A 57,471-nucleotide genomic window follows, 5' to 3' on the forward strand; every position below is an offset into this window, starting at 1 on the left:
CGGTCTACGCCTTCCTGGACCTGGTCCAGAAGCGGTCCAAGCGGCCTGCGGGCGCACCCGACCGGAAGCTCGCCCGGCCGGTCACCAAGGTCGGCGTAGTGGGCGCGGGACTGATGGCAGGCCAGCTCGCCCTGCTGTTCGCGCGCCAGCTCAAGGTCCCCGTGGTGCTGACGGACATCGACCAGGCCCGCGTGGACAAGGGCGTGGGTTACGTCCACGCTGAGGTGGACAAGCTCCTGGGCAAGAAGCGGATCAGCCAGGACGCGGCTAACCGCACCAAGGCCCTGGTCTCCGGCTCGGTCTCCAAGGAAGCCTTCGCCGACGCCGACTTCGTCATTGAAGCCGTCTTTGAGGAGCTGAACGTCAAGAAACAGGTCTTCGCCGAAGTGGAAGCCATCGTCTCAGCGGAGTGCATCTTCGCCACCAACACCTCATCGCTGTCCGTCACCGCCATGGCCGAGGACCTTCAGCACCCCGAACGGCTGGTGGGCTTCCACTTCTTCAACCCGGTGGCGGTGATGCCGCTGCTCGAAATCGTGCGTGCACCCAGGACCGACGACGCCGTGCTGGCCACGGCGTTTGAGGTGGCCCGGGGCCTGAAGAAGACGGCCGTCCTGGTCAAGGATGCGCCCGCGTTCGTGGTCAACAGGGTCCTGCTGCGGCTCATGGGCGAGGTGACGGCCGCGTTTGATGAAGGCACCCCCGCCGACGTTGCGGACAATGCCCTCCGCCCCATGGGCCTGCCGATGACCCCCTTCACGCTGGGCGCCATGGTGGGCCTGCCGGTGGCGCAGCACGTCCAGGAGTCCCTGCACGCCGCGTTCGGCGGCCGCTTTGCGGTGTCCGCCAACCTGCAGAAGCTGATCGACAACGGTGTGAAGTCGCTCTGGGCTCCGGCTGCTGACGGCAGCCAGGAAATACCCGCATCCACGCTCTCGCTGATGTCCTTCGGCACGTCCCCGTCCACCGGAGCTGAAGTCCTGCACCGGGTACAGGATGCGCTGGCCGGGGAAATCGGCCTGATGCTGGCCGAGGATGTGGTGGCCGGCCCCGAGGACATCGACCTGTGCATGATCCTCGGCGCAGGCTGGCCCATGTTCCTGGGCGGCATCACGCCATACCTCGACCGGGTCGGCGCCTCGGAGCGGGTGAACGGGAAGCGGTTCCACGCCCCGGGCGTCGCGTCCGGCACCGCCCCATCAGCGTCCCCCATCCACGCCTGATAGTGACACTGTTGCTGCATGGTGTCCTCGTGGGACAACCGGCCTTCATAAGTTGCTATTGAGTGGGGCGCTCGGGACTGCCCTCGGAAGCAGAGAAGCGGATCGGGAACTGCGTTATCGCTTGCTCCGAGCTGTCATGTCACTCTCCCGACACAGCTATCCGGGGGTCGAGCCCGTACTGCGCGGGCGCGCCGAGGTGGTCGCGGAGGGTTGTGCCTTCGTAGTCGTCGTGGAAGAGTCCGCGTCCCTGTAATAGGGGGACGACCTCGTCGACGAAGGTGTCGATGCCGTCTTCGTTGATGTCGATGGAGACCCAGAACCCGTCGCAGGCACCGGCTTCGAACCATTCCTGCATGTGGTCCGCGGTGACGGAGGGAGGTCCGACGGGGGTGGGGTGGTAGTCGATGACGCCGTGCGCGAGGATGTCGCGGACCGTCCACCCTTCACGGGCGACTTCCAGGGCATGCGCGGAGCGGGGATCGAACGGGCTGGCATGGGCTGCGGCCAGCTGGGAGGGGGTCAGTGGCTGGTCCAGTTGATCGACCTTCAGGTCGAGACCCAGCATGGAACCCAAGTACGGGACACGGGCCGGGAAGATCTTTTCGCCCAGCGCGACGCGGCGGTCCAGAGCTGCTCGCTTGGTTGCGGCGATGGCCGGCATCACTCCAGCGAAGAATTTCACCTCGTCGGGGTTACGTCCTGCCCGGCGCGCCGCTTCGCGGATAGCCTCGCGCTGGCTGCGTGCGTCCGCAATGGTGAACACCGCGCCGATAACCCCGCTGGCGTACCGGCCGGCGAGTTCTGCACCGTTTGATCCGCCGCCGGCGGAGAAGATGACCGGCTGGCCCTGCTCGGAGGGTGGGATGGGCAGCGGTCCGCGGGAAGCGACGTACTCCCCTTGCAGGTTGATGGGCTGGATCTTGGCCGGGTCAGCGAACCGGCCGGTAGCGGTGTCCTTCACCCAGGCGTCCCGCTGCCAACTCCCCCACAGCGCCTGCGTGATCTGGATAGTCTCGTGGGCGCGCTGGTAACGCTCCGGCCTGGGCGCAATCGTCCGACCGTAGTTCGCGGCAGCCGCAGGGTCGCTGGTAGTCACAGCGTTCCAGCCGACGCGACCGCGGCTCATCACGTCGAGAGCTTTGAACTGGCGCGCGATGTTGAAGGGCTCGTTGAAGGTCGTGGAGCCGGTGGCCACAAGCCCGATCCGCTCGGTCTCTCGGGCGATGGCCGCCAGCGTCATCATGGGCTCGAGGGTGATCATGAGCGATTCGCGGGTCAGGTCCGCCTGCTCGCCCAGGAAATCAGGCAGGAACAAGAACGCGAACTTACCCGCTCGGCGGCCTGTGCGTAACGAACCTGCGCGTCGAAGCTGGTGTAGTTCGCGGGGTCCACCCCCGGGGCCCGCCAGGCCGAGCCCTGCGACCCATACCCGTTGCCGAGGTGCATGCCCAGGATCATCTGTTTCCCGGTTGTCATATCTTCCTCTTTCTTCTGCGAGTAGGCAGGCCGGTTCAGTGGTGGGCGGCGCGATTGATCGCGACGGTTTCCTCGCGTGAGGGCATCTCCTTTAGGGAGCCGAAGTGCTCCATCAGCCGGTCGCGGGTGCGCGGCGCTTTGTCCTTTTCGGCGGCGGCGAGAGCCTGACCGAGATCCTTGAGGCCCAGCTCAGTGCAGTAGGCCGGAGTTCCGGGCTGCTGGCGCCACGACTCGGCAAGGGGGCCGGCGTCGTACGCGTCGAAACCGCTATCGTCCACGAGCTGCATCACGGTTGCGCGAGCCCCTGCTGAGTCACCCGCGACCGGGATCGCGATCCGGTCGGGGCTGCCGGCCAGCTTCCCCATGCTCCGCTGCGTCTCAGCCAAGGCAGCGTTCCAGGCCTTCACGACCGGGCGTCCCAGCTGCTCCTGGCTCCACATGCTCTCGACCTGCCCGTCAATGACGGCCTCGATGTGCCCGTTCATTCCGGGGTAGTAGTTTGACGTGTCCACGACCACCGTGTTCTCCGGCACGGTCGCGATCAGGTCCTTGAGCTCGGGCTGGACGCCGAACGGAACCGACAAGATGATGACGTCCCTGTCCTTGGTCGCGCGGGCAAGCTCAACCGGCTGCGCACCCGCATCGGACACCTCAGCGCTGACGCTCTCGGGCCCGCGCGCACCTGCAATGAGCACCTCGTGCCCGGCTGCACTGAGTCGACGGGCGATGTTGCCGCCGATTGCTCCGGCGCCGATGACAGAAACTTTCATGGGGGTTCCTCTTCGTTCGTGTGGAGCACAGCCCCGTGGGTTGCGCTCTGGGATAAGGGTTCAGGGGGCTTGCTGTTTTGTGCACCAACCAGCATGATTGATGTACGCAATTTCCCGTACATCTACTGTAAATCATGTACGCGCAAGCCGGTACATCTTTAGGCGTCGCGGATTAGGATAGTAACCATGGCTAGTCGCTTGGCAAACCCGCTCACCATCCCTGCGGAGGACGAGTTCGATCTCTTCGACGTGATGTCAGCCCTGACCGACCCGGTGCGCAGGGCGATCGTCGTGCAGCTCGCGGAAGAACCGGGCCGGGCCTGCAGCAACGCGGACTACGGCGTCTCCAAGTCCGCCCTCACGCGCCACTGGCGCATTCTGCGCGAGTCAGGCCTCATCAAGCAGGAGGCGCACGGAAACAGGCACCGCAACTGGCTCCGCCAAGAAGAACTCGATCGACGGTTCCCCGGACTCCTGGCACTCGTCCTCGACGAATCAGCCCACGGCTCAAAATCGTCCTAGCTGCCGGGCTGGGCTCGCCGGAGCGGCCCTTAGGCGATCTATGGCCGGCGGCAGCGGCCGGTTCCTGGCGTTCGAAGTGGTCGGTGGATACTAGGCGGTTTCCTCCAGGGATACTGGCTGGACATTCTCCCGTTCCTCCAGAGCTCCGGTGACCGAGGCCGTGAGGCTGTTGGCGATGTGGGTGCGGGCGAGTTCGGCCGCACGGGCACCGTCCCCGGCAATGACGAGCTCGAGTATCTGGTGATGCTGGTTCAGGTCGATCGTTCGGGGCTCATCCCCGGAGGGGAGCTCGAGGCCGATGCGGCGGTAGCGGTCAGACTTGTCCCACAGGTCATCCAGAAGCTTGATCATGACGTCGTTGTGCGAGGCGGCGTAGACGGCCCGGTGGAATTCCCGGTGCACCGTGATCGCATCCTCGCCCCAGACACGTGTGACAGGCAGGAGCCTCCCGGCTGCTGCGCGCATTGCTGCGATATCAGCGTCAGTCCGGCGGGAGGCTGCCAGTTCTGTTGCCGATGGTTCGAGTGAGAGTCGGACCTCAAGGAGTTCCTGTGCTTCGGAGGCGCTCATGGTGGCCACCCTGGAATCCCGGTGGGTGTCCATGATGATCAGTCCCTCGCTTGAGAGCCGGCGGATGGCTTCACGCAGCGGGGTGATGCTCATCTGCATGTTGTCGGCCAGCTCGTACTGGGAGATGCGCGAGCCCGGGGCCAGGCCACCGGAGAGGATCAGCTGGCGGAGTTCGCTGTACGCCAGACTGCCCTTACTGGAAAAGACGTTCGTGGTGCTCATCTGACGCTCCGAATCTCTTTGTGAATGTCGGGCAACCGTGCCATTGACACATCTTATAAGAAATTCGATCAAAAGACTTGTGCGGCCCATCACTCCCAGCTAACCTTGATCGCAGGTCTTATAAGATATTCGCTCGGATGACTGGTTAGTCCTTCCACCTAAGGGTTCGTATGGATCCTGGATCCTATAAGAAATAAGATATCCAACTCAGGAGAGATTCAAAGATGAAAATCGTTTCCGCCCACGTCGGCACCATTCCCATCAGCTCGTCTATCCGCAACGCCTTCATCGACTTCACCAAAATGGACTGCACGATCATCGCGCTCGTCTCCGATGTCTTCGTCGACGGCAAGCCTCTGGTGGGCTATGGCTTCAACTCCAACGGCCGCTACAACGCCACGGGCATCCTGAAAGACCGCATCCTTCCGCGCATCATGGACGCCCCGTCCGAGGACCTCCTCGATGAGGACGGCCAGCTCTCGCCGGAGAAGGCATGGGACCTGATGATGTCCAACGAAAAGCCCGGTGGGCACGGCGAACGCTCGGTCGCGGTAGGCGTCGCCGACATGGCACTGCACGACCTCGCCGCCAAGATCGCCGGCGTCCCGCTCTACCGGTGGATCTCAGACCACTACGGTGACGGAAACCCGGACAAGGACGTCTTCGTCTACGCCGCAGGCGGCTACTACGCCCCGGGCAAGAGCCTCGAAGACCTGCAGAACGAAATGCGCGGCTTCCTCGCCAAGGGCTACAACGTGGTCAAAATGAAGATCGGCGGCGCCGACCTGGCCGAAGACCTCCGACGCATCGAAGCCGTGATCGAGGTCCTCGACGGCGATGCTTCCCGCCTGATGGTGGACGTCAACGGCAAGTTCGACCTGGAGACCGCGCTGGAATACGGCAAAGCCATCGACCAGTACGGCCTGTTCTGGTACGAGGAAGTCGGTGACCCGCTGGACTACGCCCTGAACGCCACCCTCTCCGAGCACTACAAAAACCCGATCGCCACCGGAGAGAACCTGTTCTCCCTCCAGGACGCACGAAACCTGATCCGCTACGGCGGGATGCGCCCGGACCGCGACTTCATCCAGGTCGACCCGGCTCTGAGCTACGGCCTGACCGAATACCGCCGGATCCAGGACATGCTCGCCCAGCACGGCTGGTCCTCACGCCGCTGCATCCCGCACGGCGGACACCAGTTCTCCCTGCACATCGCAGCAGCCCTCAAACTCGGCGGCAACGAATCCTACCCGGGCGAGTTCCAGCCCACCGGCGGCTTCACTGACGATGCTGTCATCGTCAACAGCCGTGTGGCCCCGGGCGACCTGCCGGGCATCGGGCTCGAAGGCAAGGCCGAGTTCTACAAAGTCCTGCGCGCACTGCACAACTAACCATTCTGGTAGTGCCACGGTCCCGGGCAGCATCACTGCCCGGGACCGCACCTCCCCATTTTTCTCTGTCTGTCGTGCAAAGGAGCACCCAAGATGTCGTCCCACACCATGCAGAACCCGCAACGTTACGCACCGCCCAAGCAGCGGTCCCGGTTCGGCCGGCTGATCCGCGAACTCTGGTTCCAAGTTGTCCTGGGCGCCGTCCTGGGCATCGCCGTCGGGCTGCTTCTTCCGTCCGTCGGTAAACAGCTCACCCCACTCAGCGACTGGTTCATCGCCCTGGTGAAGATGATCGTCATCCCTGTGGTGTTCTGCGTCGTGTCTCTCGGCATTGCCTCGATGGACAGCCTGCGCAAAGCCGGCCGGATCGGAGTGAAGGCACTGGGCTACTTCATCGCCCTGTCACTGGTGTCGATGCTGATCGGCCTGGTCGTCGCCAACGTGTTCCGCCCCGGCGAAGGCATGAACATCGATCCGTCACAGTTGGATTCCAGTAAGGTTCCTGCGGCAGCTAACAAGGGCTTCGATGGCCTCGAGTTCGTCAGCAACATCATTCCGGAATCATTGTTCGGCGCCCTGACAGGCCACACCATCATCGCCGCGCTGATGGTCTCCATTGTGTTCGGCGCCGCCATGAACGTCTCCGGCGAAGCCGGCGCCTTCCTTACCAAGGGCATCCAGGCCCTGTCGACGGTGATCTTCAAGATCGTCACCTGGGTCATGCGCCTTGCCCCCATCGGCACGTTCGGTGCGCTGGCGGCCGTGGTGGCCAACTACGGCACCCAGAGCCTGCAGCAGCTCGGCTACCTCGTTCTGCTGTTCACTGCAACCTGCATCCTCTACGTCCTCGTGGTCCTGGGCATTATCGCCCGTACCTGCGGACTGAACATCTTCACGGTGATGCGCTACTTCAAGGCAGAACTGCTGATCGCCCTGAGTACCTGCTCCAGCGAAGCGGTCCTCCCGCAGCTGATCAAGAAGCTCGAAGCCATGGGCGTCGGCAAATCCACCGTCGGCATCGTGATCCCGTCCGGATTCTCCTTCAACCTCGACGGATCCGCCGTCTACCTGACCATGGCCTCGGTGTTCCTGGCCCAGGCCGTGGGCATGGACCTCTCCTGGGAACAGCAGCTCGTCATGGTCGGCGTTATGATGCTCACCAGCAAGGGCACCGCCGGAATCGCCGGCGGCGCGTTCATCGTCCTGGCCAGCACCCTGAGCTCCGTCGGCGGCATCCCGCTCGCTGCTCTGGCCCTCATCGTGGGTATCGACCGGCTCCTGAACGAAGGCCGCGTCTTCATCAACGTCCTGGGCAACGTGATGGCAGCCGTCGTCGTCGGCAAGTGGGAAAAGGACTACGACCCCGAACAGGCCCGCAAAGCCCTGCACGCCCATGGCCAGAAAAGGAACGAAATCGAAGCAAAGACACCGGCCGCCGTGGAGGCGGACAAGGTCGACGTCCACTAACGCCGCACCCGGTCAGGGCTGCCGCGCACACCGCGGCGGCCCTAACCGGTGTGAACCGTAAAGCTACAGCCGCTATTGACAGCGCATCCCAGCAACCGGAATAGGAACGTACCCTCACCATGGCCCCCCGCATCCTGATCACCACCGACTACCTCCACCCGGGAGATAACGTCGACCAGCTCCTGCGGAAGCACGGTCTTGAACCGGTCTACTCGCCATCCCGGGGGACCCGGACCCTAGAGGAACGCCGCTCGTTGTTCGAGGGCATATCCGGTGCGATCCTCGCCAGCGAACCGGTCACCGCCGACATGCTCACCGGCGCTGGCTCCCTCCAAGTCATCGCGCGCAGCGGCGTGGGATATGACTCCATTGACCTCCAGGCCGCGGCCGCACAAGGGATCAGGGTATGCAACGCTCCCGGAACCAATCATCACTCGGTCGCGGAACTGACCATCGGGCTGATCATCATGGCCGCACGCCGCCTCTTGGAGGTCACCACCACCGTTCGCATGGGCGACTGGCCCCGGGAAGCCGGCCATGAGCTACGAGGTTCCACTCTGGGCATCATTGGCTTCGGCCCAAGCGGACGCGCCACCGCAAGCCTGGGCGTCGCCCTCGGCATGACCGTCCTGGTCAGCACCGCCCACCCCGACCGCGAGAACACTGCGGTCCAGTTCACCGATCCCGACACCGTCATCCGCGACGCTGACTATCTCTCCCTGCACACCCGCGGAGGCCACGGCGCCGGCAAACTCCTTAACGCGCCCCGGCTGCAAGCGATGAAACCCACCGCAGTCCTCATCAACACGGCCCGCGGCTCACTCGTGGATGAAGAGGCCCTGGCCAAAGCACTGTCCGACGGCACCATCGCCGGCGCCGCGCTGGACGTGCTCGAGAGCGAACCCCTGCCCGGCGACAGCCCCCTTCGGGGACTGGACAACGTGCTCATCACCTCCCACCTCGCCGGACAAACGATCGAGGCACGGACGCGCGCAGGGCTGGCAGCCGCGAGCGCCGTCATCGACGTCCTTGAAAACCGCGAACCGGCACATCCTGTGGACCGCTAACCCCAAACACCTGACAATGACGAAGAAGGATCCTGATGTCGAAACCCCACCGCATCGCAGTCATTCCCGGCGATGGAATCGGCACCGAAGTCGTGCCCGAAGGCTTGCGCGTTTTGGATGCTGCAGCCTCAGCCTTCGACCTGAACCTCACCTACGAACACTTCGACTACGCCTCGGCTGACTACTACACCCGGCACGGGGAAATGCTGCCCGACGGCTGGTTCGATGAACTGAACCAGTTCGATTCCATCTTCTTCGGCGCAGTCGGCTGGCCCGATGTCGTCCCCGACCACGTCTCGCTGTGGGGCAGCCTGCTGCAGTTCCGCCGCCACTTCGACCAGTACGTCAGCCTCCGCCCGGTCAAACTCCTGCCCGGCGTGCCCAGCCCCCTGACCGGCCGGGTCCCGGGCGATGTCGACTTCTACGTCGTACGCGAAAACACCGAAGGCGAATACTCCAGCATCGGCGGGAAGATCTTCGAGGGCACCGACCGCGAAACTGTCGTCCAGGAAACCGTCATGACCCGCACCGGCGTGGACCGGATTCTCAAGTACGCCTTCGACCTGGCCCAGAGCCGGCCCAAGAAACATTTGACCTCCGCCACAAAGAGCAACGGCATCTCCATCACCATGCCCTACTGGGACGAACGGGTACAGGCCATGGCCGCGGCCTACCCAGGGATTAACGTGGACAAGTTCCACATCGATATCCTGGCGGCGAACTTTGTCATGCACCCGGACTGGTTCGACGTTGTCGTCGCCAGCAACCTCTTCGGCGACATCCTCTCCGACCTCGGGCCGGCCTGCACCGGGACCATCGGCATCGCCCCCAGCGGCAACATCAACCCCGAACGCAAGTTCCCCAGCCTCTTCGAACCCGTCCACGGCTCCGCCCCGGACATCGCCGGCAAGGGCATCGCCAACCCCATCGGCCAGATCTGGTGCGCCGCCATGATGCTCGACCACTTGGGGGAACCCGAAGCCGCGGCCGCCATCACCACCGCCATGGAAACCGTGCTCGCCCACGGGTCTCGGGCCCTCACAGCCGACATGGGCGGTAACGCCACCACCGAAGAACTGGGCAAGGCAGTGGCGTCGGCCCTCAACGCACCGTAAACGCATCAACCGGCCACCAGGGCAGGCGCCTGCCAGGCTACGGAGAGCCAATTATGCTCCGCCACTCCAAAGGTGAGGGTAGTGCCGGCTCAGATCCTGTGCAGGCGGCCGGCATCCAAACGCACCATACGGTGCGCCACCGACCGCGCGTAGGCGAGGTCATGCGTGACCAGCACGACGGCGGCGCCCGCCGCTGCAGCTTGCCGCACCGCGGTGTCCAGCATGGCCAGGCCGTGGCGGTCGAGGCCGACCGTGGGCTCGTCGAGGGCCATAACGCGCGGCTGCCTGGCGAGGACCGTGGCCAGTGCCAAGAGCCGCTGCCGGGAGGCAGGCAGCTCAGCGGGGTGCGTTCCCGCTGCTTCCGCGAGACCCACAGCGGCCAATGCACGCCGAACCGACGCTGTGGCTGCCCGGCCGCCGGCCAGCCCGAATCCGACTTCCCGTTCCGCTGTCCGCTCGAACAGCTGGTCCCGGGGGTTCTGGAAGAGCAGACCGACGTCCGCGGCCACCCTGCCAGGGAGCAGCCCGGCAATGTCCTGCCCGTTGATCCGGACGCTGCCGGCCAGCGGCTGAAGCAGGCCGTTCAGGTGCCGCAGCAGCGTGGACTTTCCCGCTCCATTCGGCCCGGTAACAGCAACGATCTCGCCGGGATGAATTGCCAGGCACACGCCGTCCAGGACGGCGGGGTTCGCCGCGCCCGCAGCAGGCCGACGGGACCGCCTCCGCGCGGGCGGCCGTTCGTAGGCGAAGCGCACATCGCGGAGCTCCAGCGCGGGAAGCCCCGCCGGCACGGACGCAATCCCAGCTTCAGGGATGCCGGCTTGACCGGCCCGGGCCGGCTGTCGCGGTGCTGACCCGTCCCGGCCAGTACACGCCCCCATCACGCCGGCGGCAGCGAGTTCCCCGGACGCGGCAAGTTGCGCGGCGGTGCCCTCGACAACCGACGCGCCGTTGCTCAGCAGGATGCAGTGGTCGGCGTCGTGCAGCAGCGCGTCCACCTCCTGGGTCAAAACCACGACGGCGGTGCCATCGGCCACGAGGCTCCGCACCAGGGCTGTCAGGGCGGCTGAGCCGTCGGCGTCCAAGGAGGCGAAAGGTTCGTCGAGAACCAGCACGGCCGGGCCGTTGATCATGGCACAGCCGATGGCCAGGCGCCGGAGCTCACCCCCCGAGATCCTGGCCGGGTCACGGTCCAGGAGCTGGTCCAGCCCGGTCAGGGACGCCACCCGCCGGACGGCTTCCAGCATGTCCGCCCGGCCCGTCCCCAGGTTTTCGAGACCAAAGGCCAGCTCCTCGGCCACGGTGGCGCGGACAGTTGACAACGATGCCGCCGCGTCCTGCGGGACAAAGCCAATACGGCGGCACCAGGCGGTCGGGTCGATCTGCGGGTCCCCGGGCGTTCCCCGGAACTCGAGCCGGGTACCGGCCAGTTCCAGAAATCCATCCATGACCCCACCGCGGCCGGGCCGAAGCCAGCCAGCCAGAAGCCGTCCCAAGGTTGACTTGCCGCTGCCCGAGCCGCCGAGGACTGCTGTCAGGGTTCCGGGGGCCAGGGACAGGCTGATACCGCCCAGCACCGGGGCTGCATCACCGTGGTAGGTAAAGCGCCTTATGTGTGCGGCCAGCGCCGGAGCCGACGTGTCGCGCATCCCTACGCGCCCGCCGTCGGAAATCCCAGCCGGGCGGCGATTGCCGCAACGGCGGCCAGGAGCAGCACCAGCCGCACACCACGCTGGAATGGCGGATCGGGAACCTCCCGGTAGCTGGTACGGGGGCCACGGCTGCTGAACCCCCGGGCCTCCAGCGCCTGGGCACGTGTCCCTGCCTCGTCCACCAGGGACAGGACCAGGGGGACGGCCTGCAGCCGGAAGGCGATCACGCGGTGAGCCCAGCCCCGGCGGATCAGCAGGCCCCGGGATTCCTGCGCCTGGCGGATCCGCTGCACCCGCACGCTGATGGCCGGCACCAGGGTGAGGGTCGAGGCGAGGACGAAGCCGAACCGCCCGGTAACGCCCCGCGATGACAGCGCCGCCACCAGGTCAGGCACGCTGACACTGAAGGAGAACAGCATTAGGGCAAGCACGGCGGCGGAAAGCTGCGCCACGCGCTCCACCGCGAACTGCAGCCCTTCGGACGTCACCCGCGCCGGGCCCCACTGGGCCAGGACGGTGCCCCCCTCAGGAAAGAACAGGCCATGCAGCACCAGCAGGGACAACCCCAGGGGAACCAGGACGGCGGCCGCCGCCGGCAGCATCCGGTGGGCAACTCCGGCCACGAACGACAATCCAACGGCACCCGCGCCGACGGCGACGGACAGCGGAAAGCAGGCGGCCGCCGTCGTGATGACCGCGGTGCTGCCGGCAGCCGCCAGCGACGTCAGGGGGTGGAGGCGCATCAGTGGTGGGTCAGGAGTCCTGGCCGGTGGGCCTGCCCGCCTCCATGTCCGGTCCCGGCTGCACGTCCAGTCCCGGCTGCACGTCCAGTCCGGCCAGCACCCGGTGCCGCCGGACGAAGGGGAACTGCAGCCTGGTGCGGCGCGGCAGTGCATACACGAGAAGGGCCACGAGGGTGAAAACAATGGCCTTGTCCATCGGGTCCGAAATCAGGGCCTGCTTGGTGATGGCGGCCAGCAGGCTGTCACCCATGGAGCGGAAGGCGCTGACGATGGCGCCGGTTGCCAGGCCGGACGTGCCGCCGAAGACGAAGGCGGCAACGGGAGCCGAGACCACGCCCCCGATGATGCCCGTCAGGAATCCGGCCACGGGAACGAGGTAGAAGCGACGGAAAACGCCGTGACGGGCGGCGAGGCCGGCCAGGCAGCCGATGAGGGCCGCGCCCGCGGCGAAGGGCAGGACGGTGGGGTTGAAGAAGGACCAGACGATGCTGCTGAGGGCACCGGTTGCCGCCCCGGCGGCCGGACCGGCGAGGACGGCAATCAGCACGGTGCCGATGGCATCAAGGTAGAAGGGTACCAACGTACTGCCCACGAACTGGCCCAGGACGATGTTCAGCACCAGGGCAACCGGAATCAGCACCAGCGTGGAGACGGGCAGCGTGGGGAGCACGGCAACGATCAGCAGGACAGCACCCACGAGGAACCCGGAGAGGGCGATCAAGGCCGCGGCGCTGCCTGGCCCGCCGGTGATGTCGGCGGGCTGGTTGAGGACCAGGTAGATGTAGGTCCCTGCGATGGCCAGGGCTCCGAGGATTTCCAGCAGGCGGCGGTTCCGGGCCGCGGCCGGGCTTTGCGGCGGCAGGGTGAGGGATGGCGATGACATGGCGTTCCTTTGGGGGCAGGCTCTGACGCCCGGAATGCCGGGCGGCGCGGAACGCCGCCTATGTCACCTCGGCGGCAGCCGGGGGCTTCTGCGCCGGCCCGGGTCCGGTACCAGTCTACCGGGAAGCAGCCGGGCACGCGGTGGATAGTAGACTCCCTGACACCTGCCATCCTGACTTTCCGAAAGGCCGAACCATGCCGCATTACGATCTCGCCATCATCGGTTCCGGGTCGGGAAACTCGCTGATCACCCCGTTCTGGGACGGCAAGCGGGTGGCCCTCATCGACGGCGGCGTCTTCGGCGGCACGTGTGTGAATGTGGGGTGCATCCCGACGAAGATGTTTGTCTACCCGGCGGCCCTGGCCGCCGTTCCTGCCGAAGCGTCGCGTCTCGGCGTGGATCTGACGCTGGACAAAGTGCGCTGGAATGCCATCCGTGACCGGATTTTCGGCCGCATCGATGCCATTTCCGAGGACGGCCGGCGCTACCGGGCCGAGGAGCTGGACAACGTGGACCTGTATCAGGAACACGTGCGCTTCACCGGGCCCCGGTCGCTGCGGACGGACTCCGGGACCAGCATCAGCGCCGACCAGGTCGTGGTGGCCGCCGGGTCGCGGGCGGTGGTGCCGGACGTGCCCGGCATGGACCTCCCCCAGGTGCATACCTCTGACACCGTGATGCGCATCGACGGCCCGCCCAGGCACGTTGTGGTGGTGGGCGGCGGCTACATCGCCGCGGAGTTCGCCGCCATCTTCCACGGCTTCGGGACCGAGGTGGTCCAGGTCAACCGCTCCCAACGGCTCCTCCGCGGCAATGACGAGGAAATTTCGCGGCACTTCGCCGAGGCTGCCGCCCGCCGCTGGAAGCTGGAGCTCGGCTTCTCGCTGCAGGCGGTGGAGGACAACAGGGATGGCCGGGTCACAGCGGTGTTCGACGACGGCGACGGCAAGCAGTTGCGCCTCGAGACGGACATCGTGCTCATGGCCACCGGACGGGTTCCGAACACGGACCGGCTGGACGTCGATGCGGCAGGCCTGGACCTGAGCGATGACAAAACCTTGTCCGTCGACGCGCAGCTGCGGATCCTTTCCAACGGTGAACCGCTGGCGGGCGTTTATGCGTTGGGCGACATTGCCAACCGCTATCAGCTCAAGCACGTGGCCAACCGGGAGGCGCGGGTGGTGGCCCACAACCTCGAACACCCGGACGGGCCGCGGAGCATCGACTACACGGGCGTTCCGTTTGCGGTGTTCAGCAATCCGCAGGTGGCCGCCGTCGGGCTGACGGAGCAAGAAGCCCGGCAGGAGGCTGTAGACGGCACGGACATCGTGGTGGCCGTCCAGGAATACGGCAGCACGGCCTATGGCTGGGCCATGGAGGACGCCGAGGGAATCGTCAAACTGATCGCGGAGAAGTCCACCGGCCGGCTGCTCGGGGCGCACATCCTCGGCCACGAGGCCTCCATCCTGATCCAGCCCCTGGTCCAGGCGATCGTGCTGTCCACCCCTGTGTCCACCCTCGCACGGGGACCGTACTGGATTCACCCGGCCCTGACCGAGGTGGTGGAAAACGCCCTGCTGGCGCTGGACGTGGACTTACCTGACAACGCGCCGCTGTAGGCTAACGTTCAGCGCAGCCGTGCTGCGAGGGCCCCGACGGACCGAATCAATTCCCCGAAGGCCTGCTCAGGTTTGTTGTCCGCCACAATCCTGGCGTTGGGCGGGTGCTGCCACAGGTTCCGGTAGTCGGCCACGGTGGTCCCCACCAGCAGCGGCGAGTCAACCTCCACGTCCACCGTGGCCAGGCGGGTTGCGTAGTCGAGTGTCCCGGCTGCCACACCGGCGGCGAAGTAGTCGTGGACGTGCGCCACGTAGCCCTGCCCGTAGAGCCGGTGGAACTCAAAGTAGAAGCGCAGGGCGTCCGACAGGTGCCGCACCAGCGGGCTGTCCGCGGTGCTCCTGATTCCTTCGGGCTGCTTCGGCAGGACCAGTTCCCGCTCAGCGCAGCCGGCCGCCTCCGCAAGCCGCAACACATGTTCGGGCCGCAGCTCGATCCGCTCAGTGGTGTCCAGTGAACAGACAATGGGCAGCCGTTCCACCGGCACGCCGCGGTAGGCCGCGTAGACTTCCTTGGCCGCCTGCGGATCCACGTGGGTGTTCCATTCAGCGGTGGGGGTGGTGTTGCCCTGGTGGTAGAAGCTGCCGCCCATGATCACCACCTTGCCCAGCAGTTCGGGCAGCCGGGGTTCCCGCCGGATGGCCAGTGCGAAGTTCGTCAGCGGGGCCGTGATCAGGGCCGTCAGCTCCCCCGGGCTCGCCCGGGCCGCCTCAACCCACAGGTCGGCGGCGTGCCGCGCCGACACCGCCCCGATCGGCGGAGGGAGGACGGCGTGGCCGATGCCCTGCGGTCCGTGGGTTTCCGGCGTTGTCACCAGCGGGATGGCGAGCGGGCCTTCAGCGCCGACGGCGACCTGCACCCCTTCGCGTCCGCACAGCTCCAGCATGGCGAGGGTGTTTCGTGCCACCTGGTGCGCGTCCACATTCCCCGGCGACGCCGTGACGGCCACGAACTCGACGTCGGGCAGCGAGGCCAGGTAGGCCAGCGCCAGGGCGTCGTCGATCCCGGTGTCAACGTCCAGCAGGAGCCTGGTCATCGGCCGTTTCTCCTAAAAGAGTGCGACTTTGGGGACCTTGGGGAAGATCCGGTCGAGTTCGTCCAGCTCAGCCGGTGTGGGCACCCAGGCGACGGCCTCGGCGTTCTGAAGGATCTGTTCGGGCCTGGTGGCCCCGGCGATCACGCTGCTGACCGCGGGCTGGGCCGCGAGCCAGGAGAACGCCACCTGGATCTCGGACAGCTGGCGTGCCGCAGCGAACGCGCTGAACCGCTGGAGCTGGTCCCAGGCGGCGTCGTGCACCATGTGTGTCCGGGTATGGCTGAGGCGGGAACCTGCCGGTGCCGTGTCCGGCGAATACTTTCCGGTGAGAAGCCCGTTGGCCAACGGGAAATACGGCAGGACGCCGAGGCCGTAGGCTTCCGCCGCCGGAGTGACCTCCAGTTCGGCCCGCCGGTCCAGGAGGTTGTAGTGGTTCTGGGTGGAGATAAAACGCGTCCCGCCGGCGGCGCGCGCAACGAATTCCGCCTCGGCGATCTGCCAGCCGGCGCGGTTTGAGTGCCCGATGTAGCGGACCTTGCCGCTGGTGACGAGGTCATCAAGGGCAGACAGGGTTTCCTCGATGGGTGTCAGCGGGTCCGGGGTATGGAACTGGTACAGGTCGATCCAGTCGGTGCCGAGCCGGCGCAGCGACGCCTCCGCCGCCCGCACAATGTAGCGCCGGGATCCCCTGGCACCAAAATCGTTCCCGTTGGCACCCCGGACATGCATGCCGAACTTGGTGGCCACCACGGCGTCGTCGCGCCGGCCGGCGAGGGCCTTTCCCAGCATCGTTTCGCTGAGTCCGGGCTCCCGGCCGTAGTTGTCCGCGACGTCGAAAAGCGTTACGCCGGCGTCGAGGGCTGCATGCACGACGGCGTCAGTCCCCGCCTGCGACTCGGTCACCGTGTTGGCACGGCCCAGGTTGTTGCAGCCGAGCCCCACCACGGAGACGGACAGCCCGGACTTTCCCAGGCGACGGTATTCAGTCATGGAGATCCCCTAGACGCTGAAGATGTTGGCGGGCTTCGCCGAGTGCTTGAGCTTGAAGTTTGCCGGTTCGGTAAAGGGTGCGGCGCCGATGCTGAGCTTGGTGAAGTCCAGGTCCTCACCGCGGCTGCAGACCTTGATCGCGTTGACGGCCTTGTTCACTTCCGAGCAGAGGCAGAAGATGTTCAGCTTGTAGTCGCTGAACTCGGAGCGTTCCACGGTTCCCAGGCCACGCCAGGCCAGATGGCTGATGAGCGCATCCTTGGCTTTTTCCTCAAGATAGCGGTCCCGGTCCGTGCCTTCCCTTGTCTTGAGGGCGAACTGGGCAACGACCCAGAACTGCTCTTCCTCGGGGATTTCGGCGTAGCCGTCCTCGGCGCACTGGACAGCGAAGGCGTCCATGAGGCCCTCCACCGCAGCGGCGTCAGCCACATCGGTCTCTTCGGTCCTGCTCTGGTGGCCCACCACGCCGTAGTTCATCACAAACTGGCTGTAGTCCTCGTCGAACCAGCCTTCGCGGAAGTGCAGCACTCCCTCGTCGTCCCGTTTGTAGACCCTGATGATTCCGCTCATGACCGTCCCTTCGTGAACCATTCGACATCTGTGCCGTCGAACGGTGCCTGCTGTGCCTTGACGGCCTGATAAAGCTCTTCCGCGGCACCCTGGATGTCCTGGACCAGGCGGTCCGGATAGTTCATCGCAACTGCGTGCTCGGCAAACTCGTCCTGGTCGTCGATAAAGACGCCGCGCCCGTCCATCCGGATGACGTCCAGATCCATGTCGATCACATGGAACTCGGTGACCGCCGGCCGGATTTCTGTCCATTCGTGGGCCACAGCGAGGTCAATGTAGACCCGGACCCCGTTGGGATGTGCGGAATCGTAGAAGGTGGCAACCCAGTCCCCCGACCGCGGCACCAGCAGCACGGCGTCGGACCGGGTGTAGAACGCGGCGCCGGGCCGCGAACAGAACTCGTTGGTTCCCTGGAAGATCCACCAGCCGTGCCGGTCCTCCCCCAGATACCGTCCCGGGACCACCCAATGGGCTTTGCCGTTCCATTTCCTGTTCCGCGCCACCACCAGTTGGCCTGGCTGGAGTCCTGCGGGAACCCGCGTGGTGCTGGTATGCCGGGCCGGTCCGTATTCTCCTGCGGTACCGGGGTACTTCAGGGCGTCTTCTTCCCTCACAGAATCGGGAGGCTGCCGGTGGTGGGGTGCGCTTGCCCTGGCAGGGGACGCGCAAACGGAACCTTTGTCCCCAAAACCTGCGCGACGACGTCGTGCGTTATCTGCTGTGCCGTCAGCCCCACCCGTTCCATGACCTGGGTCCTGGTGCCGTGGTCCAGGAATTCTGCGGGAAGGCCCACCTCGTTCAAAGCGGTGTCGACCCCGGCGGCGCGCATCTCCTGCCGGATCCGTGAGCCCACGCCGCCGGCCCTGACGCCATCCTCGATGCAGATGACCAGCCGGTGGTGCGAGGCCAGCGCGATGATGGAGCGGCGCACGGGCAGCACCCAGCGCGGGTCCACCACCGTGGTGCTGATGCCCTGGGCGCCCAGCCGGTTGGAAACGTCCAGCGCAAGTTCAGACATTGCGCCCACGCTGACAATCAGGACATCGTTCTCCGTGGAGCCTGCGGGGCGCCGGGCCAGGACGTCGACACCGTCGCTGAGGCGTTCGATGGCTTCCACCTCGGCTCCGACCGTGCCTTTGGAGAAGCGCACCACGGTGGGGGCGTCACTGATGGCCACGGCTTGACGGAGCTCTTCGCGCAGGCGCGAAGCGTCACGCGGCGCGGCGAGGTGCAGCCCGGGCACAATCTGGACCATGGCCATGTCCCACATGCCGTGGTGGCTGGCGCCGTCCGGGCCGGTCACGCCGGCGCGGTCCAGCACGATGGTGACGCCGGCTTTGTGCAGGGCGACATCCATCAGGAGTTGGTCGAAGGCACGGTTGAGGAACGTGGCGTAAACGGCCACGACCGGATGGAGGCCGCCGAAGGCCATGCCGGCGGCCGAGGTCAGTGCGTGCTGCTCGGCAATGCCGACGTCAATCACGCGGTCTGGATGCTTGGCGGCAAACTTGTGCAGGCCCACGGGGATCAGCATGGCGCCGGTGATGCCGACGATGTCGTCCCGCTCATCGGCGATGGCTGCGATCTCGTCGGCGAAAACAGACGTCCAGGACTGTGCCCCGGACGCACCGGTGGGTTCACCGGTTTCGGGGTCGATGATCCCCACCGCGTGGAACTGGTCAGCTTCATGCGCCCGGGCGGGAGCGTAGCCGTGGCCTTTTTCGGTCATGGCATGGACAATCACCGGCCCGGCATAGTTCCGGGCCGTGGACAGGGCGTGCTCCATGGCCTGGAGGTTGTGGCCGTCCACCGGGCCGATGTACTTCATGCCGAGGTCCTCGAACATCCCCTGCGGCGCCCACCAGTCCTTGACGCCCTTTTTGATGGCATGCAGGCTTTTGTAGGTGAACTGCCCCACCGGGCCGCCGTTCTGCAGCCTCCGCTTCCACCAGTCGAGCGTTCCTTCGTAGGCCGGGGCGGCGCGGAAGGAGTCGATGGTGGGGCGAAGCGAGGCGAGGTAGTCAGCGAAGCCGCCAACCGTGGGCGCATAGGAGCGGCCGTTGTCATTGACAACGATGACCACGCGGCGGCGCTTGTCTGCCGCGATGTTGTTGATGGCTTCCCAGGCCATGCCGCCGGTCAGCGCACCGTCACCAACGACCGCGACGACGTAGCGGTCGCCTTCTCCGGTGAGCTGCCGGGCGCGGGAAATGCCGTCCGCCCAGGAGAGGGACGACGACGCGTGCGAGCTTTCCACGATGTCATGCTCTGACTCCACCCTGGACGGGTAGCCGGACATGCCGCCCTGCTGGCGCAGGGTGCTGAAATCCTGGCGGCCGGTCAGAAGCTTGTGCACATAGGACTGGTGTCCTGTGTCGAACACTATGCTGTCCCGCGGCGAATCGAAGATGCGGTGCACGGCAAGCGTCAGTTCCACCACGCCGAGGTTGGGGCCCAGGTGTCCACCCGTCTGGGAAACATTGGATATGAGGAAGCTCCTGACCTCATCAGCCAGTTCTTCGAGCTGCCCCTGGGACAACCCATGCAGGTCCTGCGGATTCCGGATGGTGTCCAAGATTCCCAAATGACCCCTCCTTCAGGTGGTAGACGTGCCTGTTAACTCTAACGCCTTGGGTGAAATGCAAAGCCGAAGCCCCGGCTGGTCGCTGACCGGCCGGGGCTTCGGGAGGGTGCTGCGGTGTTCAGATCCCTGCTAGTTAGCGGAGATCTGGCGCAGGACGTACTGCAGGATGCCGCCGTTGCGGTAGTAGTCCGCTTCGCCCGGGGTATCGATGCGGAGGACCGCATCGAAGGACGTGGCGGTGCCGTCTGCCGCGGTGGCAGTGACCTTCAGGGTCTTGGGGGTGGTGCCCTCGTTCAGGGCGGTGACGCCCTCAACCGTGAAGGTTTCCGTGCCGGTCAGGCCGAGGGTGGCCGCAGATTCCCCAGCCGGGTACTGCAGGGGCAGGACGCCCATGCCGATCAGGTTGGAGCGGTGGATGCGCTCGTAGCTTTCGGCGACGACGGCCTTGACGCCCAGGAGCGCCGTGCCCTTCGCAGCCCAGTCACGTGAGGATCCGGAACCGTATTCCTTGCCTGCCAGGACCACCAGCGGGGTGCCGGCTGCCTGGTAGTTCTGCGCGGCGTCGTAGACGTAGGCCTGCGGGCCGTCAGCCTGGCTGAAGTCGCGGGTGAAGCCGCCTTCGACGCCGTCCAGGAGCTGGTTCTTGATGCGGATGTTGGCGAAGGTGCCGCGGATCATGACTTCGTGGTTGCCACGGCGTGAGCCGTAGGAGTTGAAGTCCTTGCGCTCCACACCGTTGGCCAGCAGGTACTGGCCGGCAGGGGTGTCCGACTTGAAGGAACCGGCCGGGGAGATGTGGTCGGTGGTGACCGAATCGCCCAGCTTCAGCAGCACGCGTGCGCCGGTGATGTCCTGTACGGCCTCCGGCTGCGCCTTCATGCCCTCGAAGTACGGGGGCTTCCGGACGTACGTGGAGTTCGGATCCCAGGCGAACGTGTCACCGGCGGGCGTGTCGAGCGCCTTCCAGCGTGCGTCGCCTTCGAAGACGCCCTCGTAGCCGCGGGCGAACATGTCCTTGTCGATCGAGGAATCGATGACCTGCTGGACCTCAACCGGGTTGGGCCAGATGTCCTTCAGGAAGACGTCGTTGCCGGCTTCATCCTTGCCCAGGGAATCGGTGTCGAAGTCGAAGTCCATGGTACCGGCCAGGGCGTAAGCGATGACCAGCGGCGGGGAGGCCAGGTAGTTCATCTTCACGTCCGGGTTGATCCGGCCTTCGAAGTTGCGGTTGCCCGAGAGCACAGCGGCGACGGAAAGGTCGTTGGCCTGGATGGCCTCGGAGATCTCCGCGTCCAGCGGGCCGGAGTTGCCGATGCAGGTGGCGCAGCCGTAACCCACGATGTAGAAGCCGAGCTTCTCCAGGTACGGGGTCAGTCCGGACTTCTCGTAGTAGTCGGTGACTACCTTGGAACCGGGAGCCACGGAGGTCTTGACCCACGGCTTTGACATGAGGCCCTTGTCGACGGCGTTGCGCGCCAGCAGGGCTGCGGCCAGCATCACCGACGGGTTGGACGTGTTGGTGCAGGACGTGATGGAAGCGATCGCCACTGCACCGTGGTCCAGCTCGAACTCACGACCGTCTTCGGTCTTGATGTTGACGCCGTGGGAGATGCGGCCGGCAGCACCGTGTGCTGCCGAGTAAATCGGCGGCACACGGTCGGTGTCAGTCACGTGCGTGTCGGGCTGGGTGAAGGAGGGCGGATCGGAGGCCGGGAAGGTCTCCTCGAGCGACTCGTCCACGGTGCCGGCGTCGGCATTGTGGGAGACGTAGTTGAGAAGGTCGTGACGGAACTCGTCCTTCGCCTCCGTGAGAACAATGCGGTCCTGGGGACGCTTGGGTCCGGCGATGGACGGAACAACGGTGGACAGGTCCAGTTCGAGGTACTCGGAGAACTTGATCTCACGCGACGGATCGTGCCAGAGGCCCTGTTCCTTGGCGTAAGACTCAACCAAAGCCACATTTTCGTCGGAACGGCCGGTGAGGCGCAGGTAGTCCAATGTGACGTCGTCGATCGGGAACATTGCGGCCGTGGAACCAAATTCCGGGCTCATGTTGCCGATGGTGGCGCGGTTGGCCAGCGGCACTGCCGCAACACCTTCACCGTAGAATTCCACGAACTTGCCCACCACACCGTGCTTGCGGAGCTGCTCGGTGATGGTCAGCACAACGTCTGTGGCTGTGGCGCCGGCCGGGATGGACCCGGTCAGCTTGAAGCCAACAACGCGCGGGATGAGCATGGAGACAGGCTGTCCCAGCATGGCCGCTTCGGCTTCGATGCCGCCAACGCCCCAGCCGAGGACACCCAGGCCGTTGACCATGGTGGTGTGCGAGTCGGTGCCAACGCAGGTGTCGGGGTACGCCCGGACAACGCCGTCGATCTCGCGGGTCATGACCGTGCGGGCCAGGTATTCGATGTTGACCTGGTGCACAATGCCGGTTCCCGGCGGGACAACTTTGAAGTCATCGAATGCCGTCTGGCCCCAGCGCAGGAACTGGTAACGCTCGCCGTTGCGCTGGTATTCGATCTCCATGTTGCGCTCCAGCGCGCCGGAGTTGCCGAAAGCGTCGATCTGCACGGAGTGGTCGATGACCATTTCCGCCGGAGCCAACGGGTTGACCCGCTTGGGGTCACCGCCCAGTTCCTTGACCGCTTCACGCATCGTCGCCAGGTCCACCACGCAGGGGACGCCGGTGAAGTCCTGCATGATCACGCGGGCAGGCGTGAACTGGATTTCTGTATCGGGCTGGGCATTGGGATCCCAGCCGGCCAAGGCACGCACGTGATCGGCAGTGATGTTCGCGCCGTCCTCGGTCCTCAACAGGTTTTCAAGCAATACCTTGAGGCTGAACGGAAGGTTTTCTGCACCTTCAACGGAGTTCAACCGGAAAATTTCGTATTCGGTTCCGGCTACATTAAGTTTGCCTTTTGAACCGAAGCTGTCCACTGTGCTCATCGCAGGACTCCTCTCGCAACAGTTTCATCTTTGTCGCGCGGTAGACCGCTTGCTAGTTAGGCAGGCCTAATTAGTGCTGGCCACAAATGTTGCCGGAGGTCAGCCGTGAATACTCAACCGTGAATACGGTGCGCGACGTGGGATTACTACCGCCATCCTAGTAGCATCACCGGGCCGGCGTCAGCAACGCCACTGTCTCCAGATGGTGAGTGTGCGGATACAGGTCAAACGCACGCAGTCCGGCCAAGGACCACCCCGCCTGCTGGAAGTACCCCACGTCCCGGGCAAACGATGCCGGATCACACGAAACGTACGCGACCGCCCGGGGCCCGGCGGCAACCAACTGGCTGACCACGGCCTTCCCTGCTCCCGCGCGGGGCGGATCGAGCACCAGGGCATCAAAATTCCGCGGTTTCTGGCGGAGGACGCGCTCCACGCGGCCCTGAACGATTTCCACCTGCGGGGCCCCGTGAAGGTTCTTGCGGGCATCCCGGCTGGTTCCCGGGGCGCCTTCCACCGAGAGGACAGAGCCTGTCTCGCCCACCGCATCCGCCAGCGGCGCGGTGAACAGGCCGGCTCCGGCGTAGAGGTCAGCCACCACGGAACCCGGCCCCAGGAAGCCGCCGCTGTGGAGGAATTCTGTGACGGCACCCACAAGTGTCCCGGGCGCGTCGCGGTGGATCTGCCAGAAACCCGTCCCGGTCACCCGGTACTCGTGGCCGGCTGCGGACTCCTGGACCCACATCCGGCCGCGCAGCTGCCGCACTTCTTCGGTGAGGGGGTCGAACGAGGCCACGGAAACGTCGTCGGGAAGCTGGGAGGCCACAGCGTTGAGCCGTTTCGGGCTGGTTCCGGGTGCCGGGGCGAGCAGCACCAGGGGGCGCGAGCCGTTCGACGGCGCCGCCACTTCCACGCGTTCGATGCCTTGGAAATCGAGGTCCCACAGCCGCAGCCGGTTAATGCCGTCGGAGGCCAGGGGCATCTCCCGGACGGCAATGATGTGGTCCGAACGGTGCGCATGCATGCCCAGTTTTCCGCCGGCGGTGACCGAGAAGCTGGCGCGGGTCCGCCACCCCAGCCCGGTGCCGGCGTCGTACGTTGCGTCCAGCCCGCACCCGGCCTCCGGGCCGCTCCCCTCAACTGCCTCCACCAGGTTTCCTGTGTCCTGGCCGCCGGGCACGCGTTCGACGCCGGCGAGGCGCTGTAGCTGTTCGGCCAGTACCGCCGACTTCAGTCCGCGCTGGCGCGGCAGGGAGATATGGCCGAATTCGGCCCCGCCGACCGGGGGGTGCCCGTGCTGCCAGGAGCGGAGCGAGTCGGCCGCATGCCAGAAGTGATCCGCGCGGTCCGGGGAGGCCGCCAAAACTTCCACCACGTCGGCGCGCCAGAACTTGGCCGACTCCCCCGCCTCGGTTAGCCGGGCCCGGACTTTTTCACCGGGAATCGCGTGCCGGACAAAGATCACCCTGCCTTCGTGGCGTGCCACGCAGTGGCCGCCGTGGGCCACCGGGCCGACGTCGAGCACCAGCTCGACGGCGGCCCCCTGGGCGGGTGCTGTGGTGGAAGGACTGTGGGGCTGGGGGGTCATTGAATATCCTGCAGGTTCTTTGCTTCTTCGGACGATTTAAGCTGCCACGGGACACTGGCCACCATGACGCCAGGTTCGAAGTGCAGCCGGGTCTTAATACGCAGTGCTGTCTGGTTGTGCACCAGCTGCTCCCACCACTTACCCACGACATACTCGGGAATGTAGACCACCACAAGGTCGCGGGGCGAGTCGCGGCGCATGTTCTTTACATATTCCATGATGGGGGTGATGGTCTCGCGGTAGGGACTGGCCAGGACCGTGAGCGGCACGGGGATTTCCAGCTTTTCCCAGTCGGCGACGGTATGCGCGGTTTCTTCGGCGTTGATATCGACGGTGATGGCATCCAGCCGCGAAGGCCGCGATGCCCGCGCGTAGGCCAGGGCCCGCAGCACAGGTTTGCGGACGTGGGAGACCAGCAGGACGGCGTGCACGCGTGACGGCAGGGCGCGCGGCGAGGAATCCTCGTCCACGGCCAGCTCCTTGGCAACATTGTCGTAGTGCGCGCGGATGCTCCACATGATCAGGAACAGCACCACCATGGCCAGCAGCGCGATCCAGGCACCCTGTTCGAACTTGGTAATCAGCACGATGACCAGCACCAGGGCTGTCATGCCGAAGCCGATGGTGTTGATGGTGCGGGACTTCATCATCCGGCGCCGGACCGTCTTGTCCTTGGCGAGCTTGAGGTGCCTGCCCCAGTGCCGGATCATGCCCAACTGGCTCAGCGTGAACGAAATGAAGACGCCCACGATGTAGAGCTGGATCAGTTTGGTGACGTCTGCGTCGAACGCCACGATCAGCACCAGCGCGCCGGCGGCCAAGGCCAGGACGCCGTTGCTGAACGCCAGGCGGTCTCCCCTGGTCCGCAACTGGCGGGGAAGGTAGCCGTCCTGGGCCAGGATGGAGCCCAGCACGGGAAAGCCGTTGAATGCCGTATTCGCGGCGAACACCAGGATCACGCCCGTGGCCGCCACCACGATGTAGAACGGGATGGAACCGGGGCCGAAGATGGTCTGCGCGATCTGGCTGATGGCAGGGGTCTGAATATAGCCCTCGGGCAGCGGCAGGCCGTTCAGGAGGAATTCGGTGGCCGGGTCAAGCACAATGTGGACCCTGGTGGCGTTGGCCAGGTAGATGATGCCTGCCAGCATCGCGGCGCCAATCGTGCCGAGCAGCAGCAGGGTGGTGGCCGCGTTTTTGCTCTTGGGCACTTTGAAGTTGGGCACCCCGTTACTGATGGCTTCAACACCGGTCAGCGCGGCGGCGCCGGAGGAGAAGGCACGCAGCAGCAGGAAGGCGCCGGCCAGGCCCACCAGCCCTTCGTCGAAGCCGGGAGCCGGCACAATCTCGAAGTTCGCCGAGGGCGCCTCACCGAGCTGGCCGGTGGCCGCCTGGAAGACGCCCACTGCTGTCATCCCCAGGATCGAGGCCATAAAGATGTAGGTGGGGACGGCGAAGACGCTTCCGGCCTCCTTGATCCCGCGGAGGTTGACCAGGGCGAGAAGTGCGACGCCGATGGTGGCCAGGAGCGCCTGCTGCCCGTGCAGGGAGGGAATGGCCGTGGTGAGATAGGCGGCCGCCGAAGACATCGAGACCGCCACGGTCAGGACGTAGTCCACCAGGAGGGCGGAGGCCACAGTCAGCCCGGCGTACTTGCCGAGGTTTTCGTTGGCGATTTCGTAGTCTCCACCGCCGGAGGGATACGCATGCACATTCTGGCGGTACGACGCCACCACTGTCAGGAGGACCACCATGACGGCCAGGCCCACCCACGGCGAAATGGCGACGGCGCTGACGCCGGCAAGCGCCAGGGTCAGCAGGATTTCATCCGGCGCGTAGGCCACGGATGACAGTGCATCGGAAGCGAAAACCGGAAGTGCTATCCGTTTGGGCAGCAGGGTGTGGGCCAGCCGGTCATTCCTGAAGGGCCTGCCCACCAGCACCCGTTTTACGGCATTCAGTATTGTCAGCACTCCACAAAGTTAGTCTTATTCGCGGCGCATGTCATGACGGCGTCGAAGCGGCTGCGGAACGCGGGCTGCCGGTAGAGTTCTTGCAGCAGCAACAGCCGACGGAAGGTATGGAAACACGGTGGCGCATTTCGTGATCATGGGATGTGGCCGGGTGGGGGCGACCCTGGCGCACACGCTGGAGGACGCGGGCCATTCCGTCGCGATTATCGACCAGGACGACAGGGCGTTCCGCCGGCTCCGGCAGGGCTTCACCGGACGCAAAGTCACCGGGGTGGGCTTCGACCGGGACACGCTCCAACAGGCCGGAGTGGCCGAAGCCTACGCCTTCGCCGCCGTGTCCAGCGGCGACAACTCCAACATCCTGGCAACCCGGGTGGCGCGCGAAACCTTTCACGTTCCCCATGTGGTGGCGCGGATCTACGACCCCGGCCGGGCGGAAATCTACCAGCGGCTCGGCATCCCCACAGTGGCCGCCGTGCGCTGGAGCGCTGACCAGGTGCTGCGCCGCATCCTCCCCGAGCAGCACCTCGCCGGCGACTTCCGCGAGCCGTCCGGCCGGCTGGTGCTCGCCGAGGTGGACCTCGACGCCGGCTGGATCGGCCAGCGGATCACCGCGATCGAAAAAGCCGCAACCATCCGGGTTGCCTACCTCACCAGGTTCGGCGAAGGAATGCTGCCTGAGTCCGGCACCCTCTACCAAGACGGCGACACCGTGCATGCCATGCTGCCGGTGGACCGCAGTTCCCAGGTCGCCCAGATCCTGGCCAAAGCACCTGCCAAGGAGTTGTAGTGAAAGTTGTTATCGTCGGTGCCGGCAGTGTGGGGTCATCGATCGCCAGGGAACTGCTGGCGCACAAACACGACATCCTGCTGATCGACCTCAAGCCGGAGGTCATCGGCCGCAGCGGCCTGCGCGGCGCGCACTGGCTGGTGGGCGACGCCTGCGAGCTGAGCACCCTGCAGGGGGCAAAAGTGGAGGACGCCGACGTCGTGGTCTCTGCGACCGGGGATGACAAGGTGAACCTGGTGGTCTCACTCCTGGCCAAGACCGAGTTCGGCGTGGGCCGCACGGTGGGCCGGGTCAACAACCCGAAGAACGACTGGATGTTCAACGACTCCTGGGGCGTGGACGTTGCCGTCAACACTCCCCAGCTGATGACCGCCCTGGTGGAGGAGGCGGTGGAGATCGGTGACCTGGTCAGGCTGCTGACCCTGCAGACCGGGGTTTCTTCGCTGGTGGAGTTCACAGTGCCGCACGATTCCCACGTCATCGGCCTGACAGTCGGCGACATCGACTGGCCCGAGGACGCCACACTGGTGGCGATCCTCCGTGACCATGCGCCCATCACGCCCAGCCGCGACGACGTGATCGACGGCGGCGACGAGTTGTTCTTTGTCACCACCATCGCCGCCGAAGACGACCTGCGGGCACTGCTGTCCGCCGAATCAGCCGGGACTGCGGACAACGCCGACGAGCCCGAAGGCGTGCAGCACGCCGGGTCTCAGGCCCCGGAGGACGACGGCTTCGACGGCTGAGCGTCAGGGCCAGCGCCGGCCGGCACCGGCCGGGTGACCAGCCAGGCGATCCAGACGCCCAGGATGTACAGCGGGGTCGCCATGATCAGGCGTGTGGTGGCGAGGGCAGCGAGTCCGTCCTCCCCCATCAGGTACAGCGGAACCTGGACCACCAGCCGCAGGGCCAGGACCGCCACGATGATCCACGTGCCCAGGCGGTAAGCCTTCACCCGGACAGGGTCCTTGCGCCACTCAACGCCTTCGTTGCGGATGAATCCGAACAGCAGGCCCACCACCGGCCATTTGATGGCGATGGAGATGACCATGGCAACGATGTAGGCGGCGTTGGTGAAAAAGCCGGGAAGGTAGAAGTCCTCAGCCTTTCCTGTGGTGTTGGCGAGCCAGGCCGAGATGCCGACGCCCACGACCCCGGCCAGGGCCTGGGTCAGCGGACGCCGCTGGACCAGGCGGACCACGGTAAAGACTGCGGCGGATGCCAGCGCCCCCACCAGTGACAGGGTGAGGTCCCGGGTGATCGTGAACGTCACGAGGAATACCAGCCCCGGGACGATGCTCTCCGCGATGCCCTGGACTCCGCCGGCACTCTTGAGGACGTCGATCCGGCCGTCATGGGTACGGTGCAATCCGGCTTTGGCCGCATAGTCCTCCGCAAGCCCCGCCATCGGAGACGCTTCCGTGCCGGACGCCTCCGGTCGGGTGGGTTCCTGATGGTGCCGGTCTGGTCCCAAGGACGGCTCGGGCAGCTGGGACGGGGTCATTCGTGCTCCTGGCTGGAGATGATTTCGTAGCGCGGATTGAAAATGGTGGGCAGGCCATGGCTTTGGGTCAGCATGCCTTCGACCCGAACTTCCGTACCGGCTTCGATCCCCGGCACCCTGCGCCGGCCCAGCCAGACGACACGGAGGCGCTTTTCGCTTCCCTGTTCGGCACCGGTGCCCGCCCCGGCGCGCTGGTCCTCGAGGTCAGTGACTATTGCCGTGAACGCCGGGCTTTGATTGGCCGGGAGAAAGGTTACCGATTCAATGAACCCGTGACACAGCACCCGGCCCCTTTCCGGGAGCCGGCTGACCGGCACGCCCGTGTGAGGGGACGGGCCCGGGGATGCGTGCTGGGAATCAGCCAATCTGGGTGGTTTCCGGACCGCGCTCCGGCTCCTCGAGCACAGGGGCGGAAGGCGGCGGCGTGACGCTGGCGTCCTTGGGCAGGCGGAGCTGAAGCAGGTCGCGCGGCGGCATGGGGCTGTCGCCACGGATCACCACGATCCGGCGGAACAGGTCTTCCAGCGGAGCGGCGGCCTCACGCTCCATTGCAGCTTCCCCGCCGAGGACGCCGCGCAGGAACCACCGCGGTCCGTCCACGCCGATGAAGCGGGCCACCCGGTAACCCTGGCTTCCGTCCGGCGCACCGGCAGGCAGCTTGGCAACCAGTTCGGTTCCGAAAGTGCCCTGGACTTCCTCCACCTGGCCGCCCTGGCTTCCCACGGACTGGCCGATCTGCTCGCGGATTTCGTCCCACAGCCCCTCGGTCTTGGGGGCGGCAAAGGCCTGCAGCTGCAGGCTTGAACCGTTCAGGTCCATGGTCACGGCCACCACGCGCTGGGTGGCTTCTTCGACCTCGAGCCGGAGCTGGAGTCCCTCGCTCGGGGCGATGAGCAGGGCACCGAGATCAACGTAGCCATCATGGCTGGCGATTTCGGATACATCGAAGGGCCCGTTGACCCGCCGTCCCGTATCGTCCGAAGCCGCCCGGGTGGAATCCCCTGATTCCGCTGACGCGGAGGATTCGTCCGGTTCGGCGTCCTGTTCCTTCTTGGATTTCCTGCCGAGCCCAAAAACCATGGGTTTGTCTCCTTAGTTGTGAATGTGCCCGGCCGGGCCCGTGGGTCCCGCTGAAATCAGCACTGCTGTGGGCAGCCCTCGCGCCGCTGCATGCGTATTGCGGGTGCGTGCACGTGGCGGGTGTCAGGCGTTTCGCGGCGTGAAACCACCGGTGGAACCGAACCCGCCGGCGCCCCGAACGGAGTCACTCAATTCGTTGACGGGGACAAACTGCGCGTATTCCACGCGCTGAATGACCATCTGGGCAATTCTATCGCCGCGCCGCAGTTCGATGGCGTCCCGCGTATCGGTATTCAGCAGCGTCACGGAGATTTCTCCGCGGTAACCGGCATCCACGGTGCCCGGAGCGTTGACGATGGTCAGCCCATGCTTCGTGGCGAGGCCCGACCGGGGGTGGATCAGTGCGACATAGCCGTCCGGGAGGGCGATGGAAACGCCCGTCGGGACCAGCTTCCGCTCGCCCGGCTGCAACACCACATTTTCCCTGGCCCTGAGGTCGGCACCGGCATCGCCGGGGTGGGCGTAGGACGGCGCTTCCAGGCCGTCGTCGAGCATTTTCAGCTGTACCTGCAGCGTGGGGGCACCGTAGGCGGCGGCTGCCTCCGGCGCGGGCCCGGCGGTAACAGGGTCAGGTGCGGTTTCAACAGTGGCGAGTTCGTCAGTCACAGTCACTCACTCTAACGCCCAGCCGCCGTTCCCTCCTAGACGCACACTGGACGCACGGCTGACCCCGGCGGAACGCCAAGATGAATTAGGCGGGCAAAGATGGAAAGCTGATGGCATGCCCGAATCCAGTTCAGCCGCACCTGTCCCCAATACCCCCTCTGCCGGCGCGCCGGCAGTGTTCCGGGAGAGGCTGTGGCCCAACGTCTGGATCTGGATCATCGCGGCCGGAATCTCCGGCGCCGGAATCCTGGTCTTCGCCCCGATCAGCATGGCAGCGGGCTACACCGCTGCAGGAGTGCTGTTCGCGATCATTGCCGTCCTGTTGCTGCTGTCGACTCCAACCATCATGGTCACCGAAGAACACCTGACCGTGGGCCGGGCCACCATCGAGCGCCGTTTCGTCGGCCTCGTGGAGACCTTCAGGGGCAAGGAAGCCACGGCTCAGCGTGGCACGAAGCTCAACGGCCTCGCGTACCTCTGCATCCGGGGCTGGATCGATCCGGTGGTCCGGATGGAAATCACTGACCCGTCCGACCGGACGCCCTACTGGCTGACCTCGTCGCGGCGGCCCGAGGAACTCGCCGCTGCGCTGTCCGGTAAGTAAGGCCCGCCGGAAAAAGGGCCGGCGACTCAGCCCCGGGACGTGGAACGGGGCTCAGCCTTCACATTCCGTGCAGTAGAAGTGGCCGTTCTGTTCCCGGGCGATCTGGGAACGGTGGTGGACCAGGAAGCAGGAGGAACAGGTGAACTCGTCCGGGTGGGGCGGTACCACCTGGACCAGCAGCTCCTCGCCGGACAGATCGGCGCCGGGAAGCTCGTAGCCCGCAGCGAGGTCGTTTTCGTCCTCCTCCACCGCTGCCGCCGGTTTCTCAGTCCGCCCGGACTTCAGCTCCTGCAGCGAATCCTCACTGAGATCCTCTTCAGTCTTGCGCGGCGCATCGTAGTCGGTGGCCATCTCCGCTCAACTCCGTTCCTTTCGCGTCGGCGGGTATCACCGTTGATAACGCAACGCACCTCCGGTTTGTGCCCGGCGCGCGAAAGTCCCGGAATATCGCGGCGCGCCCTTGCTCCTAACCGAAAACAGTGCCTGTCAGTGGCAGAGTTTCGATTGATAGTAATGCCAGGGTGGAGGATTTGCATGCAGGATCTACGGCTTGTAGGCGTACACGACGACGGGGAGCATCTCCTGTTGAGCGGTGCCGGCGGCGAGATGTTCCAGCTGCCGATCGATGAGGCACTGCGGGCGGCCAGCCGGTCTTCGCCGAAGACCGCTACAACAGTCGCGCCCATTGCCATGTCCCCGCGGGACATTCAGGCGCGCATCCGCAGCGGCGCCACCGCAGCGGACGTGGCGGAGCTCTCCGGACTTCCCCTTGCCAAGGTGGTGCGGTACGAGGGCCCCGTCCTCGCCGAGCGGGAATACGTGGCCCAGCAGGCGCGGAAGGTTGAGGTAGCTTCGCCCTCCCCCGGCCACGACACCTACCGCTCAATTTTCGGGGACCACCCGGCCACCCTCGATGACATGGTGAAGCACCGGCTTTCCACCCACGGCATTGAACCGTCCACGGTGGAATGGGATTCCTGGCGGCGCCAGGACGGCAACTGGACGGTGGCGGCCCGCTTCGAACCGAAGCGGGAAGGCCCGGCCGGTATCGGCGAGGAGCCGCCGGCGCTGTGGACCTTCAGCCCGGCCCGCAAATCGCTGCAGAACGCCAACCGCTGGGCCCAGCAGCTCAGCGAACTCGAGCCACTGGACGGCCCCGTCCCCGCACGCCGGCTGACGGCAGTGTCCGACCGGCCTTTCGATTTTGAAACCGACGCCGAAGCGGCTGCCCGCAATGCGACCGGCCCGCAGCCCATTCTGCAGGCCAAGGAGTCCGATGGACTCCTGGATATGCTTCGTTCCCGCCGCGGGCAGCGCCTTGGCGTGGACGAGGACGCTGACGACGCCCTGGCATTGCTGCTGACGCACGGTGTGCCGGCCGCGCACCCACGCCCGTCAGAGGTTGTGCCTGAGCAGGGCGCCGGCGAGGACACGGAGCAGGACAGCCAGGAAGACCAGCCCGCGGAAGCCACCGGTCCGGACAGCGCGGCCCCGGCCGCGCACCTGGATCCCGTGGCCCGCAAGCGTGACGGCCGTCCGTCCATGCTGTCCCGCCTGAGCCTCATTCCGCCGCACCGCGATGCGGATGAAGATGACAACCTGAAACTGCACGACGGCGTCAGCACCGAGACGCGGGAAGTCACCATAGTGGCGTCTCCCCTCCGTCCGGCACATCCGGCCGCCCAGGCGGAAGGGGAAGCCGGGCCGCCCGCACCGAGTGTGGGCCTGGACGAACTCCTTGGCGGCAGCCCCCGCCGGGCAGCCTACGCGGCCGGCAGCGATGAACCGGCACCTGGCCGGCACCATGACGCCGACCTGCCTGAACGGCAGCCGGCCAAACCAAAACGGTCAACCGTGCCCAGCTGGGATGAGATCGTCTTTGGGACCAAGCGGGACTAGGCGGGGGCTCAGTCCTCAGCGTCCCCGGGCCTTGCCTTCGGCCGCGAAGCACAGGAGCGGAACTTCACGTTCGGCTTTGGTGAGCGAACCGTGCTGGCCCACCACCTCCATGGCTGCAGGCCGCACGCGGCGGGTGTCGTAGAGCGCAAGAGCGTCCCGCGCGGCAATCATCACGTCACCGATCCGGGGCCCGACGGCCGGGCTCACGGGCCCAAGCAGCCCGGCCGCGATGGCATCTTCCCGGCTGAATGCCCAGATCCTGTCGCCGAAACGGGTGCGCCAGGCCGCCAGGAGGCGTTCACGTGCCCCGGCATCGGCGGGATCGTCAAGGTAGAGGTGCACCATCCGCGGTTCGCCCGCTGTATGCCGCACGCCCTCGATAAGCGACGGGTCCGCCGCGTAGTCGATCCGCTGCTGTTCGGGTACGTCCAGCATGCCGTGGTCCGCGGTGAGAAGGACGGTGGTCCCGGCAGGCAGGGATGAATGGAGCCGTTTGACCGTGGCGTCGAGCTCTTCGAGCTGGTGTTCCCACTGCTCTGACTGGCAGCCGAAGCGGTGGCCTGCCTTGTCCAGTTCGTTGACGTAGAAGTACATCAGTGCCGGCCCGGCTACGGCCATTGCTTCGGCGGCGGCCGCGGTGCGGGCGTGGGCGGTGACCGCGGAGACGAAATTCCCGCCGCGGAGGGCCGCCCGGGTCATGGGCGAGTCACCGAACTGCGGCAAACTGACTGTGGTTACCGTGACGGACCCGGCCGCCCGTTCAAACACGGTGGGGTGCGGCTGCCAGGCGAACGGGTCCACATTTGCATCCCAGTTGCCCAGCATGTTGACCACTTTGTCCTGTGCGGGATCCAGGACGTCGTACCCCACCATGCCGTGCTGGCCCGGCGGGAGTCCGGTGCCGAAGCTGGCCAGGGCCGCTGCAGTGGTTGAGGGAAACGTGGAGTCCAGCCAGACCGGGACCTCGCCCTGCCCGGCCTGCATCACGGAGCGCAGGAACGGGGTATGGGCTGACTTTTGCTTCAGCAGGTTCCGGCCCAGGCCGTCAGCCAGGACCACGCAGACACGCGATGCCGGGGGCAGCCCCAGGGTGTTGGCGAACCCGTCCACCCCCAGGCTTGCCGCGGCGCTGGTGAGGACCTCGGCAACGGACCGCCGGCCAAAGGCGGGAGCCGGCGGCACATTCAGTGGCCGGGTGTTGCCTTCGGACGGCACTGCCGAGAGGGTCGCTTTTGCTTGCTCCGGCATCTCAGCGCTGGTGCCCGCGGCTGAGCCTGTTGCCGAACACGCCGGTCCGGGGCCGGGGCTGCAGCGTCTGGCCGGCATGGAGCGCCGGGGCTGTGGAGCCGGTGTTCACGGCCCGCAGGGCGCGGGCAAAGAGTTTGGCGTCCTGGACTGCCTGGGGGCCGTCCGCTTCGGCGCTGATGCGCAGGACGATGTCCTCCTGGGCAATGGTGCCGCTGTAGCCGTGGTCGGCCTCGCACTGGGGATCACCGCAGCTTGCGGGTCCCATGTCCAGCCGCTGGCCGCCGGACCAGGCAATGGCGAGGGTGACTTCCCGGACCGGATCCGAGGGCTTGTAGTTTTGTGGCTGGGAATACATGTAGCTCAGGACCACAGAGCGGATCTGTGCCACCGGCACTGACTCGGTGGAGATCTGGGCAACGATTTGTTCGCCGGCTTCATCGAGCTGCTGGTCATCCACGTGGGTGATCACCAGCATGTCGGAGGTAAGGACCAGCACCGTGATGTGGCGGCGGACCTCAGCGCGGTCGAAGTGGGTTTCCAGGTGCACCAGGTGTGCCACGCATTCGCGGCCGTCCAACGCGTCGTCAACGACGTCGGCCACCAGGGGCGGGTAGAAGCCGGCCTTCTGGAGTGCGTCGTCCAGGCTCAGGGCCTGGGGCGTGTGGCTGTGTGAGCTGTGGGGTCGGGTTGCCTGGTTCTCATCGCCGGGCGTGGATGGCGTCGACTGGGAAGGCTGTGAGCTCATGCCCCCATTTTCACAGATCGGCCGGGGACATGCTAACCGCGCTCAGCCCAGCATGGCCCGGCGGGCGCTGTCAGTGCGCCGGGCAGCGTTGCCGATCCGGATCTCCGCGGCCAGGATGGACAAACCTTCCGCTCCGCAGAGGACCGGGTTGAACTCAACCAGGGCTATTTCCGGATGGTTGTCCTTCATCCAGGCCAGCCGGCCGGCGAGATCCTCCAGGGCGTCCAAGTCGACGGCCGGCAGGCCCTGGTAGCCCAGCAGCTTGCGGGCGGCCCGCGGCCCGCGGACGAAGTCCCTGACGTCGGCGGCGGAGAGCGGCGGGACCCGGTGCGCCCAGTCATCGAGCAGGTTGACGGCGTCCCCGGCCAGCCCGAAGGAGATCACCGGCCCCAGCAGCGGATCCTCAATGGCCCGGAACGTGCAGGCCTGGCCCACGGGGGCCATGGACTGCACCTCAAGGGACCGTGAACCGTAGGGCGCCAGCGAGCGCCGCATCTGCGCGATGGTCCGGCGCAGGGAGTCTTCGTCCTCGATGTCCAGCCGCACTCCGCCGAGGTCCAGCCGGTGCCGGAGGGCCGGATCAGTGGTCTTCAGGGCCACCGGCCACCCCAGCCTGCCTGCAGCGTCAACCGCCTCGTCTGCCGACTCGAACCCGGCGGACGGCAGCACCGGAATCCCGTAGTGCGCGAGCAGCGACGCCGTGGACGCGGCATCCAGGGTCTTCAGCTCAGCTCCCTGGACGTCACGGAGCAGCTCGTCCAGGAGGACCGCGGCGCTTTCCGGATCGCAGCCGGCGGGCTCCACAAAATGGCCAGGGTCCCGGGCGAGCCATTCGGAGTAACGCACGACGGCGGCGAGCGCCGCCACCGCCGCGCCTGCGTTCGAGAAGCACGGCACGGCCCGCCCCCCGGAGCCCACCATCCCCTCCACGTAGACGGAGGCATCAAGGATTCCCGTAAAGGCGGCCACCACCGGTTTGCCTGCCGCCGCTGAGCACTCGGCCAGCACCTCGGCGATGCTGTCCACTGTGAGGCCGCGGACCGGCAGCAGCGCGGCCACCACGGCGTGGACGGCGTCTGACGCGAGCGTGTCCTGCAGGCTGCGGCGCAGAGCCGGCAGCGCGAGGGACATTCCGGCGTCGAGATCCACGTCGGTGACGATCCCGTGCACGGCCAGCCCGTGGGCTTCGGCGCTGTCGGCCACCACTTTGCCCAGGGCCATGGAGTTGCTGAAGATGGCCAGCCCTGGCCCGGCGGGCAGTGGCTGGCCAGCCACGACCTGGGAGACGTCCATGAGCTGTTCAATGGTCTCCACCCGGATCACACCGGACTGCCGCATCATCGCATCCAGCGTTCCGGCCGGCGCCTGGGTGGTCCGGACAGCGTGGCCGGGCGGCAGCCGCAGGCCCATGGTCTCGGACTTGGCCACAACCACGGGTTTGGTGCGGGCCAGGCGCCGCGCGATCCGGGAAAATTTGCGCGGGTTGCCGATTGACTCCAGGTACAGGCCCACGGCGGTGGTGCCGGCGTCGTCCTCCCAGAACTGCATGATGTCGTTGCCGGACACATCTGCTCTGTTGCCGGCTGAGAGGAACGTGGAAAGTCCCAGCTGCCGGCGGCTGGACGCCGCGTAGAGGGCCACACCAATGGCCGCCGACTGGCTGAACAGCCCCAGGCCGCCGCGCCGCGGCATCGCGGGGGCCATGGACGCGTTGAGGGAAACGTCCGGATGCGTGTTCACGATCCCCAGGGACGACGGTCCAATGACCCGCATGCCGTTCGCCCGTGCCTTCCGGACCAGGTCCCGCTGGCGCTGCAGGCCGCGTTCGCCGTCGTCCGCGAAACCGGCCGACGCAATCACGAGCCCTTTGACGCCGGCCGCAGCGCAGTCATCCACCACACCGGGCACTTCCGCGTAGGGAACAGCGATGACCGCCAGCTGTACCGGGTCCGGGACCTCGGACAGCTTGCCGAACGACATCATCCCGGCGAGCTCCAGCGCCTCGGGGTTGATGGCGTACACCGGCCCTGGAAAGCCGCCCTCGATGATGTGTTCGAGCAGTTGGTGCCCCACAGTCCCCCATTTGCGGCTGGCACCGATGACTGCAACGGACGACGGCGTCAGCAGGTCCCGCACGCTCCTCGCCTCGGCGCGGTGCTCGCGTGACTCCATCACGGCCCGCGATCTTTCGGTGGGGCCGATGTTGAACTCCAGGCTGACGACGCCGTCGTCGAAATGGCGTTTGACGTCGTAGCCGGCGTCCGCGAAAACCATCAGCATTTTGCGGTTTTCGGGCAGCACCTCGGCGGTGAACCGGCGGATCCCGTTTTCGTGGGCGGCCGCGGCGAGGTGTTCCAGGAGGATGGAACCGATTCCCCTGCCCTGGTGGGCGTCCGCGATGTTGAAGGCGACCTCCGCCTCGGCAGGGTCATCGAGCCTGTCGAACCGGCCGATCCCCAGGATTTCGCCGCCGAAGGTGATGACCAGTGCCACCCGGTCCTTATAGTCCACTTCCGTGAAGCGTTTGAGCTCCTTGCTGGACAACCGGGCCTTGAAGGTAAAGAAGCGCATGTAGATTGAGTTCTGCGACTGTCCGGCATGGAACGCCTGGACGGCGTCCGCATCACTGGGGTGAATGGGCCTCAGGTGCGCGGTGCCGCCGTCCCTGAGCACGACATCGGCTTCCCAATGTTCCGGATATTCGCCGTCCCCGGGCTGATCCACCATAGGCTTAGCCTAACCACAAACCGACGGCGCAGGCCCTGCGCCAACGAAACGGCGCCACGAAACTGCGCCCCACCAGAGCACCACCAGTAACCCGTAAGGATCCACCAGCCCCATGGCCCGCCGCCAAAGCCCACCCCCTGCCGGGGAAGCCGCCCAGGATTTCGTCGAGAACATCGTGGACATCGATGTCACGTCCGAGATGGAAGGTTCCTTCCTGGAGTACGCCTATTCGGTGATCTACTCCCGGGCCCTGCCCGACGCAAGGGACGGACTGAAGCCGGTGCAGCGCCGGATCCTGTACATGATGAGCGAGATGGGCCTCCGCCCTGACCGCGGCCACGTCAAGAGTGCGCGCGTGGTGGGCGAGGTCATGGGTAAGCTCCACCCCCACGGCGACACGGCTATTTACGACGCCATGGTGCGCATGGCCCAGGATTTCTCGCTGCGCCTTCCGCTCATTGACGGCCACGGCAACTTCGGCTCGCTCGACGACGGCCCGGCGGCTCCCCGGTACACCGAAGCCCGCCTCGCGGCGGCGGCCCTGACGCTGACCGACCACCTCGACGAAGACGTGGTGGACTTTGTCCCCAACTACGACAACCAGCTGACCCAGCCGGACGTGCTTCCGGCGGCGTTTCCCAACCTGCTGGTCAACGGGGCCACGGGCATCGCCGTCGGCATGGCCACCAACATGGCTCCGCACAACCTGGTGGAGGTCATCTCCGCCGCCCGGCACCTGATCGCGCACCCGGACGCCACGCTGGATGACCTCATGCGGTTTGTCCCCGGGCCTGACCTTCCCACGGGCGGCCGGATCGTCGGCCTGGACGGCATCCGTGACGCCTACGCCACCGGGCGCGGATCCTTCAAGACCCGGGCCAAGGTGGAGATCGAACAGCTCTCTGCCCGGCGCACCGGCCTGGTGGTCACCGAACTGCCCTACATGGTGGGCCCGGAAAAGGTGATCGAAAAGATCAAGGATGCGGTCAACGGCAAGAAGCTGACCGGCATCAGCGACATCGTTGACCTCACGGACCGCAAGCACGGCCTGCGCCTGGTCATCGAGTTGAAGAACGGGTTCAACCCGAATGCCGTGCTCCAGCAGCTGTACCGCTACTCCCCCATGGAAGACTCCTTCGGCATCAACAACGTGACGCTGGTGGACGGCCAGCCGCAGACCCTCGGGCTTGTGGATCTGCTGTCCGTCTATGTTGGCCACCGCATCGACGTGGTCCGCCGGCGCACGGCGTTCCGGCTGGGCAAGAAAAAGGACCGCCTACACCTGGTGGAGGGTCTGCTGATCGCCATCGTGGACATCGACGAGGTCATCCAGATCATCCGCTCCTCGGATGAGGTGGCCGCCGCCCGCGAACGGCTGATGTCCATTTACGACCTCACCGAAATCCAGGCCAATTACATCCTGGAACTGCGGCTGCGCCAGCTGACCAAGTACTCGCGGATCGAGCTGGAGAAGGAACAGGACGAACTCCGGCGTGAAATTGCGGAGCTCGAGGCCATCCTCGGCTCGGAGCAGCGGCTGCGCGAACTCGTGTCCACGGAACTCGGCGAAATTGCCGAAAAATACGGCACACCGCGCCGGACCGTCCTGCTCGAATCGGAGGCCGTCTCCCCCACGGTGGCTGCCGCCCTGGCTGCTTCCCCGGGCGCGAAGGGCAAAGCCGCACCGCTGGCCCTGGAGATTGCGGACGATCCCTGCTGGGCGATCCTCACGGCGTCGGGCCAGATAGCGCGCACGTCCAACCAGGAACCGCTCGCCGAATCAGGTCCGCGCGTCAGGCATGATGTGTTCCGCTCGGTGGTCAAGACCTCAGCCCGTGGTGAAATCGCCGCCGTCACCTCGCAGGGACGGATGCTGCGGCTGCAGGTCATGGACATGCCGGTGCTGCCCCCCATGTCCGGCCTGCCGAATCTTGCCGGCGGCGTCCCGGCCAAGGACTTCGTCACGCTGCTGAAGGGTGAATCGCTGGTGGCCTTCGCGCCGCTCGATGAGATCCTGGCCATCGGCACTGCGCAGGGCGTGGTCAAGCGGCTGCAGCCGGACTACCCCCTGAACCGCGAGGACTGGGAGGTCATTGCCCTCAAGGACAAGGACGTGGTGGTGGGTGTGGCCCCGGCCGGTTCCGAGGACACCGACCTGGTGTTCCTGACCCGCGAAGCGCAGCTGCTCCGGTTCAGCGCGGCCAACGTCCGGGCCCAGGGCCGGACCGCAGGCGGCATGGCCGGCATCAAGCTCGGCGCCGGCGATCACGTGGTGTTCTTCGGTGCGGTGGCGCCGAACGATGACGCCGCCGTCGTGGTCACCATCGCGGGAACCGACGGCGCCCTGCCGGGGACCGCGCCCGGTGCCGCGAAGGTGACGGCCTTCGCCGAGTATCCGGTCAAGGGCCGCGCCACCGCAGGTGTCCGCGCCCACCGGTTCCTCAAGGGCGAAGACACCCTCCTGCTGGGGTGGGCAGGGCACGGACCGGCCAAAGCATCCTCGCTGGCCGGCGTGGCCAGATCGCTGCCGCAGGAACACGGCCGGCGCGACGGTTCGGGCATTCCCCTGTCCCAGGCCGTGGACGCGGTGGGACCGGCCATGGCCTGGACCGATCCGGCCTAGACTGCTGCCATGCCTATCATTCCTGATGAGAAGGACTGGACCTGGGTGCTCTCCCGGCCCTGCCCGGAGTGCTCCTTCGACGCGTCCACCGTCACCCCTTCCACCGTCCCTGGCAGCGTGTCGAACATGCTGCCGCGCTGGCGGGCAGTGCTCCGGAGGCCAGCGGTTGCCGAACGTCCGGACGAGGATACGTGGTCGGCCTTGGAGTACGCCTGCCATGTCCGCGACGTTTTCGCGCTGTTCGACCAGCGGCTGAACCTGATGCTCGATTCCGAGGACGCCCGGTTCGACAATTGGGACCAGGACCGGACGGCAGTCGAGAACGATTACGCCAGCGCCGATCCCGCGGTGGTCAGTGCCGAGCTGACGGCGGAGGGCGAACAGATCGCCGCGTCCTTCGCTGGCGTCCGGGAGTCGGAGTGGGGCCGGACGGGCCTGCGCGGCAACGGCTCGGAGTTCACCGTCCTGAGCCTGTCGCAGTACTTCCTGCATGATGTGGTCCATCACCTTCACGATGTGGACGGCTGATTACAGCTCCTTGTCCCACGCCATGCTGCGGCTGACTGCCCGGTAACCCATTTTGGTGTAGAGGGCCAGCTCATTGAAGTAGCGGACCACCGCGTAGCCGGCTGACTCCAGCAGCCTGGCCTGGTGCCCGTGCTGCTGCCCGGTGCCGATCCGAAGGCGTGGCAGGACAGGCGCTCCGGTGCCCCCGGCGTCTGCGGCAAAGCGTTGCCGCCTGTGACACGGGACTGTGGATCCGGCTAGCGAAGGCTCCCCTCCGGGTACGGCACTCTGTCACTGCCCGGGACACCCGTCAGTGACGCCGCGGACAGGTCCAGAACGGTGTCAGCCGGGTGGATATCGGCCGGGTTGTGGGTCACCATGACCACGGTGCGGTCCTTGAGGCCGGCGCGGAGGTCGGCCAGCATTTCCCGTCCCGCTTCCGCGTCCAGATGGGCGGTGGGCTCGTCCAGCAGAATCACTTCGGCGCCCGTCAGGATGGTCCGGGCCACGGCGAGCCGTTGCCGTTCGCCGCCGCTCAGGAACGAGCCGCCCGGGCCGATCCTGGTGTCCAGCCCATCAGGCAGGCGCGACACCAGGGCATTAAGGCCGACGGCGGTTAGCGCCGCGGCAAGCTCCGGGTCTCGTGCGGCGGAAGAGGCTCTGCCGTGGTCCGGCGAATCGACGGGTGCGGCGGCGGGTGCGGGTGCGGCGGGTGCCGGAGCCTGCAGTCCCAGCAGCAGGTTGCCGCGCAGGGTCGAATCGAACAGGTGCGCCTCCTGCGGGCACCAGGCTGCCGTCCCGGTCACCGCGGCCCTGCCGGCCGCAGCCGGGAGGAAGCCCAGGAGTACCGCGAGGAGGGTGGACTTGCCGGCGCCGGAAGGCCCGGTGACGGCCAGCCAGCGGCCCGGCCCGGCTGTTGCCGACACCCCTGAGAACACTGTTCCGCCGCCAGGCCAGGCGGCCGCAAGATTGGACAGTTCCACCCCGGGGGCGGCACCGGGGCGGGCCGGGACCTCGTGCAGCCCGTCGCCTTCTGCGGAGTCCGATTCGGTGGCGTGAAGCACGCCGGACTCCGCAACCCGCCGCATGACTGCACGCAGGGCAGGGTACTGGCGGACCGCCGTCGTCATGGCTGCATACGGTTCCACCAGCGCCAGCTGCAGGAGCACTATCACCGCGGCCGTGGCGGGTTCCATGGCGCCGGAAATGACCTGGGGGGCGGTCAGCACGGCCGCGGCCAGTGCCGCCGTTCCGCAGGCAGCCACCGTGATGGCCTGGCCGAGGCCTTCCGCCCAGGCGGATCGCTGGGATGCTTTGGTTGCCGTGCGGTCCTCGGACCGAAGCGCGTCCAGGACTGCTGCCGCGATGCCGTTGGCGTGCAGTTCAGCCCGGGCGTCCAGGGCCGCGGACGTTCGCCGCAGGACTCCGGCGCGCAGCCGCTGTTCTGCGGTGGCCGACTGCCGGTCACCCCGGAGGGCGGCTGCCGGCGCCACGATCAGGCTCAGGGCAGCCGCAATGGCTACTGCGGGCAGTGCCTCCGGGGCCACCAGGGTGGTGGCCAGCAGTGCCGAACCGCCCACCGCAAGGGCGGTCACGGGTGGCAGGACAACGCGCGGCAGCAGGTCCCGGATGGTATCGACGTCGTCAATCACCGTCCCCAGGACGTTGCCGCCCTGCAGGAGCCGCCGCAGGGACAAGGCCTTGCGGCTCAGCGATTCCCAGAGCCGGCCGCGGAGCCGGGTGAGGGCACCGAAGACCGCGTCGTGCAGCAGGAGCCGTTCCCAGTAGCGGAGGACGGCCCGTCCGATCCCGAAGAACCGGACGCCGACGATGGCGGTCAGCAGGTAGAGGATGGGCGGCTGCTCGCTCGCCCTGATGATGAGCCAGCCGGACAGTCCGGACAGCGCCACGGCGAAGACCGCGGCGAAGGTCCCCACCACGGCTGCGCCCGAGAACCGGCCGGCCACGGGCGCCAGGAGGCTGCCCAGCAGCCGCGTCGTGCGGGCAGCCTTGCCATTCCCCGCCGCGGGCAGGGGCGAGCCCGGGCCGGCGGTTCCGGGAGCCGGCTCATCCTCACCGCTGCCTGTTGCGGTGCCCGGGCCTGCGGGATGCTCCGCCGCGTCCGGCATCGACGCGGCCTCTGACCGTGCAGTGATTCCGCGGACCGAGACGGGCACCAGGTGGTCGGCCAGTTCGCGGGTCTGCTGGTCGTGGGCCACCAGGATGACCGTGACCTGTCCGCGGAGTGCGCGGATGGCCTCCTGCACCAGCCCTGCCGAAGCCGCGTCCAGGTGGGCTGTCGGCTCGTCAAGCAGGAGCACGGTGGCGCCGGCCCGGATGCGGGCCAGGCCGCGGGCCAACGCGACACGCCGCAACTCCCCCGGGCTCAGCTCGGCCGGATGGTGGCCGGCAAGGTGACCGGCGGCAGCCGCGGCCAGGCACTCCCGGGCCGTCTCGTGCGACTCTTCCGCAGATCCATGGTTGACGTAGAGCGTGACCTCCTCGAGGACCGAGTCCGCCACCATGACCGGCTGCTGCGGAACCCAGGCGATGGCGCTGCGGTCAAGGCCGGAAAACTGCCCGGACACCTGGGTTCCGCCGCCGTCCCCCACCGTCCCGGCCAGCACGCCGAGCACCGTGCTTTTGCCCGCGCCGCTGGGGCCGTCGAGGGCGGTGATCCGGCCCCGCGGGGCGGTGAAGGTGAGAGGCCCGACGGCGGCTCCCGCCCTGCCCGCATAGGTGACCGTGAGATCGGTGACCGTCACTCCCCCCGGGTCGGGCGCGGAAAGCCGGCCGCCGCCGTCGTCCGCGGGAAGGACCGGCACTCCGCGGGTGGCGGCGTCGGTGGCGGCGTCGGTGGCGGCGTCGGCGCTGCCCCCGGTGGGCAGCGGCCGCGGCTCGGGTGCATCGGTGACCGTCCGGGTGGCGGCGAGCGCTGCCCGGCCGTCATCGCTGGCGTGGTGTGCAGTGCCCAGTTCGCGAAGCGGCAGGTAGCAGTCCGGTGCCAGGATGAGGGCCAGGAGGCCCGCTTCGAGTGCCATGTCGCCGTGCACCAGGCGGACACCGATGAAGACGGCCACCACCGCCACCGAAATCGTGGCTATGAGTTCCAGTGCCAGGGCGGAGAGGAAGGCGGTGCGCAGCGTCCCCATCGTCCTGGTCCGGTACTCGTCGGAGATCTCCTCCAGTGCCTTGCGCTGCGCGGTGGCACGGCCCAGGCCGACCAGGACGGGCAGCCCCTTGGCCAGCTCCAGCATGTGGGCGGACAGCCGGGTGAGGGTTTCCTGCGCCTCGCGGACGTGGTCCTCGGTGTACCTGCCGATCAGCACCATAAACAGCGGGACCAGCGGAACCGTCAGGACAACCACAACGGCGCTGACCCAGTCCGCGAAGAGGATGCGTGCGCCCAGGAGCAGCGGGATCGTGGCGCAGTTCACCAGTGCGGGCAGGAACTGGGTGTAGTAGCTGTCCAGCGCGTCCAGGCCGCGCGTCGCCAGGACGGCAAGGCCGCCATCGGCCGGACCCGTGCTGCGTGCACCGTTCCGGAGGGCGCGGGCCAGCAGTTCCTGCCTCAGTTCCTCCTTGATGCCCAGGGCAGCCCGGCGGGCGGCGATGCCCTGCGCCCACACGGTGATTGACCTCAGGACCACCCCTGCCAGGCCCCAGGGCAGCTGGTCCTGCCAGGAACCATTGCCGGTGGCCAGCCCGGCGAGCATGGCTGCCACGGCTTGCCCCATGAGGACCAGCGCGAGCGCTTTCAGCGCTGCCAGCAGGCCAAGCCAGTAGACGGCGGAACGGGTGGCCGGTCCGGCCGGAAAGTCTGGGCGCACGCGGGTCAGTCCTTAGTGGTGAATGCCCTGACGGCCACTGCCGGCAGGAAACTGTGGGCCGCCGGGATGTGGGCGGCGCTGACCCTGCGGCGGAACACCCAGTAGGTCCACGCCTGGTAGACGATCACCAGGGGCAGGCCCACCGCTGCAACCACGCTCATGAGGCCGAGGGTGTAGTCGGAGGAGGAAGCGTTGGCGATGGTCAGGTCAAACGCCGGGTCGAGGGTCGATGGCAGCACCACCGGGAACACTGCGCCAAAGATGGATGCACTGCCCAGGAGCAGGAAGGCGCCCATCGCGATGAACGCGTGGCCTTCGGCTCCGCGCCGTGACTGGAACCATGCCGCGACGGCTGCCACTACGGCCAGGACCACCGCTGCCCAGGTCCACGGCTTTCCTTCCAGGAACTGGATGGCCAGTGCCCAGGCCGCCAGCGGAAGCAGCAGGACCGGCAGCAGCCGGACAAACCAGGCGCGCGCACGGTGCCGCACGTCGCCGTCGGTCTTCAGTGCAAGGAACGCCAGGGCGTGGAGCAGGGAGAATCCCACCACGGCCAGCCCGCCCAGGACGGCGTAGCCGCTGAACCAGGCCATGGCACCGCCTTCGCGGTCACCGTTCGCGTTAAGTGGCATTCCGGTGGTGGTCAGCGCCAGGGCAGCGCCGACGCCGAACGCGGCGAGGAAGGAGCCCAGGGCAATGGCCCAGTCCCAGCGTGCACGCCAGCTGTCGTTGTCCACTTTGCCGCGGTATTCGAACGCCACCGCACGGAAGATCAGGGCGACGAGGACCACCAGGAGGGGGAGGTAGAGGGCGGAGAACAGCGAGGCGTACCAGCGCGGGAACGCCGCGAAGGTGGCGGCGCCCGCCGTAATCAGCCAGACCTCGTTGCCGTCCCAGACGGGGCCGACCGTGTTCAGCAGCACCCTGCGTTCGGTGTTGTTCCGCGCGAACAGCTTCATCAGCATTCCGACGCCGAGGTCAAAGCCCTCAAGGAAGAGGTAGCCGGTCCAGAGCACCGCAATGATGATGAACCAGACTGTGGGCAGCAGTTCCATATCGAATATCCTCTGGTCTTCTTAGTAGGCGAATGCCAGGACGTCGTCGGCAGGTTTGGCGGTGCCGGTGCCGTCGGGGCCCGGGGTGGCGTCCTCATTCTCATCCACCGGGGCATTCGCCAGTTCCGGCATGGCGGAGACCACTCCGCCGCGGATGTACGTGACCAGGAGTTTGACCTCCACAACCAGGAGGGCGCCGTAGACAGCGGAGAGGACGATGAGTGACGTCAGCAGCTCGCCGGCCGACACGCCAGGCGAGACGGCCGCCGCGGTGAACATGAACACCTGGTCAATGCCGTTCAGGTCCGGGTTGGGCGCCACGACAAACGGCTGCCGGCCCATCTCGGTGAAGATCCAGCCCGCGGCGTTGGCGCCGAACGGGGCCAGGATTCCGAAGACTGCCAGGCGCATCAGCCAGGGCGACGCGGGGACGGTGCCCTTCCTGGTCAGCCAAAGGGCGACGAGCGCGGCCAGCGCAGCGAGTCCGCCGAAGCCGATCATCATCCGGAAGCCCCAGTAAGTGACTTCCATGACGGGGACGTACTGGATTTCCTGGCCGGCCCGCTCGCCGTAGATCGGGTTGTCCGGCAGGTGGGTTCCGTAGTCGGCCTTGTACTGGTCCAGGAGACCGTTGACGCCCCTGACTTCGGTGGTGAAGTCGCCGTTGGCGAGGAAGGACAGGATGCCGGGGATCTCGATCACGGCAACGATGTCATCGCAGTTCTTGGAGCCGAGGTTTCCGACGCTTAGGACTGAGAAGCCGGTGCCGTCGTGGCAGGCGCCTTCGGCGGCTGCCATCTTCATGGGCTGCTGCTCAAACATCAGCTTGCCCTGCAGGTCGCCGGTGAGGGAGGTGCCGGCGAAGGAGATCATGGCGACGACGGCACCGATCCGCAGTGAGCGGATCCAGACTTTGTAGTCGGTCTTGTCGCGTCCGGGAATGGCTGCTTCCCCGGGAACCACTTTGCCGTCAGGTCCGATGGTGTCGATGCCGTCCTTGCGCCTGCGCCAGAGGTGGTACCAGGCGATGCCCAGGAGGAAGCCGCCCGCCACGGCCAGGGCCCCCATCAGGGTGTGCGGGAACGCCACCAGTGCGGTGTTGTTCGTAAAGACGGCCCAGGCGTCCGTCATGACGGGGCGGCCGTCGATGATTTCTGCGCCGACCGGGTGCTGCATCCAGCTGTTGGCCACAATGATGAAGTAGGCGGAAAAGACCGATCCCACCACCGCTATCCACAGGCAGGCCAGGTGGATGGCCGGCTTCAGCTGCTTCCAGCCGAAGATCCACAGCCCCAGGAACGTGGACTCAACGAAGAACGCCAACAGCGATTCCAGTGCGAGCGGAGCCCCGAAGACGTCACCCACGAACCGGCTGTATTCGCTCCAGGCCATGCCGAACTGGAACTCCTGAACGATGCCGGTGGCCACGCCCATGATGAAGTTGATCAGGAACAGCTTGCCCCAGAACTTGGTCATCCTGAGGTATTCGACCTTGCCGGTGCGATGCCAGATGGTCTGCATCACGGCCACCACCAGGCCCAGCCCGATGGTCAGGGGCACCATCATGAAGTGGTAAACGGTGGTGATGCCGAATTGCCAGCGTGCGATTTCCAGAGCTTCCACAGCAGTCCCTCGGGTTGGCGGTTCAACTCTTCTACGGTTCGTAGAACAATGACTTCTACACAGTGTAGAACAATCGACGGGCAGTGTTGCAACCAAGAGTTCCACCTCACCCCGGCCCTCACAAGGCCGCGCCGCGCCCAGTGTTCTACCGGACGTAGAAACTTAGCCAAAAAACAGGTAAATTTGGTTATGTATCTGTAGCGAAGAATATGCAGGCACCGCGGCGCTCCGCCACGGATGCGGGAACAAGAAGGATGTAGCAATGGCAAGTCTTGGGGAACTGGAACGGGCAGTGATGGATCTGCTCTGGGCGGGCCACGAAGCAGCCACCGCAAATACCCTGCGTGACAAACTGGCAACCAGCACGGAGGCCAAAGGGGACGCGGCCGGCCATGAGGGCAAGGAGCTTGCCGTCACCACCGTCCTGACCGTGCTGTCCCGGCTGGAGAAGAAAGGCCTTGTGGAGCGGGAACGCGGCACCAGGCCGCACCGCTACCAGGCGGTTTCCAGCCGGGAAGAACACACAGCCGAACTGATGCACGAGGTGTTGGGCTCCGCCCCTGACCGTGAAGCTGTGCTGGCGCAGTTCATCGGGTCTGTTACCGAAAGCGAAGCCGAAACACTGCGCAAACTGCTCGGCCACGTCTAGCGGGCCAATGTTCTGGACCTCATACCTGCTGGCGGTCCTTGCGATAGTGCTGGCGTGGCCAGTGCCTATCTTTCTTTCCCGTGCCCGGTGGCCGGCCCGGTCGCCCTTCACCGCCATGCTCCTCTGGCAGGCGATTGCGCTTGCCGGCGGGCTCTCGATGATCGGCGCCATGCTGGTTTATGGCCTGGAACCGGTGGGCGACAACCTGATCGCCGGCCTGCGTGCCCTCGCGGGCATGGTGCTTTTTAATGCGCCCACCACGGCACTCGGCTTCTGGCATCTTTTTGCCCTCTCCGCCGCAGCGCTGCTGACCGCACACCTGGTCTTCACCCTGCTGCTCACGTACTACAAGATCGAGCGCCAGCGGCGGCGCCACCGTGAGCTGCTGGCCCTCCTGGCTTCGCCTTCCGCAGAGGGGGCGGGAACCGTGGTCATCAACCATGACTCCCCTGTGGCCTACTGCCTGCCCGGCGGGGCGCGCTCGGTCACTGTGCTCTCCGACGGCCTGATGGCAGCCCTTGAACCGGCCGAGCTGCGGGCAGTCCTGAGCCATGAGAACGCCCACCTCAACCAGCGCCACCACCTTCTCCTGTGGGCCTTCGCCGCTTGGCGCCAGGCGCTCCCCTGGCTACCCACCACCAGGCTGGCCCAGGAGTCAGTGAACTCGCTGATCGAGATGCTGGCTGACGACGTGGCGCTGAAGACGGAGAGCCGGGCAACCCTCATCAAGGCCATCGCGATCGTGGCCAGCGGTTCGGCGGGGGGCGGGGCTTTCCGGCCGGCCGCCCAGGCAGGCCTTGCGCTCGACGGGCTGGAGGCCGCGGCGGGTGTTACAGGCTCCGACGCTGCCCGCACCACTGCCTCACGGGTCAGCCGGCTGCTCTCACCGCAGCCTGAACTCACTCCCACAGCCCGCGCCACCGTGCAGGTGGGCTGCGTCCTGCTGCTTGCCCTGCCCACGGCCCTGCTGATCGTGCCGGGCCTGCTGGGCTGAGCGCGCCGGACTGGTCAGGCGTCGATCCGCTCCCGGTCCAGGCTGGAGGCGCCAGCGATGATGAAGTCCTTCCGGGGCGCCACATCTGAGCCCATCAGCAGGTCGAAGGTGTCCTCGGCCTGCTTGGCGTTCTCGATGCCCACCTTGCGCAGGGTCCGGTGCCGCGGATCCATGGTGGTTTCCGCCAACTGTTCGGCGTCCATTTCGCCGAGTCCTTTGTACCGCTGGATCGGCTCCTTGTAGCGCTTGCCTTCCCTGGCCAGCCGGGCGAGCAGCACGTGGAGTTCCGCTTCTGAGTAGGTGTAGATCATCTCGTTGGCCTTCTGGCCCGCATTGATCACTTCGACGCGGTGCAGCGGCGGGACGGCGGCAAAAACGCGCCCCTCATCGATCATGGGGCGCATGTACCGGAAGAACAGGGTCAGCAGCAGCGTCCGGATGTGGGCGCCGTCGACGTCGGCATCCGTCATGAGGATGACCTTGCCGTACCGGGCGGCGCTGATATCGAAGCTGCGGCCCGACCCCGCACCCACCACTTGGATCAGGGCGGCACATTCTGCGTTGGAGAGCATGTCCCCCACAGAAGCCTTCTGGACGTTGAGGATTTTGCCGCGGATGGGCAGCAGCGCCTGGAAGTCCGAGGAGCGCGCCAGCTTTGCCGTTCCCAGCGCGGAGTCACCTTCGACGATGAAGAGTTCGGAACGCACGACGTCGTCCGTCCGGCAGTCAGCAAGCTTGGTGGGCATGGACGACGTTTCCAGGGCGTTCTTGCGCCGCTGCGTTTCCTTGTGGACCCGCGCGGAAATACGCGATTTCATCTCGCTGACGATCTTCTCGAGCAGCAGGGCGGAGTGGGCCTTGTCGTTGCGGTTTGCCGAGTTCAGCTTTGCGGTGATCTCCTGCTCCACCACCTTTGCGACGATGGCCCGCACTGCCGAGGTGCCAAGGATCTCCTTGGTCTGGCCCTCGAACTGCGGCTCGGCCAGCCGGACCGTCAGGACAGCGGTCAGTCCGGCGAAGATGTCATCCTTTTCGATCTTGTCGTTGCCCGCCTTGAGCTTGCGGGCGTTGGCTTCCACCGCTTTCCGGAACGTCTTGACCAGGGCCTGCTCGAAGCCCGACTGGTGGGTTCCGCCCTTGGGAGTGGCGATGATGTTCACAAAGGTGCGGACGGTGCTGTCATAGCCGATCCCCCAGCGCAGCGCCACGTCCACTTCGCAGTCACGCTCAACCTCGGCGAGCTGGCTGTGGCCGCGCTCATCGAGGACCGGCACGGTCTCCTTGAACTTTCCCGAGCCGTGGAGACGCCAGATGTCGGTCACGGCGGGGTCTGCGGCGAGGAAGTCGACAAACTCCGAGATGCCGCCGTCGTGGTGGAACACCTCCTCGTGGGGACCTGCTTCCCCCGGAGTGCCGGCCAGCCTGCGTTCATCGCGGACTGTGAGCTTGAGCCCGGGAACCAGGAATGAAGTCTGCCGCGCCCGGGCGGCCAGTTCGTCGTAGGAGAACTTTGCGTCGGGCGTGAAGATCTGGCGGTCAGCCCAGTAGCGGATCCGCGTTCCCGTGACGCCGCGTTTTGCCTTGCCCACAACGTCAAGCACCGAGCCGTCCACAAACGGCGCGAAGGTCGCGGCGGGATCGATCCTGCTGCCCTGGTCCTTGAAGCGTCCGGGTTCACCTCGGCGGAACGACATCTTGTACGTCTTGCTGCCGCGGTCCACTTCCACATCCAGGCGGGCGGACAACGCGTTCACCACGGAAGCGCCGACGCCGTGCAGGCCGCCGGAGGCGGTGTAGGAACCGCCGCCGAACTTGCCGCCGGCGTGCAGCTTCGTGAACACCACCTCGACGCCGGTGAGTCCCGTCTTGGGTTCGAGGTCCACCGGGATGCCACGGCCGTCGTCGTGGATTTCCACCGAGTTGTCCGCATGGAGAATGATTTTAATGTCGTGCCCGAAGCCCGCCAGCGCTTCGTCCACGGAGTTGTCAATGATCTCCCACAGGCAGTGCATCAAGCCGCGCGAGTCGGTGGAGCCGATGTACATGCCGGGACGTTTGCGGACGGCTTCGAGGCCCTCCAGGACGGAAAGGTGCCGGGCGGTGTAATCAGAACTTGGTGCCACGGGTGGTGAACTCCTTCAGTGACGGAACAGCTGGCGCTGCGGACGCTCGTTCAAGCCTAGTCGGCGAGGGCGCAGAGGACCTGCTGCCACACCTCGCCGGGGCTGTGGCCGAGGCCACTCGTGACGTTCCCGTGACCCAAATCCGCAGCTTGAGACACTCTTGTGGCTACGCGGTCAGCGAACTTGACCCGTCCTTGCGACGGGATTGATACGAATGCTGGTTATATAGACATACAGATCTACTAAGGAGGCCGACATGACAACAGCAGTGGCAGACCGCACACTCAACGCACTGGACCGGTGCGATCGTTGCGGGGCTCAGGCATACGTCCGCGTTGTACTAGAGACCTCCGGCGGTGAGCTGCTCTTCTGCGGCCACCACGCCCGTGCAATCGAGGCCAAGCTCCGGCCGTTGAGCTCCGATTGGCACGATGAGACGGGCAGGCTTCACGAGAAGGCTCCCGTAGCCGTCGACTGACCTCACAATTACATGAGCAGGACCCCCTCCCTCGGGAGGGGGTCCTGCTTTGTCTTAAGTTCCGTCACCAAAAGGCACAGGTGCTGCGAAAAGAAAAGCGGGGTCGGTTCCCGCCCGGCATCCTCGGATGCACGGGCGGGAACCGACCCCGCGTTGCGTGGGCCTGATTTAGTCCAGGTAGTCCCGCAGCACCTGCGACCGCGAGGGGTGGCGGAGCTTGGACATGGTCTTGGATTCTATCTGGCGGATACGCTCGCGCGTGACGCCGTAGACCTTGCCGATTTCGTCTAAGGTCTTCGGCTGGCCATCGGTGAGGCCGAACCGCATGGCCACCACACCGGCTTCGCGTTCCGACAGCGTGTCCAGCACGGAGTGGAGCTGCTCCTGCAGCAGCGTGAAGCTCACGGCGTCGGCGGGGACCACCGCTTCGGAGTCCTCAATGAGGTCACCGAACTCGGAGTCGCCGTCCTCGCCAAGGGGGGTGTGGAGCGAGATGGGCTCGCGGCCGTACTTCTGGACTTCGACGACCTTTTCGGGGGTCATGTCCAGTTCGAGGGCAAGCTCCTCCGGCGTTGGTTCGCGGCCGAGGTCCTGGAGCATCTGGCGCTGCACGCGGGCCAGCTTGTTGATGACTTCCACCATGTGCACCGGGATGCGGATTGTCCGGGCCTGGTCGGCCATGGCACGGGTGATGGCCTGGCGGATCCACCACGTGGCGTAGGTGGAGAACTTGAAGCCCTTGGTGTAGTCGAACTTCTCCACTGCACGGATCAGGCCCAGGTTGCCTTCCTGGATCAGGTCCAGGAACAGCATGCCGCGGCCGGTGTAACGCTTGGCCAGCGAAACCACCAGGCGAAGGTTGGCCTCGAGCAGGTGGTTCTTGGCACGCTTGCCGTCATGGATGACAAACTCAAGCTCACGCTTGAACTTGGCGTCCATGGAACCGTCGTCGGCGTTGATCTTTTCTTCGGCAAAGAGCCCGGCTTCGATCCGGAGCGCCAGGTCGACTTCCTGCTCGGCGTTGAGCAGCGCAACCTTACCGATCTGCTTGAGGTAGTCCTTGACGGGGTCGGCCGTGGCACCGGCGGACATTACCTGCTGGACGGGGGCGTCGTCGTCGTCGGCGTCCGAGTAGACAAAGCCCTTGCCGGTGGCTGCTGATGCCGCCTTGGCGGCGTCAATCTCGGCGTCTTCGCCGGCATCGGCGCCCTCGATCACAGCGTCGTCGAGGTCTTCGACGTCGTCGTCGTCGGAATCCGATGCGCCACGGGCGGCTTTTCCGGCTGCCTCGGCAGCAGCTTTGGCACCGGGCTTGGGCCCGCGCTTCTTGGGCTCAGGCTTGCCGTCGACGGCGGTGTCACCGGCGGTGGCATCCTTGACGGCCTTGTTGGCTGCCCGCGTCGCTGCTCGCTTGGCGTTCGTTGCAGCCTGCTTATCCTCAGGGGACAAGACGTCCTGGGTGGCGGGATCCTTCTTCGCGGAAGACGGGGTCACAGAAAACCTTTCTAGCGGCGGTCTGTGGAATCACCATACGGGCAACACCACTATGACCCTGTCAAGTCCGTGATCAACATCAGGCGCAAACCACGGCCGGCAGAGCCTACAAGTAGAACTGCCGGGGCGGCTGTATTGTTCCCGTCAGGGACCATTACATGCACTTGATACACGGACCCAACCGGGTCTCGGCATCCATTGTCTCACGGTTTTCCCGCATAAGGCTCAAGAAGCGGCCGGAGCTAGGCAGCATCCGTTTCGAATCGACGCCAGGCAGCCTCCTTTCGGGCAGCCCAGCCGCACAGGGTTCCGCGCCGCACCAGTTCCAGCATGAGCTCGGCAAGCCGGTAGCCAGGTTCTTCGTCAAGGGCCCGGCCGAGATACACGGCAGCGTACGATCCCCTCCCCCGGCACCATGCAATCCAGCCGCGGCCGGTCAGGGCAGCAGCGCCTGGCTGTCCACCGCACGCCGAAAGCTTTTCCAGGATGGCATCCAGACTGTTCAAGCAGCCCCAGGCAGGAACTTCGGGCTCCAGTCCCAGCAGGACCTCGCCGTAACCCGGCACACCGCCCCCACCCGCGGAGGCGCTTCCCGGGGCGCCCTTGCCCAGGCCCACGGGACCAACCGGCGCCAGGTTGCAGCCGTCTTCGAAGATGCCAAACGCTTCGGCACCCCCAAGGGCCGCCGGCAGGCCAGCCGCGGCCATGACGAAGACTGCATCACGCCAGGCGGGGACGCGCAGGGAGGCCCGCAGGAACGCGAGATCGTTCGGCGGCAACTCTTGGCCGGTGCAGCTCAGGACGGAGCCCCACTGGGCCAGGAGGCTGTGGAATTGTTTCCTGCTCCCCCGGCGCCGGTCCAGTTGCGCCGCCCAGGCGTCCTCCGAGGCCAGGACTGCGGCCCGCTCCTCAGCGGATACCGCGGCCGCTGGAAGGGTGCCGTTCTCGGGCGCCGGCCCCACGCTGCTGCCGCGGTAGACCATTTCGGCGTTCAGCATGCTGTCCCGGATCACCTGCACCGGCATGCCCGGCATGGGGCAGCACAGCAGGTCAGTGCAGTTAGCGCTCCGCCAGTAGTCGTCTCCTACGTACCACGCGTCGCGTACGGTCATGCCCTCGGCGTCGAGAAGGCTTTCCAGGGCGTCCAGGAGACCCCGGTAGGTGCCCGGCGGTTCCATCCAGCCATGGTTCGTGAAGATAGCCAGTAGTGCGCCGTCGGCATTCCGGTCGGCCGAGAGGTAGTCGCGCACGGTCCGGGCGTAGTCCCGCGGGTCTGCGAGCGTTTCGGGGCCGGGGAGGTCAAGCCGCAGGGTCGCTCCGAGGCGTTTGCCCTGCATGGTCATGGCCACCAGACTGTCTGCGGGCCAGTACCCCAGGGTATGTGGAATGAACCCGAGGATGTCTTCAGGGCCTCGGACGGTCAGGTGTTCTGGAGGTTTCATGACTCCAGCTTTGGGCCGGCGCCCCCAACGTTGTAGTCCCCGGCCCCGCTATGTCAACAACCGCCTCGGACAGGCAGATGTGGAGGACAAGTGCCGGTCCTATTCCGTGTTGTCCTGTCGCCGGCGCTGGGCCAGGCTGGCCCGTCGCTGCTGTGCCATGGCCCGAAGCAGCGGGGCCACCACCACACCCTGCGCCGCCATCTGATGCCGCACCTTACGGCGGGTCCGGAGCATCATGACTCCCCCGAACCCGAGCAGCAGGAAGTGCACGCTCAAAGCGATCCGGAAGGGTTCAAGGCCGTACAGTTCGCCGCCGGAATAGCCGCTTGCCAGGAGGACGTCCAGCACGAAGCCGATCAGGAAGATCGCCACCAGGGCTGCGATGAATCCGCCCACGTTGACGATCCCCGTGGCAGTGCCGATCCGGTGTGCGGGATTGAACGTCCGGGCGAAATCAAAGCCGATCATGGACCCCGGCCCGCCAACCGCCAGCACCACCACCAGGATGGCGAGCAGCCACAGCGGAGACCGGCCCGGCGTCACCAGAACTGCTGCCCACGCTGCTGCCGTAGCGCCGGATATCAGCAGCACCATGGTGGACCGGCGGAGCGGGTGCCGGGCGACAAAGCTGCCGATGAAAGGGCCGGCGGCGAGTCCGGCGGCAACATACAGGGTCATCAGTCCTGCCACCGTTCCCGAGTCCAGACCCTGCCCGGAGATGAGGAACGGGTAGCCCCAGGTCATGGCGAACACCGTGCCGCTGAACTGGATGGTGAAGTGGCTCCACATCCCCAGCCTGGTCCCGGGCTGGCGCCAGGCGCTGGCAAGTGAGACGCCGGTTGCCCGCAGGCCCCGCTGGACCTCGGGGGTCACGGTTCCCGGCGGCTGGTCCTGCAGGAGGACCACCACCAGGACCACCGCCAGTCCGGACATGCCGGCGAGCATCAGGAAACCGGGGGTCCAGCCGAAGGAATGCAGCACAAAGGCGAAAGGCAGCACGCTGAAAAGCTGTCCCAACTGGCCGGACATACCCGTCAGCTGGGTGACCAGGGGAACCCGCGCCGGGGCGAACCACAAAGGAATCAGGCGGATTACGGAGATGAATGTCATGGCGTCACCGGCACCCACCAGCACCCGCCCCGCCACGCCGCCGGGAATGCTCTCCGCAAAAGCGAGCTGGAGCTGGCCGAGGCCCATCAGGACGGCCCCGCCGGCGATCATGGCCCGCGAGCCGAACCTGTCCACCAGCACGCCGACCGGGATCTGGAGGCCTGCATAGACCAGCAGCTGCAGCACGGTGAAGAAGGAGATCGCGGAGGCGCTGGCATCAAACCGTTCGGTGGCTTCAAGTCCCACCACGCCGAAGGACGTGCGCTGCGAGACCGCCACCAGATACGCGAAGATACCGATGGTCCAGATCAGCCAGGCTCGGGGGGAAGTCACCCCCTCATTATGCCCGGGCTGCGGCGCGGACCATGGCAACCGTCTGCCAGGCGGACACACGTGCCCGGCCGGGCAGCTGCAGTCCGGGCCGTTGCCGGACAACGGTGAGACGGCAGCCGGACAGGCTAGAGGCCCGGGTTCTCGCGGGCGAGGTACGCCTCGACGGCGGCGCCCAGTTCATCCCCGTTCGGCAGTTCGTCGTTCTCATCCGCCAGGAGTGAGCGCCGCACGGTGCCGTCGGCCTTTTCGTCGTACCGTTCCTCGAGCCGGGAGACCACCTGCCGGACGTCTTCAGAGGCTTCCACCTGCTCGCCGATCTGGCGGGCCACTTCCCGGCCTGCTTCGCGCAGCCTGTCGGTGGGAAGCATCAGGGACGTGGCGGCGCCCAGGAATTCGAGTCCGGCAACTGCGGCGGTGGGGTATTCCGCTTCGGCCAGGTAGTGCGGGACGTGGATCACGTACCCTGCAACGTTGCGTCCGGCGTCCACGAGCCGCAGTTCCAAAATGTGGCCCACCGCTGCCGGGACGTCCACCGTGGGCTTCCAGACGGAGATGCCCTCGATAAGTTCAGGGCGGTTGCCATGGACGGTGACCCCCACAGGCCGGGTGTGCGGCACGGGCATGGGGATGGAGTGGATCCAGGTCACGAGGTTCACATCGAGCTTCTCCACAATGCCGACAACCGCGCGTGCGAACCGCTCCCACTGCAGGTCGGGTTCGAACCCTGCCAGCAGCAGGAACGCGTTGCCGAGCCCGTCCTTGAGTTTGTACAGAGCCAGCTTCGGCGCCTGGTAGTCCTGCAGATGGTCTTCGACGAAGGAGATGTGGGGCCGTCGCGACCGGTAATCGATGAGCTGGTCGGCATCGAACACTGCCACCGTTTCAGCATCGAGGGTGTCCAGCAGCTCCGCGTTGATCTGCTTCACCACGTGGCCGGCGTCGGCAAAGCCGGTGAAACCCATCACCAGGTTCAGCCCGCGGAGCGCCGGGCTGTGGAACAGCTCGATGTTGCTCGCGTAGAGCGCATCGGGGTCCAGCAGTGAGCCGGAAATCCGTTCAAGCACAGCGTCTTCCTTTCCAGGATTCGGGTGGGTAATTTGTACAACGCTGCCGGTCCCCCCGGCATTCCGTTCGCGGGTGTGGCGCAGGTCTCAGGAGATTCCGCTCCCGCGGCCACCAAGGGCTACGATCGACAAGTGGCCTGCCGGACGGGCTAAGCCGGCACCCCGGCCACGTCGCGACCGGACGATTTCCATGGCCAGCGCCAGACATCCATTCCTGCGCGAACAGCCTTTTCGAGAATTGAGGACTTTACCCCGTGGTCAAGAATACTGAAATCAACCTTAGTACCCTCGCCAAGGACCTGAAGAGGGCCAGCAGTGACGCCGTTGTCATCGGCGTGGGACAGGGCACCGACGGCCCCGTGCTGCTCGAGAACCCGCTGACCGCCAAGTCAGCCGAGGCGCTGACTGATTCCCTTAAGGTCCTGGGGATCACGGGGGCCGCCGATCAGGCGGTCAGGCTTCCCGGCCT

At 66.3% G+C, this 57,471-nt stretch carries 48 protein-coding genes (2 of these 48 only partly in view); 17 read left to right on the top strand and 31 right to left on the bottom strand.

All coding sequences use genetic code 11. From position 1 onward, the window contains the following. A protein-coding gene (locus IAQ70_RS08380; protein ID WP_190988851.1) for a 3-hydroxyacyl-CoA dehydrogenase NAD-binding domain-containing protein crosses the window boundary here: on the top strand, positions 1–1,223 show its 3' portion. It extends 961 nt beyond the left edge of the window; 1,223 of the gene's 2,184 nt are visible here — the last part of the coding sequence; the start codon falls outside the window, past its left edge; its stop codon occupies positions 1,221–1,223. 139 nt (positions 1,224–1,362) lie between these two features. On the opposite strand, the gene IAQ70_RS08385 is transcribed toward IAQ70_RS08380, so the two are convergent. Genes IAQ70_RS08385 through IAQ70_RS08390 form a run of 3 tightly spaced genes read right to left on the bottom strand, consistent with a single transcriptional unit; the run spans position 1,363 to position 3,469 of the window. Continuing rightward, positions 1,363–2,538: an NtaA/DmoA family FMN-dependent monooxygenase gene (locus IAQ70_RS08385; RefSeq protein WP_223859542.1), complete on the bottom strand. Its 1,176-nt coding sequence runs from the start codon at positions 2,536–2,538 to the stop codon at positions 1,363–1,365. Beyond that, positions 2,499–2,699 carry a hypothetical protein gene (locus IAQ70_RS22680; protein ID WP_223859561.1) on the bottom strand — a complete coding sequence of 67 codons (201 nt, stop codon included), beginning with the start codon at positions 2,697–2,699 and terminating at the stop codon, positions 2,499–2,501. The genes IAQ70_RS08385 and IAQ70_RS22680 overlap by 40 nt, the downstream gene beginning before the upstream one ends. Before the next feature lie 35 nt (positions 2,700–2,734). After that, positions 2,735–3,469, bottom strand: coding sequence for an NADPH-dependent F420 reductase (locus IAQ70_RS08390; RefSeq protein WP_190988852.1), 735 nt, complete (start codon positions 3,467–3,469; stop codon positions 2,735–2,737). A gap of 186 nt (positions 3,470–3,655) precedes the next feature. Here IAQ70_RS08390 and IAQ70_RS08395 point away from each other — a divergent pair, with 186 nt between their 5' ends. Continuing rightward, complete coding sequence (locus IAQ70_RS08395) at positions 3,656–3,991, top strand: ArsR/SmtB family transcription factor (protein ID WP_190988853.1); 336 nt, start codon at positions 3,656–3,658, stop codon at positions 3,989–3,991. Between the two features lie 90 nt (positions 3,992–4,081). Here IAQ70_RS08395 and IAQ70_RS08400 read toward each other — a convergent pair whose 3' ends face one another. After that, positions 4,082–4,783, bottom strand: coding sequence for a GntR family transcriptional regulator (locus IAQ70_RS08400; RefSeq protein WP_190988854.1), 702 nt, complete (start codon positions 4,781–4,783; stop codon positions 4,082–4,084). Between the two features lie 224 nt (positions 4,784–5,007). Here IAQ70_RS08400 and IAQ70_RS08405 point away from each other — a divergent pair, with 224 nt between their 5' ends. From IAQ70_RS08405 to IAQ70_RS08420, 4 genes are all read left to right on the top strand, one after another. Next, positions 5,008–6,174 carry a mandelate racemase/muconate lactonizing enzyme family protein gene (locus IAQ70_RS08405; RefSeq protein ID WP_190988855.1) on the top strand — a complete coding sequence of 389 codons (1,167 nt, stop codon included), beginning with the start codon at positions 5,008–5,010 and terminating at the stop codon, positions 6,172–6,174. A 93-nt stretch (positions 6,175–6,267) separates the two neighbouring features. Further along, entirely contained in the window at positions 6,268–7,641 is a 1,374-nt protein-coding gene (locus tag IAQ70_RS08410; RefSeq protein WP_190988856.1) for a cation:dicarboxylate symporter family transporter, read from the top strand. 119 nt (positions 7,642–7,760) lie between these two features. Further along, a complete protein-coding gene (locus IAQ70_RS08415; RefSeq protein ID WP_190988857.1) occupies positions 7,761–8,708 on the top strand; it encodes a phosphoglycerate dehydrogenase in 948 nt (315 codons plus the stop codon). Positions 8,709–8,743: 35 nt separating this feature from the next. Continuing rightward, positions 8,744–9,823: a tartrate dehydrogenase gene (locus IAQ70_RS08420; RefSeq protein WP_190988858.1), complete on the top strand. Its 1,080-nt coding sequence runs from the start codon at positions 8,744–8,746 to the stop codon at positions 9,821–9,823. Positions 9,824–9,912: 89 nt separating this feature from the next. Here the strand turns inward: IAQ70_RS08420 and IAQ70_RS08425 are convergent, their stop codons facing one another. Genes IAQ70_RS08425 through IAQ70_RS08435 form a run of 3 tightly spaced genes read right to left on the bottom strand, consistent with a single transcriptional unit; the run spans position 9,913 to position 13,101 of the window. Beyond that, positions 9,913–11,472 carry an ABC transporter ATP-binding protein gene (locus tag IAQ70_RS08425; RefSeq protein WP_190988859.1) on the bottom strand — a complete coding sequence of 520 codons (1,560 nt, stop codon included), beginning with the start codon at positions 11,470–11,472 and terminating at the stop codon, positions 9,913–9,915. A gap of 2 nt (positions 11,473–11,474) precedes the next feature. Further along, a complete protein-coding gene (locus IAQ70_RS08430) occupies positions 11,475–12,218 on the bottom strand; it encodes an energy-coupling factor transporter transmembrane component T (RefSeq protein WP_190988860.1) in 744 nt (247 codons plus the stop codon). 10 nt (positions 12,219–12,228) lie between these two features. Next, positions 12,229–13,101: an ECF transporter S component gene (locus tag IAQ70_RS08435; protein WP_223859568.1), complete on the bottom strand. Its 873-nt coding sequence runs from the start codon at positions 13,099–13,101 to the stop codon at positions 12,229–12,231. Positions 13,102–13,295: 194 nt separating this feature from the next. Between IAQ70_RS08435 and IAQ70_RS08440 the strand changes: the two genes are divergently transcribed. Then, positions 13,296–14,720 (top strand): mycothione reductase, encoded by a 1,425-nt coding sequence (locus IAQ70_RS08440; protein WP_190988861.1) that lies wholly within the window; start codon positions 13,296–13,298, stop codon positions 14,718–14,720. Positions 14,721–14,728: 8 nt separating this feature from the next. On the opposite strand, the gene IAQ70_RS08445 is transcribed toward IAQ70_RS08440, so the two are convergent. From IAQ70_RS08445 to IAQ70_RS08480, 8 genes are all read right to left on the bottom strand, one after another. Then, positions 14,729–15,754 (bottom strand): nucleoside hydrolase, encoded by a 1,026-nt coding sequence (locus IAQ70_RS08445; RefSeq protein WP_190988862.1) that lies wholly within the window; start codon positions 15,752–15,754, stop codon positions 14,729–14,731. A 12-nt stretch (positions 15,755–15,766) separates the two neighbouring features. Next, positions 15,767–16,744 (bottom strand): aldo/keto reductase, encoded by a 978-nt coding sequence (locus IAQ70_RS08450; protein ID WP_190988863.1) that lies wholly within the window; start codon positions 16,742–16,744, stop codon positions 15,767–15,769. Positions 16,745–16,753: 9 nt separating this feature from the next. After that, a complete protein-coding gene (locus tag IAQ70_RS08455; RefSeq protein WP_190988864.1) occupies positions 16,754–17,314 on the bottom strand; it encodes a hypothetical protein in 561 nt (186 codons plus the stop codon). Then, positions 17,311–17,928, bottom strand: coding sequence for a DUF402 domain-containing protein (locus IAQ70_RS08460; protein WP_190988865.1), 618 nt, complete (start codon positions 17,926–17,928; stop codon positions 17,311–17,313). Before IAQ70_RS08460 ends, IAQ70_RS08455 begins: the two co-directional genes overlap by 4 nt. After that, on the bottom strand, positions 17,925–19,898 hold the full coding sequence (dxs, locus tag IAQ70_RS08465; protein WP_190988866.1) for a 1-deoxy-D-xylulose-5-phosphate synthase: 1,974 nt from the start codon (positions 19,896–19,898) through the stop codon (positions 17,925–17,927). Before dxs ends, IAQ70_RS08460 begins: the two co-directional genes overlap by 4 nt. Before the next feature lie 129 nt (positions 19,899–20,027). Then, a complete protein-coding gene (locus IAQ70_RS08470; RefSeq protein WP_190988867.1) occupies positions 20,028–22,853 on the bottom strand; it encodes an aconitate hydratase in 2,826 nt (941 codons plus the stop codon). Positions 22,854–23,019: 166 nt separating this feature from the next. Then, on the bottom strand, positions 23,020–24,441 hold the full coding sequence (locus tag IAQ70_RS08475; protein WP_190988868.1) for a class I SAM-dependent RNA methyltransferase: 1,422 nt from the start codon (positions 24,439–24,441) through the stop codon (positions 23,020–23,022). After that, positions 24,438–26,414 (bottom strand): APC family permease, encoded by a 1,977-nt coding sequence (locus tag IAQ70_RS08480; protein ID WP_190988869.1) that lies wholly within the window; start codon positions 26,412–26,414, stop codon positions 24,438–24,440. The genes IAQ70_RS08475 and IAQ70_RS08480 overlap by 4 nt, the downstream gene beginning before the upstream one ends. Before the next feature lie 118 nt (positions 26,415–26,532). Here IAQ70_RS08480 and IAQ70_RS08485 point away from each other — a divergent pair, with 118 nt between their 5' ends. After that, complete coding sequence (locus IAQ70_RS08485) at positions 26,533–27,204, top strand: potassium channel family protein (protein ID WP_190988870.1); 672 nt, start codon at positions 26,533–26,535, stop codon at positions 27,202–27,204. Further along, the gene (locus IAQ70_RS08490) at positions 27,204–27,950 is read left to right on the top strand and encodes a potassium channel family protein (RefSeq protein WP_190988871.1); all 747 of its coding nucleotides are present in this window, start codon (positions 27,204–27,206) and stop codon (positions 27,948–27,950) included. Before IAQ70_RS08485 ends, IAQ70_RS08490 begins: the two co-directional genes overlap by 1 nt. Here the strand turns inward: IAQ70_RS08490 and IAQ70_RS08495 are convergent. From IAQ70_RS08495 to dut, 4 genes are all read right to left on the bottom strand, one after another. Next, positions 27,917–28,708, bottom strand: a complete 792-nt coding sequence (locus IAQ70_RS08495) for a DUF3159 domain-containing protein (RefSeq protein WP_190988872.1) — start codon at positions 28,706–28,708, stop codon at positions 27,917–27,919. The two genes, IAQ70_RS08490 and IAQ70_RS08495, sit on opposite strands and share 34 nt — an antisense overlap. After that, a complete protein-coding gene (locus tag IAQ70_RS08500; RefSeq protein ID WP_317983612.1) occupies positions 28,705–28,992 on the bottom strand; it encodes a hypothetical protein in 288 nt (95 codons plus the stop codon). The genes IAQ70_RS08495 and IAQ70_RS08500 overlap by 4 nt, the downstream gene beginning before the upstream one ends. 73 nt (positions 28,993–29,065) lie before the next feature. After that, positions 29,066–29,788, bottom strand: a complete 723-nt coding sequence (locus IAQ70_RS08505; protein ID WP_190988873.1) for a DUF3710 domain-containing protein — start codon at positions 29,786–29,788, stop codon at positions 29,066–29,068. A gap of 123 nt (positions 29,789–29,911) precedes the next feature. Further along, the gene (gene dut, locus IAQ70_RS08510) at positions 29,912–30,454 is read right to left on the bottom strand and encodes a dUTP diphosphatase (RefSeq protein WP_190988874.1); all 543 of its coding nucleotides are present in this window, start codon (positions 30,452–30,454) and stop codon (positions 29,912–29,914) included. Between the two features lie 115 nt (positions 30,455–30,569). Here dut and IAQ70_RS08515 point away from each other — a divergent pair, with 115 nt between their 5' ends. Further along, positions 30,570–31,058: a DUF3093 domain-containing protein gene (locus IAQ70_RS08515; RefSeq protein WP_190988875.1), complete on the top strand. Its 489-nt coding sequence runs from the start codon at positions 30,570–30,572 to the stop codon at positions 31,056–31,058. Between the two features lie 51 nt (positions 31,059–31,109). On the opposite strand, the gene IAQ70_RS08520 is transcribed toward IAQ70_RS08515, so the two are convergent. Further along, the gene (locus IAQ70_RS08520; RefSeq protein WP_190988876.1) at positions 31,110–31,409 is read right to left on the bottom strand and encodes a DUF4193 domain-containing protein; all 300 of its coding nucleotides are present in this window, start codon (positions 31,407–31,409) and stop codon (positions 31,110–31,112) included. Positions 31,410–31,592: 183 nt separating this feature from the next. On the opposite strand from IAQ70_RS08520, the gene sepH reads away from it, so the two are divergent. Then, positions 31,593–32,957: a septation protein SepH gene (gene sepH / locus IAQ70_RS08525; protein WP_190988877.1), complete on the top strand. Its 1,365-nt coding sequence runs from the start codon at positions 31,593–31,595 to the stop codon at positions 32,955–32,957. 15 nt (positions 32,958–32,972) lie between these two features. On the opposite strand, the gene IAQ70_RS08530 is transcribed toward sepH, so the two are convergent. Genes IAQ70_RS08530 through IAQ70_RS08540 form a run of 3 tightly spaced genes read right to left on the bottom strand, consistent with a single transcriptional unit; the run spans position 32,973 to position 37,677 of the window. Continuing rightward, positions 32,973–34,205: an alkaline phosphatase family protein gene (locus tag IAQ70_RS08530; RefSeq protein ID WP_190988878.1), complete on the bottom strand. Its 1,233-nt coding sequence runs from the start codon at positions 34,203–34,205 to the stop codon at positions 32,973–32,975. Position 34,206: 1 nt separating this feature from the next. Continuing rightward, complete coding sequence (locus IAQ70_RS08535) at positions 34,207–34,950, bottom strand: DUF5998 family protein (RefSeq protein WP_190988879.1); 744 nt, start codon at positions 34,948–34,950, stop codon at positions 34,207–34,209. A gap of 42 nt (positions 34,951–34,992) precedes the next feature. Next, a complete protein-coding gene (locus IAQ70_RS08540) occupies positions 34,993–37,677 on the bottom strand; it encodes a bifunctional acetate--CoA ligase family protein/GNAT family N-acetyltransferase (RefSeq protein WP_190988880.1) in 2,685 nt (894 codons plus the stop codon). Positions 37,678–37,789: 112 nt separating this feature from the next. On the opposite strand from IAQ70_RS08540, the gene IAQ70_RS08545 reads away from it, so the two are divergent. Continuing rightward, positions 37,790–40,300 carry a DNA gyrase/topoisomerase IV subunit A gene (locus IAQ70_RS08545; protein ID WP_190988881.1) on the top strand — a complete coding sequence of 837 codons (2,511 nt, stop codon included), beginning with the start codon at positions 37,790–37,792 and terminating at the stop codon, positions 40,298–40,300. 9 nt (positions 40,301–40,309) lie between these two features. After that, complete coding sequence (locus IAQ70_RS08550) at positions 40,310–40,828, top strand: DinB family protein (protein ID WP_190988882.1); 519 nt, start codon at positions 40,310–40,312, stop codon at positions 40,826–40,828. A gap of 236 nt (positions 40,829–41,064) precedes the next feature. Here IAQ70_RS08550 and cydD read toward each other — a convergent pair whose 3' ends face one another. The 3 genes from cydD to IAQ70_RS08565 are packed head-to-tail and all read right to left on the bottom strand — an operon-like array spanning position 41,065 to position 47,315. After that, complete coding sequence (gene cydD / locus IAQ70_RS08555) at positions 41,065–44,637, bottom strand: thiol reductant ABC exporter subunit CydD (RefSeq protein ID WP_190988883.1); 3,573 nt, start codon at positions 44,635–44,637, stop codon at positions 41,065–41,067. Between the two features lie 5 nt (positions 44,638–44,642). After that, positions 44,643–45,692, bottom strand: coding sequence for a cytochrome d ubiquinol oxidase subunit II (cydB, locus tag IAQ70_RS08560; protein ID WP_190988884.1), 1,050 nt, complete (start codon positions 45,690–45,692; stop codon positions 44,643–44,645). A 21-nt stretch (positions 45,693–45,713) separates the two neighbouring features. Further along, positions 45,714–47,315 carry a cytochrome ubiquinol oxidase subunit I gene (locus IAQ70_RS08565; protein WP_190988885.1) on the bottom strand — a complete coding sequence of 534 codons (1,602 nt, stop codon included), beginning with the start codon at positions 47,313–47,315 and terminating at the stop codon, positions 45,714–45,716. 262 nt (positions 47,316–47,577) lie between these two features. On the opposite strand from IAQ70_RS08565, the gene IAQ70_RS08570 reads away from it, so the two are divergent. Next, positions 47,578–47,964 carry a BlaI/MecI/CopY family transcriptional regulator gene (locus IAQ70_RS08570; RefSeq protein ID WP_190988886.1) on the top strand — a complete coding sequence of 129 codons (387 nt, stop codon included), beginning with the start codon at positions 47,578–47,580 and terminating at the stop codon, positions 47,962–47,964. A gap of 7 nt (positions 47,965–47,971) precedes the next feature. Further along, the gene (locus IAQ70_RS08575; protein ID WP_190988887.1) at positions 47,972–48,958 is read left to right on the top strand and encodes a M56 family metallopeptidase; all 987 of its coding nucleotides are present in this window, start codon (positions 47,972–47,974) and stop codon (positions 48,956–48,958) included. A gap of 14 nt (positions 48,959–48,972) precedes the next feature. Here the strand turns inward: IAQ70_RS08575 and IAQ70_RS08580 are convergent, their stop codons facing one another. Continuing rightward, the gene (locus IAQ70_RS08580) at positions 48,973–51,081 is read right to left on the bottom strand and encodes a DNA gyrase/topoisomerase IV subunit B (protein WP_190988888.1); all 2,109 of its coding nucleotides are present in this window, start codon (positions 51,079–51,081) and stop codon (positions 48,973–48,975) included. Positions 51,082–51,337: 256 nt separating this feature from the next. Here IAQ70_RS08580 and IAQ70_RS08585 point away from each other — a divergent pair, with 256 nt between their 5' ends. Next, complete coding sequence (locus tag IAQ70_RS08585; protein ID WP_190988889.1) at positions 51,338–51,559, top strand: DUF7455 domain-containing protein; 222 nt, start codon at positions 51,338–51,340, stop codon at positions 51,557–51,559. 168 nt (positions 51,560–51,727) lie between these two features. Here IAQ70_RS08585 and IAQ70_RS08590 read toward each other — a convergent pair whose 3' ends face one another. The 4 genes from IAQ70_RS08590 to IAQ70_RS08605 all read right to left on the bottom strand — a co-directional run bounded on the left by IAQ70_RS08590 (position 51,728) and on the right by IAQ70_RS08605 (position 57,002). Then, positions 51,728–53,053: an RNA polymerase sigma factor gene (locus IAQ70_RS08590; RefSeq protein ID WP_190988890.1), complete on the bottom strand. Its 1,326-nt coding sequence runs from the start codon at positions 53,051–53,053 to the stop codon at positions 51,728–51,730. Positions 53,054–53,295: 242 nt separating this feature from the next. After that, on the bottom strand, positions 53,296–54,495 hold the full coding sequence (locus IAQ70_RS08595) for a DUF4192 domain-containing protein (protein ID WP_190988891.1): 1,200 nt from the start codon (positions 54,493–54,495) through the stop codon (positions 53,296–53,298). Positions 54,496–54,594: 99 nt separating this feature from the next. Beyond that, positions 54,595–55,938, bottom strand: a complete 1,344-nt coding sequence (locus tag IAQ70_RS08600) for an MFS transporter (protein ID WP_190988892.1) — start codon at positions 55,936–55,938, stop codon at positions 54,595–54,597. Positions 55,939–56,063: 125 nt separating this feature from the next. Beyond that, positions 56,064–57,002, bottom strand: coding sequence for a proteasome assembly chaperone family protein (locus IAQ70_RS08605; protein WP_190988893.1), 939 nt, complete (start codon positions 57,000–57,002; stop codon positions 56,064–56,066). Between the two features lie 254 nt (positions 57,003–57,256). On the opposite strand from IAQ70_RS08605, the gene IAQ70_RS08610 reads away from it, so the two are divergent. Further along, on the top strand, positions 57,257–57,471 hold the beginning of the coding sequence (locus IAQ70_RS08610; RefSeq protein WP_190988894.1) for a leucyl aminopeptidase. It continues 1,309 nt past the right edge of the window; only the first 215 of its 1,524 coding nucleotides appear in the window; the start codon lies at positions 57,257–57,259; the stop codon falls past the right edge of the window.

Source organism: Pseudarthrobacter sulfonivorans (assembly GCF_014712225.1).
GTDB classification, from domain to species: domain Bacteria; phylum Actinomycetota; class Actinomycetes; order Actinomycetales; family Micrococcaceae; genus Arthrobacter; species Arthrobacter sulfonivorans.

Coding starts and splice junctions, on each gene's coding strand:
- IAQ70_RS08440 (WP_190988861.1), top strand. CDS start 13,296: ATGCCGCATTACGATCTCGCCATCATCGGTTCCGGGTCGGGAAACTCG.
- IAQ70_RS08420 (WP_190988858.1), top strand. CDS start 8,744: ATGTCGAAACCCCACCGCATCGCAGTCATTCCCGGCGATGGAATCGGC.
- sepH (WP_190988877.1), top strand. CDS start 31,593: ATGCAGGATCTACGGCTTGTAGGCGTACACGACGACGGGGAGCATCTC.
- IAQ70_RS08415 (WP_190988857.1), top strand. CDS start 7,761: ATGGCCCCCCGCATCCTGATCACCACCGACTACCTCCACCCGGGAGAT.
- IAQ70_RS08515 (WP_190988875.1), top strand. CDS start 30,570: ATGCCCGAATCCAGTTCAGCCGCACCTGTCCCCAATACCCCCTCTGCC.
- IAQ70_RS08390 (WP_190988852.1), bottom strand. CDS start 3,469: ATGAAAGTTTCTGTCATCGGCGCCGGAGCAATCGGCGGCAACATCGCC.
- IAQ70_RS22680 (WP_223859561.1), bottom strand. CDS start 2,699: ATGACAACCGGGAAACAGATGATCCTGGGCATGCACCTCGGCAACGGG.
- IAQ70_RS08520 (WP_190988876.1), bottom strand. CDS start 31,409: ATGGCCACCGACTACGATGCGCCGCGCAAGACTGAAGAGGATCTCAGT.
- IAQ70_RS08595 (WP_190988891.1), bottom strand. CDS start 54,495: ATGAAACCTCCAGAACACCTGACCGTCCGAGGCCCTGAAGACATCCTC.
- IAQ70_RS08425 (WP_190988859.1), bottom strand. CDS start 11,472: ATGCGCGACACGTCGGCTCCGGCGCTGGCCGCACACATAAGGCGCTTT.
- IAQ70_RS08475 (WP_190988868.1), bottom strand. CDS start 24,441: ATGACCCCCCAGCCCCACAGTCCTTCCACCACAGCACCCGCCCAGGGG.
- IAQ70_RS08575 (WP_190988887.1), top strand. CDS start 47,972: ATGTTCTGGACCTCATACCTGCTGGCGGTCCTTGCGATAGTGCTGGCG.
- IAQ70_RS08585 (WP_190988889.1), top strand. CDS start 51,338: ATGACAACAGCAGTGGCAGACCGCACACTCAACGCACTGGACCGGTGC.
- IAQ70_RS08570 (WP_190988886.1), top strand. CDS start 47,578: ATGGCAAGTCTTGGGGAACTGGAACGGGCAGTGATGGATCTGCTCTGG.
- IAQ70_RS08470 (WP_190988867.1), bottom strand. CDS start 22,853: ATGAGCACAGTGGACAGCTTCGGTTCAAAAGGCAAACTTAATGTAGCC.
- IAQ70_RS08395 (WP_190988853.1), top strand. CDS start 3,656: ATGGCTAGTCGCTTGGCAAACCCGCTCACCATCCCTGCGGAGGACGAG.
- IAQ70_RS08450 (WP_190988863.1), bottom strand. CDS start 16,744: ATGACTGAATACCGTCGCCTGGGAAAGTCCGGGCTGTCCGTCTCCGTG.
- IAQ70_RS08410 (WP_190988856.1), top strand. CDS start 6,268: ATGTCGTCCCACACCATGCAGAACCCGCAACGTTACGCACCGCCCAAG.
- IAQ70_RS08495 (WP_190988872.1), bottom strand. CDS start 28,708: ATGACCCCGTCCCAGCTGCCCGAGCCGTCCTTGGGACCAGACCGGCAC.
- IAQ70_RS08545 (WP_190988881.1), top strand. CDS start 37,790: ATGGCCCGCCGCCAAAGCCCACCCCCTGCCGGGGAAGCCGCCCAGGAT.
- IAQ70_RS08455 (WP_190988864.1), bottom strand. CDS start 17,314: ATGAGCGGAATCATCAGGGTCTACAAACGGGACGACGAGGGAGTGCTG.
- IAQ70_RS08445 (WP_190988862.1), bottom strand. CDS start 15,754: ATGACCAGGCTCCTGCTGGACGTTGACACCGGGATCGACGACGCCCTG.
- IAQ70_RS08530 (WP_190988878.1), bottom strand. CDS start 34,205: ATGCCGGAGCAAGCAAAAGCGACCCTCTCGGCAGTGCCGTCCGAAGGC.
- IAQ70_RS08435 (WP_223859568.1), bottom strand. CDS start 13,101: ATGTCATCGCCATCCCTCACCCTGCCGCCGCAAAGCCCGGCCGCGGCC.
- IAQ70_RS08550 (WP_190988882.1), top strand. CDS start 40,310: ATGCCTATCATTCCTGATGAGAAGGACTGGACCTGGGTGCTCTCCCGG.
- IAQ70_RS08505 (WP_190988873.1), bottom strand. CDS start 29,788: ATGGTTTTTGGGCTCGGCAGGAAATCCAAGAAGGAACAGGACGCCGAA.
- IAQ70_RS08540 (WP_190988880.1), bottom strand. CDS start 37,677: ATGGTGGATCAGCCCGGGGACGGCGAATATCCGGAACATTGGGAAGCC.
- cydB (WP_190988884.1), bottom strand. CDS start 45,692: ATGGAACTGCTGCCCACAGTCTGGTTCATCATCATTGCGGTGCTCTGG.
- IAQ70_RS08400 (WP_190988854.1), bottom strand. CDS start 4,783: ATGAGCACCACGAACGTCTTTTCCAGTAAGGGCAGTCTGGCGTACAGC.
- IAQ70_RS08430 (WP_190988860.1), bottom strand. CDS start 12,218: ATGCGCCTCCACCCCCTGACGTCGCTGGCGGCTGCCGGCAGCACCGCG.
- IAQ70_RS08405 (WP_190988855.1), top strand. CDS start 5,008: ATGAAAATCGTTTCCGCCCACGTCGGCACCATTCCCATCAGCTCGTCT.
- IAQ70_RS08535 (WP_190988879.1), bottom strand. CDS start 34,950: ATGAGCTCACAGCCTTCCCAGTCGACGCCATCCACGCCCGGCGATGAG.